This window comes from Streptomyces sp. NPDC014995 (assembly GCF_043080745.1).
Classification (GTDB): Bacteria; Actinomycetota; Actinomycetes; order Streptomycetales; family Streptomycetaceae; genus Streptomyces.
This window is the reverse complement of the sequence record NZ_JBIBVX010000027.1, coordinates 1-57,671: the sequence shown is the minus strand read 5'-3', so window position 1 is coordinate 57,671 and position 57,671 is coordinate 1. Positions and strand designations below refer to the sequence as shown.

44 protein-coding genes and 3 pseudogenes (1 of these 47 running past the window's edge) are annotated in these 57,671 nt (G+C 73.8%); 19 read left to right on the top strand and 28 right to left on the bottom strand.

What is annotated here, in order from left to right:
- The 3 genes from ACF1A1_RS37230 to ACF1A1_RS37220 form a co-directional block, all read left to right on the top strand.
- On the top strand, positions 1-94 hold the 3' portion of the coding sequence (locus ACF1A1_RS37230) for a cytochrome c oxidase subunit II (RefSeq protein ID WP_392006335.1). The gene continues 875 nt to the left of window position 1, outside the view; 94 of the gene's 969 nt are visible here — the last part of the coding sequence; its start codon lies beyond the left edge, outside the window; its stop codon occupies positions 92-94.
- A 322-nt stretch (positions 95-416) separates the two neighbouring features.
- On the top strand, positions 417-635 hold the full coding sequence (locus tag ACF1A1_RS37225) for an ANTAR domain-containing protein (RefSeq protein ID WP_392006333.1): 219 nt from the start codon (positions 417-419) through the stop codon (positions 633-635).
- Between the two features lie 107 nt (positions 636-742).
- Entirely contained in the window at positions 743-1,039 is a 297-nt protein-coding gene (locus ACF1A1_RS37220; protein WP_392006331.1) for a hypothetical protein, read from the top strand.
- Between the two features lie 44 nt (positions 1,040-1,083).
- Here the strand turns inward: ACF1A1_RS37220 and ACF1A1_RS37215 are convergent, their stop codons facing one another.
- The 4 genes from ACF1A1_RS37215 to ACF1A1_RS37200 form a co-directional block, all read right to left on the bottom strand.
- Positions 1,084-2,049, bottom strand: coding sequence for an alpha/beta hydrolase (locus tag ACF1A1_RS37215; RefSeq protein WP_392006329.1), 966 nt, complete (start codon positions 2,047-2,049; stop codon positions 1,084-1,086).
- A 230-nt stretch (positions 2,050-2,279) separates the two neighbouring features.
- Positions 2,280-3,719, bottom strand: coding sequence for an NAD-dependent succinate-semialdehyde dehydrogenase (locus ACF1A1_RS37210; RefSeq protein WP_392006327.1), 1,440 nt, complete (start codon positions 3,717-3,719; stop codon positions 2,280-2,282).
- Positions 3,716-6,601, bottom strand: a complete 2,886-nt coding sequence (locus ACF1A1_RS37205; protein ID WP_392006325.1) for an FAD-binding and (Fe-S)-binding domain-containing protein — start codon at positions 6,599-6,601, stop codon at positions 3,716-3,718. Before ACF1A1_RS37205 ends, ACF1A1_RS37210 begins: the two co-directional genes overlap by 4 nt.
- Entirely contained in the window at positions 6,598-7,866 is a 1,269-nt protein-coding gene (locus ACF1A1_RS37200; protein WP_392006323.1) for an aspartate aminotransferase family protein, read from the bottom strand. The genes ACF1A1_RS37205 and ACF1A1_RS37200 overlap by 4 nt, the downstream gene beginning before the upstream one ends.
- Before the next feature lie 252 nt (positions 7,867-8,118).
- Between ACF1A1_RS37200 and ACF1A1_RS37195 the strand changes: the two genes are divergently transcribed.
- Positions 8,119-9,783, top strand: coding sequence for a PucR family transcriptional regulator (locus ACF1A1_RS37195; RefSeq protein WP_392006321.1), 1,665 nt, complete (start codon positions 8,119-8,121; stop codon positions 9,781-9,783).
- Positions 9,784-9,844: 61 nt separating this feature from the next.
- Here the strand turns inward: ACF1A1_RS37195 and ACF1A1_RS37190 are convergent, their stop codons facing one another.
- The 6 genes from ACF1A1_RS37190 to ACF1A1_RS37165 all read right to left on the bottom strand — a co-directional run bounded on the left by ACF1A1_RS37190 (position 9,845) and on the right by ACF1A1_RS37165 (position 18,566).
- Positions 9,845-11,647, bottom strand: coding sequence for an RICIN domain-containing protein (locus ACF1A1_RS37190; protein ID WP_392006319.1), 1,803 nt, complete (start codon positions 11,645-11,647; stop codon positions 9,845-9,847).
- Between the two features lie 79 nt (positions 11,648-11,726).
- On the bottom strand, positions 11,727-13,970 hold the full coding sequence (locus tag ACF1A1_RS37185) for a beta-galactosidase (protein ID WP_392006317.1): 2,244 nt from the start codon (positions 13,968-13,970) through the stop codon (positions 11,727-11,729).
- Positions 13,971-13,999: 29 nt separating this feature from the next.
- Positions 14,000-14,920, bottom strand: coding sequence for a carbohydrate ABC transporter permease (locus ACF1A1_RS37180; protein ID WP_392006315.1), 921 nt, complete (start codon positions 14,918-14,920; stop codon positions 14,000-14,002).
- Entirely contained in the window at positions 14,917-15,822 is a 906-nt protein-coding gene (locus ACF1A1_RS37175; protein ID WP_392006313.1) for a carbohydrate ABC transporter permease, read from the bottom strand. The genes ACF1A1_RS37180 and ACF1A1_RS37175 overlap by 4 nt, the downstream gene beginning before the upstream one ends.
- 2 nt (positions 15,823-15,824) lie before the next feature.
- Positions 15,825-17,207: an extracellular solute-binding protein gene (locus ACF1A1_RS37170; protein ID WP_392006311.1), complete on the bottom strand. Its 1,383-nt coding sequence runs from the start codon at positions 17,205-17,207 to the stop codon at positions 15,825-15,827.
- Between the two features lie 282 nt (positions 17,208-17,489).
- On the bottom strand, positions 17,490-18,566 hold the full coding sequence (locus ACF1A1_RS37165) for a LacI family DNA-binding transcriptional regulator (protein WP_392006371.1): 1,077 nt from the start codon (positions 18,564-18,566) through the stop codon (positions 17,490-17,492).
- A gap of 669 nt (positions 18,567-19,235) precedes the next feature.
- Between ACF1A1_RS37165 and ACF1A1_RS37160 the strand changes: the two genes are divergently transcribed.
- The 4 genes from ACF1A1_RS37160 (at position 19,236) to ACF1A1_RS37145 (ending at position 25,106) form a co-directional block, all read left to right on the top strand.
- Complete coding sequence (locus tag ACF1A1_RS37160; RefSeq protein WP_392006309.1) at positions 19,236-19,694, top strand: hypothetical protein; 459 nt, start codon at positions 19,236-19,238, stop codon at positions 19,692-19,694.
- Positions 19,691-20,698, top strand: coding sequence for a hypothetical protein (locus ACF1A1_RS37155; RefSeq protein WP_392006307.1), 1,008 nt, complete (start codon positions 19,691-19,693; stop codon positions 20,696-20,698). The genes ACF1A1_RS37160 and ACF1A1_RS37155 overlap by 4 nt, the downstream gene beginning before the upstream one ends.
- A gap of 48 nt (positions 20,699-20,746) precedes the next feature.
- Positions 20,747-24,517, top strand: a complete 3,771-nt coding sequence (locus tag ACF1A1_RS37150) for a CHAT domain-containing protein (RefSeq protein WP_392006305.1) — start codon at positions 20,747-20,749, stop codon at positions 24,515-24,517.
- Between the two features lie 130 nt (positions 24,518-24,647).
- Positions 24,648-25,106 (top strand): SRPBCC family protein, encoded by a 459-nt coding sequence (locus tag ACF1A1_RS37145; protein WP_392006303.1) that lies wholly within the window; start codon positions 24,648-24,650, stop codon positions 25,104-25,106.
- A 76-nt stretch (positions 25,107-25,182) separates the two neighbouring features.
- Here ACF1A1_RS37145 and ACF1A1_RS37140 read toward each other — a convergent pair.
- From ACF1A1_RS37140 to ACF1A1_RS37130, 3 genes and pseudogenes are all read right to left on the bottom strand, one after another.
- Positions 25,183-25,991 (bottom strand): annotated as a pseudogene (locus tag ACF1A1_RS37140) (2Fe-2S iron-sulfur cluster-binding protein); the annotation flags it as partial.
- Positions 25,988-26,284 (bottom strand): sarcosine oxidase subunit delta, encoded by a 297-nt coding sequence (locus tag ACF1A1_RS37135; RefSeq protein ID WP_392006301.1) that lies wholly within the window; start codon positions 26,282-26,284, stop codon positions 25,988-25,990. The gene ACF1A1_RS37135 and the pseudogene ACF1A1_RS37140, both read right to left, overlap by 4 nt.
- A gap of 33 nt (positions 26,285-26,317) precedes the next feature.
- Positions 26,318-26,915 (bottom strand): annotated as a pseudogene (locus tag ACF1A1_RS37130) (FAD-dependent oxidoreductase); the annotation flags it as partial.
- 222 nt (positions 26,916-27,137) lie between these two features.
- Here ACF1A1_RS37130 and ACF1A1_RS37125 point away from each other — a divergent pair.
- Together ACF1A1_RS37125 and ACF1A1_RS37120 are read left to right on the top strand one after the other, a co-directional pair.
- A complete protein-coding gene (locus tag ACF1A1_RS37125) occupies positions 27,138-27,803 on the top strand; it encodes a GntR family transcriptional regulator (RefSeq protein WP_392006299.1) in 666 nt (221 codons plus the stop codon).
- Between the two features lie 631 nt (positions 27,804-28,434).
- The gene (locus ACF1A1_RS37120) at positions 28,435-29,691 is read left to right on the top strand and encodes a hypothetical protein (protein WP_392006297.1); all 1,257 of its coding nucleotides are present in this window, start codon (positions 28,435-28,437) and stop codon (positions 29,689-29,691) included.
- A gap of 34 nt (positions 29,692-29,725) precedes the next feature.
- On the opposite strand, the gene ACF1A1_RS37115 is transcribed toward ACF1A1_RS37120, so the two are convergent.
- Positions 29,726-30,412, bottom strand: a complete 687-nt coding sequence (locus tag ACF1A1_RS37115; protein WP_392006295.1) for a maleylpyruvate isomerase N-terminal domain-containing protein — start codon at positions 30,410-30,412, stop codon at positions 29,726-29,728.
- Between the two features lie 215 nt (positions 30,413-30,627).
- On the opposite strand from ACF1A1_RS37115, the gene ACF1A1_RS37110 reads away from it, so the two are divergent.
- From ACF1A1_RS37110 to tgmB, 6 genes are all read left to right on the top strand, one after another.
- Complete coding sequence (locus tag ACF1A1_RS37110; RefSeq protein WP_392006293.1) at positions 30,628-31,188, top strand: (2Fe-2S)-binding protein; 561 nt, start codon at positions 30,628-30,630, stop codon at positions 31,186-31,188.
- Entirely contained in the window at positions 31,185-32,180 is a 996-nt protein-coding gene (locus ACF1A1_RS37105) for an FAD binding domain-containing protein (protein WP_392006291.1), read from the top strand. Before ACF1A1_RS37110 ends, ACF1A1_RS37105 begins: the two co-directional genes overlap by 4 nt.
- A complete protein-coding gene (locus ACF1A1_RS37100; protein ID WP_392006289.1) occupies positions 32,177-34,279 on the top strand; it encodes a xanthine dehydrogenase family protein molybdopterin-binding subunit in 2,103 nt (700 codons plus the stop codon). The genes ACF1A1_RS37105 and ACF1A1_RS37100 overlap by 4 nt, the downstream gene beginning before the upstream one ends.
- 620 nt (positions 34,280-34,899) lie before the next feature.
- Positions 34,900-35,181 carry a DUF1232 domain-containing protein gene (locus tag ACF1A1_RS37095; RefSeq protein ID WP_392006287.1) on the top strand — a complete coding sequence of 94 codons (282 nt, stop codon included), beginning with the start codon at positions 34,900-34,902 and terminating at the stop codon, positions 35,179-35,181.
- 235 nt (positions 35,182-35,416) lie between these two features.
- Positions 35,417-35,608 (top strand): putative ATP-grasp-modified RiPP, encoded by a 192-nt coding sequence (gene tgmA / locus ACF1A1_RS37090; RefSeq protein ID WP_352251714.1) that lies wholly within the window; start codon positions 35,417-35,419, stop codon positions 35,606-35,608.
- Between the two features lie 15 nt (positions 35,609-35,623).
- Positions 35,624-36,610, top strand: coding sequence for an ATP-grasp ribosomal peptide maturase (gene tgmB, locus ACF1A1_RS37085; RefSeq protein WP_392006285.1), 987 nt, complete (start codon positions 35,624-35,626; stop codon positions 36,608-36,610).
- 19 nt (positions 36,611-36,629) lie between these two features.
- Here the strand turns inward: tgmB and ACF1A1_RS37080 are convergent, their stop codons facing one another.
- From ACF1A1_RS37080 to ACF1A1_RS37030, 11 genes and pseudogenes are all read right to left on the bottom strand, one after another.
- Entirely contained in the window at positions 36,630-36,911 is a 282-nt protein-coding gene (locus ACF1A1_RS37080; protein WP_392006283.1) for a DUF5133 domain-containing protein, read from the bottom strand.
- Between the two features lie 121 nt (positions 36,912-37,032).
- A pseudogene (locus ACF1A1_RS37075) lies at positions 37,033-37,317 on the bottom strand (ABC transporter ATP-binding protein); the annotation flags it as partial.
- Between the two features lie 270 nt (positions 37,318-37,587).
- The gene (locus ACF1A1_RS37070; protein ID WP_392006281.1) at positions 37,588-38,445 is read right to left on the bottom strand and encodes an aldo/keto reductase; all 858 of its coding nucleotides are present in this window, start codon (positions 38,443-38,445) and stop codon (positions 37,588-37,590) included.
- A gap of 171 nt (positions 38,446-38,616) precedes the next feature.
- Positions 38,617-39,903 (bottom strand): ABC transporter substrate-binding protein, encoded by a 1,287-nt coding sequence (locus ACF1A1_RS37065; protein ID WP_392006279.1) that lies wholly within the window; start codon positions 39,901-39,903, stop codon positions 38,617-38,619.
- Positions 39,900-41,027: a branched-chain amino acid ABC transporter permease gene (locus tag ACF1A1_RS37060; RefSeq protein WP_392006277.1), complete on the bottom strand. Its 1,128-nt coding sequence runs from the start codon at positions 41,025-41,027 to the stop codon at positions 39,900-39,902. Before ACF1A1_RS37060 ends, ACF1A1_RS37065 begins: the two co-directional genes overlap by 4 nt.
- Complete coding sequence (locus ACF1A1_RS37055; protein ID WP_392006275.1) at positions 41,020-41,916, bottom strand: branched-chain amino acid ABC transporter permease; 897 nt, start codon at positions 41,914-41,916, stop codon at positions 41,020-41,022. Before ACF1A1_RS37055 ends, ACF1A1_RS37060 begins: the two co-directional genes overlap by 8 nt.
- Entirely contained in the window at positions 41,913-42,773 is an 861-nt protein-coding gene (locus ACF1A1_RS37050; RefSeq protein WP_392006369.1) for an ABC transporter ATP-binding protein, read from the bottom strand. The genes ACF1A1_RS37055 and ACF1A1_RS37050 overlap by 4 nt, the downstream gene beginning before the upstream one ends.
- A gap of 65 nt (positions 42,774-42,838) precedes the next feature.
- Complete coding sequence (locus tag ACF1A1_RS37045; RefSeq protein ID WP_392006273.1) at positions 42,839-43,621, bottom strand: ABC transporter ATP-binding protein; 783 nt, start codon at positions 43,619-43,621, stop codon at positions 42,839-42,841.
- Between the two features lie 315 nt (positions 43,622-43,936).
- Positions 43,937-45,391, bottom strand: coding sequence for a PucR family transcriptional regulator (locus ACF1A1_RS37040; RefSeq protein WP_392006270.1), 1,455 nt, complete (start codon positions 45,389-45,391; stop codon positions 43,937-43,939).
- Positions 45,392-45,531: 140 nt separating this feature from the next.
- A complete protein-coding gene (locus tag ACF1A1_RS37035) occupies positions 45,532-48,510 on the bottom strand; it encodes a LuxR C-terminal-related transcriptional regulator (protein ID WP_392006268.1) in 2,979 nt (992 codons plus the stop codon).
- A 228-nt stretch (positions 48,511-48,738) separates the two neighbouring features.
- Positions 48,739-49,671: an alpha/beta hydrolase gene (locus ACF1A1_RS37030; RefSeq protein WP_392006266.1), complete on the bottom strand. Its 933-nt coding sequence runs from the start codon at positions 49,669-49,671 to the stop codon at positions 48,739-48,741.
- A 453-nt stretch (positions 49,672-50,124) separates the two neighbouring features.
- On the opposite strand from ACF1A1_RS37030, the gene ACF1A1_RS37025 reads away from it, so the two are divergent.
- From ACF1A1_RS37025 to ACF1A1_RS37015, 3 genes are all read left to right on the top strand, one after another.
- On the top strand, positions 50,125-51,459 hold the full coding sequence (locus ACF1A1_RS37025) for a diaminopimelate decarboxylase (protein ID WP_392006367.1): 1,335 nt from the start codon (positions 50,125-50,127) through the stop codon (positions 51,457-51,459).
- Positions 51,460-51,526: 67 nt separating this feature from the next.
- On the top strand, positions 51,527-51,754 hold the full coding sequence (locus ACF1A1_RS37020; RefSeq protein ID WP_392006264.1) for a hypothetical protein: 228 nt from the start codon (positions 51,527-51,529) through the stop codon (positions 51,752-51,754).
- 110 nt (positions 51,755-51,864) lie between these two features.
- On the top strand, positions 51,865-52,749 hold the full coding sequence (locus ACF1A1_RS37015; RefSeq protein ID WP_392006262.1) for a Gfo/Idh/MocA family protein: 885 nt from the start codon (positions 51,865-51,867) through the stop codon (positions 52,747-52,749).
- Between the two features lie 21 nt (positions 52,750-52,770).
- Here ACF1A1_RS37015 and ACF1A1_RS37010 read toward each other — a convergent pair whose 3' ends face one another.
- From ACF1A1_RS37010 to ACF1A1_RS37000, 3 genes are all read right to left on the bottom strand, one after another.
- Positions 52,771-53,049: a GlsB/YeaQ/YmgE family stress response membrane protein gene (locus ACF1A1_RS37010; protein WP_365457452.1), complete on the bottom strand. Its 279-nt coding sequence runs from the start codon at positions 53,047-53,049 to the stop codon at positions 52,771-52,773.
- Positions 53,050-53,292: 243 nt separating this feature from the next.
- Positions 53,293-53,781 (bottom strand): hypothetical protein, encoded by a 489-nt coding sequence (locus ACF1A1_RS37005; RefSeq protein WP_392006261.1) that lies wholly within the window; start codon positions 53,779-53,781, stop codon positions 53,293-53,295.
- Positions 53,769-57,671: RHS repeat-associated core domain-containing protein (locus ACF1A1_RS37000; RefSeq protein ID WP_392006259.1), on the bottom strand; the 3,903-nt coding region annotated here is incomplete at its 5' end. The genes ACF1A1_RS37000 and ACF1A1_RS37005, both read right to left, overlap by 13 nt.

Genomic DNA, 57,671 nt, shown 5'->3' with positions numbered 1-57,671 from the left:
CAGGGAGCTGGCCGCCAAGGGGCAGACCGGCTTCGTCCCGGCGGGCACCGACATCACCGACCCGGCCAGGAACGCGGAGCCCAGGAAACTGTGACCCGGTCGACCGCTCCGGGTCGCTCCCGGCGTCGCGGAGGCGGATCCGTGCGCGACCGTCCGGTCACCCGGAGCGTCGGCGTGGCCACCACCACCTGGCGTACTCCGCCCTCATGGCCGCTCATCGGCACACGGCGAAGCAGCCTCGACGGCGACGTCCGCGGGGCGCCGCGTTCCTCGCGGGCGAAGCCGGCCCTCCGCCTCCCTTCCGGCACGTACCGGGGCAGCGGAGGCCCCGATGACGGCCGAGGCCGTGCGGGCGGCGCGGCTGGTCGCGGAAGCCGCGGCGAGCGCACCCGGCCGCGCTCCTGCCGACCCGCGACATGCTCCTCACCGGGGCACAGGCGCCGACCTGGGAGCCGGAAGCGGTGGTCCGCGCCCACTGGTTCGACACCGCGCGGGCCATCGGGGTCCTGGTGGCCAGGCGCGGGCTCACCGCTGATGACGCGCTCGCCCTCATGCGCGCCGAAGCCTTCCGCAGCGGCAAGTCGCTGGCGGACATCACCGCGGACATCCTGGGCGACCCGCCCCCCACCTCGTAACCGCGGTGGGCGATTCCCCGGGCGCCCCGCAGGCGGAAGCGGTGCCTGGAACCTACGGTGGTCGGAGGAAAGCCGGCAAGCCGGAGGGCACGAGGCAGGAGGCCGTGGTGGAGGAGCACTTCGTGTGGGTGACGACGCGCCGCGTTCGGCCGGGCAGCTTGGAGGAGTTCGAGCGGGCATGGCGCCCGGACCCCTACCCGCAAGGTCTGCGCCGCGCCTTCGCGTACTGGTCCGAGGACGGGCAGGAGATCACCGGGGTGTCCTTCTGGGACTCCCGGGAGGCGTGCGACTCCTGGCGGACCTCCGACCCGGAGGCGCGGCGGCGCGCGAACATGGCCGCGTACGTCGTGGAGGAGCGGGAGGGCTTCTACCGCGGCCGCGAACTCGCCGTCCCGCAGCGGTAGCCGCGGCGGCCTCCCCCGTGCACCGGAGTCCGGGGCGGGGGAGGTCAGCCGGCGTGCAGGGCCGTGCGCAGGGTGGCGACGGCCTGGTTGATCGCGGCCTCGGCGGCGTGGGTCTCGCGCAGGGCGTTGAGCATCACGAAGTCGTGGATGATCCCCTGGTAGCGGACCGCGGTGACGGGTACGCCAGCCTGGCGCAGCTTGTTCGCGTAGGCCTCGCCCTCGTCGCGCAGCACGTCGGCCTCGCCGGTGATGACGAGGGCCGGGGGCAGCCCGCGCAGTTGTTCGACGGAGGCGCGCAGGGGGCTCGCGGTGATCTCGGCGCGCTGCTTCTCGTCGGTCGTGTACTGGTCCCAGAACCACTGCATGGCGTCGCGGCGCAGGAAGTAGCCCTCGGCGAACCGGTGGTAGGACGGCGTGTCGAAGGCCGCGTCGGTCACCGGGTAGAACAGCACCTGCTGAACCAGGGGGACGTCCCCGCGTTCCTTGGCCATCAGGGTCAGCGCGGCGGTCATGTTGCCGCCGACGGAGTCGCCGGCCACGGCGATCCGGGTGGCGTCGAGGTCCTTCGCGGCGCCGTCGGTGACGATCCAGCGGGCGACGGCGTAGTTCTGCTCGATGGCGACGGGGTAGCGGGCCTCGGGCGACAGGTCGTACTCGGGGAAGACCACGGCCGCGCCCGCACCGACGGCGAGTTCGCGCACCAGACGGTCGTGGGTGTGGGCGTTGCCGAAGACCCAGCCCGCGCCGTGGATGTAGAGGATCACGGGGAGGGTGCCGGTGGCTCCGGCGGGGCGGACGACGCGGGCGCGGACCCGGCCGGTGGGACCGCCGGAGACGGTGACCCATTCCTCGTCGACGTCCGGCTTGGCGATGTCGCCGGACTGGACCTCGTCGACCGTCTTGCGGCCCTCGACCGGGCCGAGGTCGAACAGGTACGGCGGATTCGCGGTGGCCTCGACGAAGGACTGGGCGGCGGGCTCCAGTACGGGACGGGCGGCGCTGTCGGTCATGGCGACCTCCTGGGTGCGGGTGCCGCGGACGTACTCCTGACGGTAGTCCCGGTGCGGAGCGGCGGCACATCAGGAACGGGAAGCGCGCGGCGGGCAGGCTGCCCGCCTGGTAGGGCCGAGTCGTCCGTGCCGAGGTTCCCGTGGTCGAACGTGCCCGGGAAGAAGGAGGTGGCCCGCACGGGGTGGCCCGCGCGGTGCGCGGTGGGGCGGATGTCAGGGCAGGACCGCCGTCATCGCACGGGCACCGCCAGGTACTGGTACTCCAGGAACTCGTCGATTCCGACCCGGCCGCCCTCGCGGCCGAGTCCGGACTGCTTGACTCCGCCGAAGGGGGCGGCCGGGTTGGAGACGAGGCCGGTGTTCAGGCCCACCATGCCCACCTCCAGACGTTCGCTGACGCGGAGGCCGCGGTCCAGTCCCTCGGTGAAGACGTAACCGACGAGTCCCCAGGGCGTGTCGTTGGCGCGGCGTACCACCTCCTCCTCGTCGTCGAAGGTGAGGATCGCGGCGACGGGGCCGAAGATCTCCGTGTCCATGAGGCGGCTGCCGGGATCCACGTCGGTGAGCACGGTCGGCGGGTAGAAGCAGCCCGGCCCTCCGGGGGTACGGCCGCCGACGAGCACCCGGGCGCCGCGTTCCACCGCGTCGGCGACCAGTTCCTCGACCTTGGCCCGCCCGCCCGCGTCGATCAGCGGACCGACGTCGACGCCCTCACGGGTGCCCGGGCCCACCACCAGCGCGCCCATGCGCTCGGCCAGGCGCCGCCCGAACTCCTCGGCCACCGAGCGGTGCACGAAGAAGCGGTTCGCCGCCGTGCACGCCTCGCCCATGTTGCGCATCTTGGCGACCATCGCGCCGTCCACGGCCACGTCCAGGTCGGCGTCGTCGAAGACGATGAACGGCGCGTTGCCGCCCAGCTCCATCGAGGTCCGTACGACAGCGTCGGCGCACTGCGCGAGCAGCAGCCGTCCGACGGCCGTGGAGCCGGTGAAGGACAGCTTGCGGATCCGGCCGCCGCGCAGCAGGGGCTCGCACACCTCGCCGGCGCGGGAGGTGGTGACGACGTTCAGCACGCCGTCCGGCAGCCCGGCCTCCTTCAGGATCCCGGCCAGCGCGAGGCTGGAGAGAGGGGTCTGCGGGGCCGGCTTGAGCACCATCGTGCAGCCGGCGGCGACCGCCGGGCCGATCTTGCGGGTGCCCATCGCCAACGGGAAGTTCCACGGAGTGATCAGCAGGCAGGGACCGACCGGGCGACGGGAGAGCAGCATGCGGTTGCGGCCGTCCGGCAGGATGCCGCAGCCGCCGTCGATGCGTACGGCCTCCTCCGAGAACCAGCGGAAGAACTCGGCCGCGTACGCCACCTCTCCCCTGGCCTCGGCCAGCGGCTTGCCCATCTCGGACGTCATCAGGTGGGCCAGCTCGTCGGTGCGCTCGATGATGATCTCGTAGGCACGGCGCAGGATCTCGCTGCGCACCCGGGGCGCCGTACGCGCCCACTCCTCCTGCGCCCGCACGGCCGCCTCCTCCGCGAGCCGGGCGTCCTTGGGACCCGCGTCGGCGACGTGGGCGATGATCTCGCCGGTCGCCGGGTCGTCCACGGGCAGGGTGGCGCCGTCCGCGGCGTCCACCCAGGCCCCACCGATGAACAACTGCGTGAGTGTGTCGGTCATGACGTCTCTCCTGATTGATCGGCGGCGGGGTCGAGCAGTTCCGCGAGGTGCAGGGCGCGCACGCCCCGGTCACCGGCCAGGTGGTCGATCTGGGTGGCGCAGCTGAAGCCGTCGGCCACGACGACGGTCCGCGTGCCGCCCGGTGCCGTCTCGTCGACACTGTCGAGGCGTGGCCCGAGGGCCAGGCCGGCGACGGCCATCGAGGTGTCGTAGTGCTGGGCCTCGAAGCCGAAGTTGCCGGCGAGGCCGCAGCAGCCCTCGGCCTCGTCGACCGTCCGCACGCCGAGCCGGCGCAGCAGGTCGTGCGGGCGGCGGCCGGCGAAGGTGGCGTACTCGTGGCAGTGGGTCTGCAGGACGACGTTCTCCGGCAGCCGGGGTGGCGTCCAGTGCGGTGCGGCGAGGTCGGTCAGCGCGCCGGCGAGGGTGTGGACGCGGGCCGCGACCCGACGGGCGGCGTCGGTGCCGAGCAGTTCGGGTACGTCGCGCTTGAGCGCGGCGGCGCAGCTGGGCTCGGCCACGACGATCGGCCGGCCGTCGCCGTCGTCGAGACGGGCGACCGTGCGGGCCATGATCCTGCGGGCCACGGACAGCTGGCCGGTGCTGACCCAGGTCAGGCCGCAGCACAGGCCGTCCTGCGCGGTACTGGGGATCCCGGCGTCGGCGAGGACGCGGCTCGCCGCTCCCGCGACCTCGGGACGGAAGGCGCGCGTGAAGCTGTCCACGAAGAGCAGGGCCTTCGCCGGCTCGGGAGTCTTCGCCGCGCGCAGGGTCTTCCGCAGGGCGCGCCGGGAGGCGAAGGCGGGGATCCTGCGCTTGGTGGTCACGCCGCCGAGGCGGGCGAGGAGCCTGCCGACCGGGCCGCGCAGCAGCAGATTGACCGGGCGGGCGGCGTACCCGGCGAGGGCGGAGGTCAGGGGCAGCCAGCCCAGCGAGTAGTGGGAACGGGGCCGGATTCTGCCCCTGTAGTGCTGGTGCAGGAACTCCGCCTTGTACGTGGCCATGTCGACGCCGACCGGGCAGTCGCTGGAGCACGCCTTGCAGGACAGGCACAGGTCGAGGGCGTCCCTGACCTCGGTCGAGCGCCAGCCGTCCCGGACGGTCCCGCCCCGCACCATCTCCTGGAGCAGGCGGGCCCGGCCCCGCGTGGAGTCGTTCTCCTCCCCCGTGGCCCGGTAGCTCGGGCACATCACGCCGCCCGCGTCGCTGCGGCACCGGCCGACGCCGACACAGCGCCGTACCGCGCCCGCGAAGCCGTCCTCGTCGTGCGGGAAGGAGAAGAGGGTCTCGACGGGCAGCACGTCGGAGGTGTGCAGGGCGAGATCGGCGTCGAGCCGGGCCGGAGCCACGATGACGCCCGGGTTCAGCAGGCCCTGGGGGTCGAAGATCTCCTTGAAGGCGGCGAACGCCCGGATCATCCGGTGGCTGTACATGACCTGGAGCAGCTCACCGCGCGCCCGCCCGTCACCGTGCTCGCCCGACAGCGTCCCGCCGTGCTCGACGACCAGGGCGGCCGCCTCGGTGAGGAACCGGCGGGCGGCGGCCCGCCCGGGATCCGTGGCCAGGTCGAAGTCGATGCGTACGTGGACGCAGCCGGCGCCGAAGTGCCCGTACAGCACGCCGGTCAGGCCGTGCGTGGCCAGCAGCTTGCGGAAGTCCCGCAGGTAGGCGGCCAGGTTCTCGGGCGCGACGGCGGCGTCCTCCCAGCCGGGCCAGGACTCCCCGCCGTCGACGAGACGGGCGGCGAGCCCGGCCCCGTCCTCGCGGACCCGCCACAGCGAGCGCCGCTCGGCCGGGCTGTGCACGACCCGCCCGCCGGTCATCCGGCCCCGGGCCTTGAGCACCTCCAGCAGTTCGTCGGCGCGGGCGTCGACGGCCGCCTGATCGTCGCCGTCGAGCTCGACGTACAGCCAGGCCCGTCCCTCGGGCAGTCCGGTGACGGAGTCCGGGCCACGCCGGGCGCGCATGGTGGCGACGATCGCTTCGTCCATGCCCTCCACGGCGGTGGGCGACCAGCGCAGGATCTCGGTGACGTCCTCGGCGGCGTCGACGACGTCGTCGTAGCCGAGGGTGAGGAGCGTGGAAGCCTGTGCGGTCGCCACCAGGCGGACCGTCGCCGCGGTGACGACCGCACAGGAGCCCTCGGTGCCGACCAGGGCGCGGGCCATGTCGAAGCCGTGCTCGGGCAGCAGGTGGTGCAGCTGGTAGCCGGAGACCTGGCGCGGAACGCGGCCGAGTTCGGTGCGGATCGGGCCCAGGTTGTCGGCTATCAGGCGCCGTACGTCCGCTTCCAGGCGGGCGACGAGGCCGGCGTCGCCCGGGTCGACCGGGTGCAGGCCGGTGCGGTCGGCGACGGCCCGCACGCCGTCGGCCGTCACGATCTCCAGCGCCTCGATGTGGCTGCTGGTGCGCCCGTGTCGCACGGACCGGTTGCCGCAGGCGTCGTTGCCGATCATTCCGCCGATGGTGCAGCGGCTGTGCGAGGACGGGTCGGGGCCGAACGTGAGCCCGTGCAGGGCGGTCGCGCTGCGCAGGGCGTCGAGGATCACGCCGGCTTCCACGCGCGCGGTCCCCGCCTGCGGATCGATGTCCAGGATCCGGTTCATGTACCGGGAGAAGTCCAGCACGACGCCGGGGCCGACGGCGTTGCCGGCCATGCTGGTGCCGCCGCCCCGCGGGGTGACCGGAACGCCCGCCTCCCGGCAGGCCCGCAGCACCGCGACCACGTCGGCGGTGCCGCGGGGGAAGGCCACGGCCCGGGGCGGGACCCGGTAGTTGGAGGCGTCGTAGGCGTAGGGGCCGGTGGGGCCGGGTCCGGTCTCCACCCGCAGGCCGGGAGCCGTCTCGGCGAGCCGGGCGGTCAGCCGCGCCAAGGCGTCGTTCATCGTGCCGACGCTCCCGAGGTGCCGGCCTCGACCGCGGTCGCCCACGCCTGGAGGCCCTCGTCCACCGCCGCCTCGTCGATCACGAGCGCGGGAATCATGCGGACCACCTGGTTCCAGGCCCCGCACAGCAGCAGGAGCAGCCCCGCGTCCACCGCGGCCCGCTGCACGCGGGCGGCGGTCTCCGGGTCGGGGCTGCCGTCCTCGGTGACGAACTCGGTGGCCAGCATCAGCCCGAGGCCCCGTACGTCACCGATGCCCGGCGTGCGGTCGGCGACCGCCTCCAGGCCGTGGCGCAGCCGCGCGCCCATGGCCTCGGCGTTCTCGACGAGCTTCTCGTCACGGACCACGTCGAGGGTCGCGCAGGCGGCCGCGCAGGCGACGGCGTTGGCGCCGTACGTACCGCCCTGCGAACCGGGCCACGCCTTGGCCATCAGCTCCTCGGGGGCCGCGATGCCGGACAGCGGGAAGCCGCTGGCCAGGCCCTTCGCGGTGATCAGGATGTCCGGGGTGACGCCGAAGTGGTCGTGGCCCCAGAAGCGGCCGGTGCGGCCGACGCCGGTCTGCACCTCGTCGAGGATCAGCAGGAAGCCGTGCCGGTCCGCGCGCTCCCGCAGGCCTTCGAGGAAGGCTCGTGTGGCGGGCACGTATCCGCCCTCGCCGAGCACCGGCTCGACGATGACCGCGGCCGTGTCGGCGGGCGAGGAGATCGTCTGGAGCGTGTAGTCCAGTTCCTTCAGGGCGAAGCGGGTGGCGGTCTCCTCGTCCCAGCCGTAGCGGTAGGCCGTGGGGAACGGGGTGACGACCACACCGCTCATCAGCGGGGAGAAACCGGACCGGAAGCGGGTGCCGGAGGTCGTCATGGAGGCGGCGGCCACCGTACGGCCGTGGAAGCCACCGTGGCAGACGAGGACGTTCGGCCGGCCGGTGGCCTGGCGGGCCAGCCGCAGCGCGGCCTCGACGGCCTCGCTGCCGGAGTTGGTGAAGAACAGACTGTCCAGACCGGCCGGCAGCACCTCGCCGAGCTTGTCGACCAGACGCCGCAGGGGCTGGTGCATGACCGTCGTGTACTGGCCGTGGACCAGCGTGCCCACCTGCTCCTGCGCCGCCGCCACGACCTTGGGGTGGCAGTGCCCGGTGCTGGTGACGCCGATGCCGGCGGTGAAGTCGAGGTAGCGGCGCCCGTCCTCGCCGTAGAGGTGGACGCCCTCGCCCCGGGCCGCCACCACGGGCGTGGCCTGGCGAAGGTGCGGCGACAGTGCGGTCATGTTCGTCTCCCGGCCGTGTGGCGTGGTCTGGTACGTCGTTCCGAGCATCTCCGCGGGCCGGGACGGAGCCAACGCGCGATCTGTCAGGGCGGGACGCGGTATCCGGACGTTGTGTCAGCCGTCCCGGGCCGTTCCGGGCACCGGCCCCGCACCGGACGGCTCTTGCGCAGGTCAGCGACGCTTGTCACAGTGACCGGGCACTCCCCCACTCTCGGCTTCGCCCGAGCGGGGGGGGACCCCCAGGGAGACACCGTGAACGACAACCATCCGGCCGCCCACGGCCCCGCCCGCCCGGTCACGCTCGCCGACGTGCTGGCCCTCCCCGTCCTGACCGCCGGACAGCCGGAGGTGGTCACGGGCGTGAGCTGCCTGGACCGGCCGGTGCGCTGGGTCCACATCACCGAACTGACGGACCCCGCCTCCTTCCTCAAGGGCGGCGAACTCGTCCTGACCACGGGTATGCCCCTGCCCGACGACCCCGCCGGTGTGCGCCGGTACGTCGACGAACTCGCCGACGTCGAAGCGGCCGCCCTGGTCATCGAACTCGTACGGCGCTACCACCGCCCGCCCGACGCCCTGGTCCACGCCTGCCGGGCCCGGGGCCTGCCCCTGGTCACCCTCGCCGAGGACGTCAACTTCCTGGAGGTCACCCAGGTGGTGCACGCCCTCATCCTCGGCAACCAGACGGAGGCGATGCGCCGCACCCAGCGCGTGCACGAGGCGTTCACCGCCCTGACGCTGCGCGGCGCGGGCCCGGAGGACGTGGTGCGGGCGGCGGCCGAGATGAGCGGGCGTACAGTCGTCCTCGAGAACCTGGTCCACCAGGCGCTGATCTGCGAACCGTCCGGCAGCACGCCGGAGGAGGCGCTCACCGAGTGGGAGCGGCGCTCCCGGGCGACCCCGCCCGGTGACCGTCCGGGAACCGGCGGCCCGGAGGGGTGGCTCACCGCACCCGTCTCCTACCAGGGCGAACGCTGGGCCCGCCTGGCCATGCTCCCCGCCCGCGCCGACGGGCCGGCCTCCGGGCCCGCCTTCGGACCGGAGCACGTCACCGTCCTGGAGAGAACGGCGATGGCCCTGACCGTCGCCCGCCTCATCCACTCCACACCCTGGGAGCGCGCGGCCCACCGCAACGCCCTGCGCGATCTGGCGGAACAGCGGCACCACTCCCCCGCAGACGCCCGCGCCCGCTGCGCCGCACTGGGTCTGCCCACCGAGGACACCCGCTTCCTGGCGGTCCTGGTGGATCTCGGCGCCGGCGACCGGGGTGTCGAGCCCGAGACCCGCCTGCACCGGGAACTGAGCACCGCGGGGAACCCGGCGCTCGTCGGCGAGCTGGCCCCCGGCCGCATCGGCGTCCTGCTGGCCCTGCGTCCCGCCCAGCCCTGGCGCCCGGTGGCCGAACGCCTGGGCCGCGCCGCGCTGGACCTGGTCCCGGAGGCGGTCGTGAGCGTCGGCTCTCAGGTCACGGACCTGGCCGACAGCGCCCGCTCGTTCCGCGAGGCGGCCCGGGTCGGTGAGGCCACCCCTCCCGGCCAGCCGCTCCCGCCGGACCGCTCCTTCCACGAACTGCCCGACATCGGACTGAGCCGCCTGCTGTACGCCCTGCGCGAGGACACCCGCGTCCAGGACTACGCCGAACGGCAGCTGGGCCGGCTCATCGACCACGACACCCGCCACGGCACCGATCTCCTGCCGACCCTGCGCCACTACCTCGACGCGGCCGGCAACAAGACCACCGCCGCGCGCCGCAGCGGCCTCTCCCGCGAAACCATGTACCAACGCCTGCGCACCGTCGAACGTCTCCTGGACTGCGACCTCGAATCCGGGGAACGGCGCACCGAACTGCACGTGGCGCTCACGGCGCTGAACGTCCTGCGCCTGCCGGGGACGGCGTCCGCGCCGACGACGGGGTGAGCCGGCTCACCGGCCCACCCCGGGCGGTCATGGCGGTCCCGGCCTCCGCCGAAGTGGCCCGCTACTGGACGAGCTCCCAGTCCTGCGAGCCGTCCGCGACCGCGTTCTGCAGGGTGAGCGGTGCCCCGTCGGACGCGCCGGTCAGGTACAGGCCCGGGTTCTTGACCGACTGCAACCGGTAGAAGCCGTCGGTGGTTTTGACGAGGTTCCAGCTGCCCGTGGGGCTGTTGTCGACCCACTGGCCGATCCGCTGGCCGGCCGTCGCGTTCCCGGTCCAGATGGCTGCCGCGCGGCCGCCCGACTTGTTGAGCAGCGTCACGCCGCCCTTCGGTTCGGTCACCACGTGCCAGTACTGGGTGTCCGCGTTCGCCACGGAGCCCGGCTCCTCCAGACGCACGTCGGGCACGTCCGCGTTGCCGAGGTTCGCGTCGTTGGTCCTGTTGCCGGTGCCGATCACCTGATCGGTCCTGCGGTTCACCAACTGGTAGTAGGCGCCGTCCGAGCGGCCGAGGTCGACCTCCGCGTAGGCGATCGTCGAGGTGCCCTGGTTGTTGAGGATCACGATGCGGCCGGTGCCCTCGACGTACTGGAGGTTGCGGCTGTAAGCGGCCTGCGAGGTGGTCTGGTACTCCTTCCACACGCCGTCGCTGCGCCCGCTCTCGTTGACCCAGACGCTGCCGCTGCCGGCGGCGTTGTAGACCAGGCGCCCGCCGGGGAGCCTGATGACGACCGGGCTGCCGTTCGTCGCGAGCGGGCGGGAACCCGGGTCGACCGGCAGCGAGGTGACGGGGTTGCCCGAGGAGCCGGCGGCGAACTTCAGCGGGTCGTCGGCGATCGCGTACCTGGTGTTGACGCCGCCGCCCCAGTACTCGTAGGGAAGGAGCCACTTGCCGTCCGTGGTGCGGACGACGTTCGCCATGCCGGGCCGCCCGCCTCCGATCTGCGTCTTGCCGCCCCCCATGTTCTGGGTGAGCCCCGCGACGTCGACGACGGGGGCGCTCCACTGCGCGGCGCGGCCGTCCCAGGTCTTGTGGGCGAGGATCTGGCCCTGCGAGTCGGTGGCGGTGTCGTTCGCCGGGTCCGGCGTCGGGACACCGGTGGCCGGGTCGAAGCCGAGGTAGTCGTTCTCGTCCGAGTAGTAGCAGACGAGCCGGCCCTTGTGGACCATCAGGTACGGCTCCCAGACGGGGTCGACCTGCCGGTACGTGTTGGCGGCCGCGACGTTCCGGCCGATCGCGCCGGCGCTGCCGCCCTGCCAGCCGCCGGTCGCGACGACGTTGAGGACCTTCCACGTCACGCCCTCGTCGGTGCTGGAGTACAGGGCGATCGCCACGTCCTTGCGGTCCCCGTCGTTGGAGGGCGTCCAGTTCGGGTCGGCCGCCTTGTGCTCCTTGTAGTAGTAGTCGTCGCCCGACACGACGCTCGCGAGGAGCAGCGTGCCCTGTTTCAGCTCCCCCACGTCCTGCGGAAGCGTGTAGAGGTACGGGTTCGTCCAGTTGCTCGTGTACTTGGCGAACCGGGAGTCGCTCGAGAGGTACGCCGGAGCCTTGACCTGCGACAGCGGCTGCCAGGAGGTTCCGTGGTCGTCACTCTTGTAGACCGGGAGCGTCTCTCCGTCCGCGCTCCCCGTTGCCGGTACGACGGTCGCCTTCTCGAACGACGCGACCAGACGCCCGCTCGGCAACTGAGCCGACTTCGGGTAGACCGCGCAGTTGCCCCGGCCCTTCAGACACGGCTCGCTGCCGAGCTGGTACATGATCCCGCCCGTCGGGTCGTAGGCCTGTGCGCTGCCCACGGGTACCGCCGACATCGCGGACGCCACGATGAAGGTTCCCAGCGCTCTTCCCAGCCGGGTTCTCCGCATAGCCCCTCCTTGGGGGATGGTCACGGTTGATGGTCGGTTCTTCGGCGACCGTCGCGGTGACGGCCGTTCCAGTCGTCGTTCACGCATGGCCGCCGCCCCCGACGGCCGAGTTGCCGGGGCCGCCGGTGACGCCGGGGACGCCGGGGACGCCGAGGCCGGCGGTGACGAACACCCGCACATCCCATGCGGCGAGCTCCACTTCGGCACCCGCGGGGACCACGCCGTCGTCGAGGACGTCGGTCAGCCGCACGGGGGCGGTGACCCGGGCGGGCTCCCAGCTCCAGTTGTGGACGACGTGGACGTGGCGCCCGTCCGGGGAGGTACCGGTCGTCGCGGTGACCGATTCCGGGAGGTCCCGCCAGCCGTGGCACGCGGCGGGTGCCAGCCATTGCGCCAGCGCGCGGGCGAGGGCGCGGCCGGGGACCGTGCCGACGTGGGTGACGCGGCCCTCGCCGTGGCGGCGGGAGGCGATCGCGGGCCAGCGGCCGAAGTGGGGGTGCTCGTACACGGCGAGCACCTCGGCGTCGGACACGGTCAGGCCGTCGGCCCAGCGGGTCGCCGTCGCGTCCTCCGGCAGCCGCAGCGAGCTGCCGGGCGCCGGGCGGACCGGGATGTCGCGTACCAGGTTGCTGAACTCGTCGTAGTGCACGCCTGCGGGCTCGGTGAGGCGTCCGGGTGCCGCTTCGTGCCGGGCCCGGGCCTCGTGGTCGGCGTATCCGGTGCGCGGGCCGAGCACCAGGTGACCGCCGGCGGCGGCATAGGCGGCGAGCCAGTCGAGGCTCGCGTCGGCGGCGACGTACAGCGCCGGTACGACCAGGACGGGGTGGCGGCGTGCGGCCTCCTCCGGCGGCATGCCCTCCCTCCCCCCGCCTTCGGCCGGGGGGATCCCGACGCCGCGCGGGTCGTGCAGCTGCCGGGCGTGCGTGATCCGCACCTGGCGGCCGGCCTCGAACGCACCGCGGTAGAAGGAGTCGAAGATGCGGTGGTAGGCGGCGGGATCGGGGTCGCCGTGGGCGGTCGCGAGCGGTGGGTGGCTCTGCATGAGCCACTTGCTCGGCGTCGAGTAGACCATCGTGATGTCGGCGTGGGGCTCGAGCCCGGCGACGAGCGGGCCGGCCGTGTCGAACTCGGCTCCCAGACGGGCGAGTTCGGCGTAGGCCCGGCCGGGCTGTCCGCTGTGCGGCAGCACGCCGCCCCAGTACGTCTCCGCGCCGAAGCGCAGCGTCTGCCACTGCCAGTACTCGATCATCCGCGCGCCGCGCGCCACGTGCGCCCACGCGGCCTGCCGCCACTGGCCGTCGTAGGCGGGGCGGTTGTCCCAGGCGAAGCCGATGGAGCCCGCGTTGGTCTCGGTGACCAGGAACGGTTCCTGGCGGGAGGAGAACATCCAGTCCGCCGTCCGGTACATCGACCAGACGCCGGTGGTCTTCCAGACCTGCTCGTGGCCGTCGGGCGTCGGGTCGGGGAGCAGGAGACCGTCCTGCATGTCGTAGTACGGGTTGCCGGAGGCGATGTCGAGCCGGGCGGACAGCTCGTCGTCCTCCACTCCCTGGCGTGTGTAGGAGATGCAGGTGGTGACGAAGTGCTCGGGGCGGGCGTACGCGCGGACGATGTCGGCCTGCCAGCCGATGAACTCGGTGACCTGGCGGGCCTGGAACTCCCGCCAGGCGAGGTCGTACTGGGGTTGTTCGTTGCCGTCCGGGGTCCACAGGTCGGCCCAGGTCGACAGCCGGTGCGACCAGTAGACCAGGCCCCACTCGCGGTTGAGGGTCTCGACGTCGCCGTACTTCTCCCGCAGGTGGTCGACGAAGCGCTGGAAGACGCCCCGGTTGTGGAACAGGTGCAGGCCCGGTTCGTTGTCCACCTGCCAGCCGATGACCGCGGGGTGGTCGGCGTACCGGGCGACGACCTTGCGGATCACTCGCTCGGCGTGGAAGCGGAAGGCGGGGTGCGTGAAGTCGGCCTCCTGCCGGGCGCCCCAGCCGATGCGCTCACCGGTGCGCCGCTCTCCGGTGATCTCCGGGTACTGGCGGGCCAGCCAGGGTGGTACCGCGTACGTCGGTGTGCCGAGGATGACGGAGATGCCGCGCTCGTGGGCGCCGTCGAGGACGGGCTGGAGCCAGTCGAGGTCGAAGCGGCCGTTCTCCGGCTCCCACGTCGACCACACCGACTCGCCGACGCGGATCACGGTGAAGCGGGCCTCGGCCATCAGGTCGAGATCCGCCTTGAGCTGGTCGGCGGGGTTCAGTCGGGGGTCGTAGGCGGGCGTGTACTCGTGGTAGTAGGCAGCGCCGAACAGGACACGGGCGGGCAGTTCCGCCATGAGGGAGACCTCCAGGGAAAGTAGGGGCGTTACTGCTTGACGCCGCCGGCGGCCAGGCCGCTCTGCCAGTAGCGCTGGAGCAGGAGGAAGGCGAGGACGAGCGAGACGACGGAGATCAGGGAACCGGTGACGACGAGCGGCAGCATGTCGCTGCTGCTGCCGGCTCCGCCGTTCTGTGCCTGGGCGGCCCAGGACGCGAGGCCGACGGTGATCGGGTACAGGTTCGGGTCGTTGAGCATGATCAGCGGCAGGAAGTAGTTGTTCCAGGTCGCCACGAGCGTGAAGAGCAGGACGGTCACCAGGCCGGGGGCGAGCAGCCTGAGGACGATCCGGAAGAAGATCCGCGCCTCCCCCGCCCCGTCGATGCGGGCGGCCTCGAGGAGGCTGTCCGGTACGGCGTCCTCGGCGTAGACGCGCATGAGGTAGAGGCCGAAGGGGTTGACGAGGGAGGGCAGGATGATCGCCCAGGGCGTGTTGACCAGGCCGGCCTTGGCGAACAGCAGATAGGTCGGAATCGCCAGGGCGGTGGCCGGGACCATGACGGCGCCGAGGACGAGGTTGAAGGCGGCGCGGTCGCCGCGGAAGCGGAACTTGGCGAACCCGTACCCGGCGGCGGCCGCGAGCAGCGCGGCGCCGAGCGCGCTGACGCCGGCGTACACGGCGGTGTTGAGCAGCCAGTGCACGAAGACGCCGTCGTCCTGCGTGAAGGTGGTCCGGATGTTCGTCAGCAGCTGCGGGGTGCGGGAGAACCACAGGCCGAAGCTGTCGAACAGGTCCTGTGTGCTCTTGGTCGAGGCGACCAGGAGCCAGAACAGCGGGAGAAGGAAGTAGGCGAGGGCCGCCAGCATGGCGATCGTCAGCGGCGTGTTGCGGCGGCGGGCCGCGGACCTGCCCCGCCTCGGTGCGGTGGGGGCCGGTGCGGTCGTGGCCGTCGGCATGGTGGTCGTCACGAGGCCCTCCGGCGGTTCGCGGTGAGCAGTACGGCGTAGGAGGCGATGACGATGACCAGGCCGAGGAGGAAGGACACCGTGGCCGCGTAGTTGACCTGCTGACCGGTGAAGGCGAGGGAGTACGCGTAGAGGTTGGCGGTGTAGGAGCTGGTGATGACGTCCGGGGCCGTCTTCATCAGCAGGTTCGGTTCGTTGAACAGCTGGAAGCTGCCGATCACCGAGAACAGCAGGGTGAGCAGGAGCGCGGGCCGCAGCGCGGGCAGCTTGATCGACCAGGCGATCCGCCAGGCGCCCGCCCCGTCCATCGCGGCCGCCTCGTACAGGTCCTGGGGGACGGTGCGCAGGGCCGCGTACAGGATGATCATGTTGTAGCCGACGAACTCCCAGGTCACGATGTTCGCCAGGCTGCCCAGCATCCAGCCGTCGGTGAGGAACTGCGGGGCCGGCAGGTCCAGCTTCCGGCTCAGTTGGGCGAAGGGGCCGAAGTCCGGTCCGTACAGGTAGCCCCACATGAGGGCGGCGACCACGCTCGGGACCGCGTACGGCACGAAGATGCCCAGCCGGATCACGCGCGCCAGCCGCAGCAGGCCGCTGTCGAGGGCGAGGGCGAACACCAGGGCCAGCAGCAGCATCAGCGGGACCTGGATGACGAAGAACAGGGCGACCCGGCCGACGCCGTGGAGGAGGAGGGGGTCCTTGAGTGCGGTGACGTAGTTGTCCAGGCCGACGAAGGCCGTTCCGCCGATGAGCTGTTCCTGGAAGAGGCTGAGGTAGGCGGCGTACCCGAGCGGGGCGAGGAAGAGCAGGAGGAAGAGGATCAGGAAGGGGGCTACGAACAGCGCTCCGGCCGACCGGTGGACGCGTCGGCGGGGTGTGCCCCGGGCGGCGGTCGTGACGGTCATCGTCAGGCCCCCCGGACCGTGAAGCCCTGGCTCTTGGCGTACGCCGTGAGCCGCGACTGCCATGTGCCGAGCGCGGCGACGGTGTCGGACCTGCCGGCGAGGGACTTGCCGACGGTCTCGGTCCAGTCCGTCGCCGCCTGGTCCAGGAACGGCGGCCACTGGAAGGAGGTCGAGACCGTGTCGCTGATGCCGGCGAAGATCTCGTTGACCTTCTGGCCGCCGTAGAAGGCGGGCGCGTCGCCGGTGAAACTCGGATCCGCGAGCAGCGCCTTGGTCGCCGGGAAGAAGAACTGCTTGGTGGCGAACATCCTGGCGCTCGCCGGGTCGCTGTTGAGGAACTGGGCGAACTGGGCCGCCGCGATCGGGTTCTCGGTGGAGCGGATGACGGCGGTCGTGGAGCCGCCCCAGTTGCCCGAGACCGGCTTGGCGGCGTCCCACTGCGGCAGCGGCGCCGCCCGCCACCTGCCCGCGGTGGACTTGGCCGATCCGGACAGGAAGGCCGGGCCCCAGGCCGCGGTGAGCCAGGTGGCGTACTTGCCCTTGTTGAACCCGGCGTACCACCCGTCGGTGAAGTCCGGGTCGGTGCTGATGACGCCTTCCTTCGCGAGCCCGCCCCAGTACGCGGCGAGTTTCCTGGAGACCGCGTCGTCGACGCTGATGGTGAGGTCGCTCTTGCCGAAGGTGGCGTACGGCTTCGCGCCCGCCTGCCACAGCAGGCCGTGCCAGGCGGCGGGCTCGTTCGCCGCGAGGTTGGTGAGGTAGACGTCCGGGTCGGCCTTGTGGAGCTTGCGAGCCGCCGCCGCGAACTCGTCCCACGTCGTGGGCACCTGGATGCCGTGCTTGTCGAAGATGTCCTTGCGGTAGAGCATCCCCATCGGTCCGGTGTCCTGGGGGATCGCCCAGACCTCGCCGTCGGGTCCGCCGACCTGTCCCCACGTCCAGTCGACGAACGTGTCCTTCAGTGCCGAGGCGCCGTACGGGCTCAGGTTCAGCAGGCTGCCCGTGATGGTGAAGGTGGGGATCGCCTGGTACTCGATCTGCGCCAGGTCCGGTGCACCGGTGCCGGCCTTGAGCGCGGTGCGCAGCTTGGTGTAGTGGGCGACGCCCTGGCCGGCGTTGACGACCTTGACCTTGATGGCCGGGTACTTCCGCTGGAAGAGCGCGACCTCCTGGGCGATGTCGGGGACCCAGGTCCAGAAGGTCAGTTGGGTCGGCGTCTTCATCGCCTTGTCGATGTCGGCCTGGCTGACCGGCTCGGTGGGGGCGGAGGAGCCGTCGGAGCCTCCGCCGCACGCGGCGAGCGCGGCGCCGAGGGAGACCGCGCCGGTCGCGGCGAGGAACCGCCGACGGCTCATGGAGGACGTGGGAACGAAGGATCGGGGCATGGTGAACTCCCGCCGATGGGCATAGGGACGGAAACGCCCGGCGAGGGCGCGTCGCACGGGTGGGAAGGAAGAGGCGTGGTGAGGGGCGGGGCGCGGGTGTCGCCACCGGGGCGTCGGGGTCACCATGGTCGGGTGTCCGCCGCGCGGGCTGTGGCCGGCACGCGTGTCACGTGCCGTACAGCGGAAGTCCACGGTCGTGGAGGCCTTTTCGAGGGCGGTGGGCGCACTGGCTCACCGCCCGGCCCGGAGCGGGTGCGGCTCGGGCCGACGGGTCACGGCTGATCAGTCGGTGGCGGGCGGTCCGCCCTCTGCCGGGGGTGCGTGTGCCGGGCCGCGTGAGCGGGAGGCCGTGCGCCGGGCGCGCGGCGGTGCCTGCCGGACCGGCGGGGGCGCCGTGGAGGCGCGGACGACGAGTTCGACCGGTGGACCGTTCGCCGGCGCGGGCTCCGCGTCCGGTTTCTCGATGGCCTGCACCAGCAGCCGGAGCCCCTCGCGTGCCACGGCGTCGAACGGCTGGCGCACCGTGGTCAGCGGAGGGCTGACGTAGGCGGAGACGGGGATGTCGTCGAAGCCCACGACACTCACGTCGCCGGGCACGCGCAGGCCGGCCTCCCGCAGAGCGCGGATCAGACCGATGGCCATGTCGTCGTTGGCGGCGAACACCGCGGTGACGCCGGCGGAGGCGAGTTCACGGCCCGCCGCGTAGCCGGACGCGGCCGACCAGTCGCCCTCGATGACGGGCGGCTGTTCCCTGCCGTGTGCCACCAGCGCCGCGCGCCACCCCTCGAGCCGGTCCCGAGCGGCGAACCAGCGCCGGGGACCGGCCAGATGATGGACCGTCACATGCCCGAGGTCCAGGAGGTGTTCGGTGGCCGCCCGGGCCAGCGACTCGGCGCCGACCCCCGCAGTCACCGCTCGGGGACCGCCGAAGGCCGCGGGCGCACCGAGGACGAGGACCGGCACGTCGACGCTGAGGGAGACGGCGCCCTCGTCGATCGGTTCCGATACGACAATGCCGTCCACGCCCTGTTCGAGGAGCGACTCCGCGGCCCCAAAGACGCCTTGCGGATCGCCTTCCAGCGTGTTGACCACCCGCAGCGCGTAGCCCGCGTCCCGGGCGGCCCGCTCGATGCCGATGAGGAGCGAGGCGGGTCCGTACAGGGCGGTTCCGAGTGCGACCACGCCGATGGAGCGGGTGCGCCCCGAGGCGAGGGCCCGGGCCGCGCCGTTCATCCGGTAGCCGAGTTCCTCGGCAGCGCCGAGCACCCGCCGACGCACTTCGGCGGTGACGTACCGCTCACCGTTGAAGACGCGCGACACCGTCTTCTGCGAGACGCCGGCCAGTCGGGCCACGTCCACGCTGCGCGGCGCGGGGCTGCCGCCGCCCCGTCCTCCCACTCGCGTCACTGGTGTCTCCCGGTGTCCGACGGCTCACGTGTCAGCCAGTCAGAGCCGGCCGCCCCGCAACCGTTCCGGTTGTATGACTGCGCTGTCATGACTGCGCAGTCATATCTACGCAGCCGAACAGGACGTGTCAAGACTTCGCACAACATCGCGGCAATCGCCGGCGTAGGGCACGCCCCGGCGCACCCTCACCGAGCCTCCGCGTGGACCGGCGCGACACTCAGCGCCTGTGCACGCGGGCCGACGCGGCCGGGGCCTCAGGTGGACGCCTGGTCGCTGTCCTCGGTCGCGCCCCGGCCGTGCCGACGCGCGACCTCGATCCGGGCGGTGACCCGGGCGCGGACCCCGGTCCGGGCAGGGCCTGCCGGCGCAGTGCGTGGCGATGCGGTCGTGATCCGGGTCCGCGACGCCCTGCGGCGCGCTGCTCGGGGCCGGCGGACGAGCGGGGGAAACCCTGGCGGGGACGTGCCCACGACTCCGAGCGCGAGCCGGTGTCGCCCCCAAGCGCGGGCTCACGGTGCGGTTCGGGCACTCGCGGGGTCCTACACTCGTTCCCCACTCGCACGGCCGGGCAGTTGCCGCAGGAACTCCCGCGCCTGTGCCCGGCGAAGGGGAGGATGCGAAGTGGAAACGGGGCCGGAGGCGCCGCGGGGGTACGAGGCGCTGGTGCACGACACGAGAGTGCCGGACGCGACCGGAGACGGCGGAAGTGGGCAGGCACGGCTGGAGTTCGCCGCCGGCACGCGCCTGCCGGAACTGATCGAGACGCTGAGGTACGTGTTCGTCACCGACCCCGCGCTGAACAGCGTCCTCCTCGTCCCGGACGGGCGGCCCGTCGGCTCCACCGCGCGGGTCCGCTTCGAGCAGCAGGTGCCCGCGGCCGACCCCTACGACGGGGAAACTCCCCTGCGCGGCGGACTCGGTGCCGGGGACCACGGCACGCTCCCCGGCACCCCCACGCGGTTCACGGCGTACCGCTACCGGTGCGGGCAGTGCGGGCGGGCCACGTACCGGATAGCCGCCGACGAGGCGCCCCCGCTGTGTCCGACGGCCGGTCACGGCGCGATGCGGATGGCGCGGTGAGCCTGACCGCGATCGGGCGGCCGCCCACCGCCGCGCTGGGCGGCCGGTTCTTCGTCATCGGCTACGTACCGGTGTGCGCCGGCTTCCTGTTCGTGCTGCTGCTCGTCTTTGCGGGGGCGCCGGGGGCCGCCCTGGACTGGGGTGCCGCCTGGCGGCGCGTCGGCACGCTGGGCGCGGGCGGGGCCGTGCTGCTGCTGTTCGGCACGATCGTGGTGGCGTTGGCGCTCCACCCGCTGCAACTGTCGTGCGTCAGGCTGCTGGAGGGGTACTGGCCCTCCTGGTGCGGGGCTCTGGCGCGGCGGGGTCTGCGACGTCAGGAGCGAATCCGGCAGCGGCTGTCACGCGCCGCGGAGCTGTCTGGCGACCAACCGCCGGGCCCGGAAGCCGTCCACCTGGCGGGGCTGGCCGACAGCGCGCTGCGCGCCCGCTTCCCGCAGCAGCCGCACCTGTTGCGCCCCACCCGGCTCGGCAACGCGCTCGCCGCCGCCGAGGACCGGTGCGGCGCCCCCTACGGGTGGGACGGGCCGACCGCCTGGCCCCGCCTGTACACGGTCCTCGGCGACGTGGCCAAGCAGACCGTGGAGGACCGGCGCGACGCCCTCGACGCCGCCTGCCGCGTCAGCGTCGTCTCGGCTCTGTGCGCCGCGGTCAGCGCCGTCCTGCTGGCCCGCACCGGCTGGTGGCTGCTGCTCGCGCCGGTGCCACTGCTGCTGTCGCGGCTGGCGTACCACGGGGCCGTGCACGCCGCGCTGGGCTACGGGCAGGCCGTGCGCGTCTGCTTCGACCTGCACCGTTTCGATCTGTATCCGGCGCTGCACCTGCCCGTACCCGGTGACCCGGAGCAGGAGCGCCGGATCAACACCGAGCTGTCGGCCTTCTGGCGGCAGGGCAGGGCGCTGGAGGTGGATTACGAGCACGCCGAGCCGGCGCCGGAGGGGTGCTGCTGCCGTCCGCGCCGGAGGCAGCCGACGCCCGAGGGGACAGGAGGGGGAGACACGCAGTGACGCGCGAGGGACGGGCGGACCGGATGAACTTCGGGAGGCGCTGAGCGGATGCCGTGGGATGACAGCCTGCAACAGCTCGCCGCCGAGGCCGTGGCGGCGTACGAACAGGCCAGGGTGCGGCGCGAACCTCCCGCGGTGGAGCGGGCGCTGGCGCTGGCGGAGGCGCTGCACGCGCGCGTACCGGCGGAGTGTCCGGGGCAGCTGGCGATCGCCGCCCATCTCGCCTCCGCCCTCTTCCTGCTCCGTGCCGAACTCGCCGGCGGCGCGGCGGCGCAGGGCGACCTCGACCGCGCCCTGGAAAGCGCCGAATCGGCGGTCCGCCTGCGCGGACGAGCCGCTGAACCCGCTCCCCACCTGCCGCCGCTCACGCAGTTCCTCGCGCACGTGGCCGAAGTGCGGCGGGCCCGCCTGCGGATCACCGGTGACGCACGCGAACTGGACGGCGCGATTCACGCGGTGCGCTCCGCCGCACGGCACCCCGCTACCGCCGGGCCGGAACGAGCCCTGTTCCTGACCGCCCTGTGCGGTCTTCTCACCGAGCGGCATCTGCTGACCGGAGCGCCGGCCGACCTCGACGAAGCGGTCGGCGCCGGCCGGGACGCCGTCGCAGCGGCAGGCCCGCGGCACGGGCCGTACGCCGGGGCCTGCAACAACCTGGCCCTGGCGCTGCGCAATCGGTACGAACGCCGGGGGGCGCGGGCCGACCTGGACGAGGCCGTCGCCCACGCGCGCAACGGGGCGGAGGCCGCCGCGGACGGTTTCCCGCGCACCGCGTGCCTGAGCACACTGAGTGGTGTTCTGGTCACGCAGTACGGGTACCGGGGCGATCCGCGCACCCTCGACGAATCCATCGCGGCGGGGCGGGCGGCACTCGCCGCGATGGGCCTGCCCCTGCCCGCTCGCGACGAGCATCCGGACGACGCCGACAGGCCGGAACCGCCGTCGGCAGGTGACCCGTCCGGTGCCGTGGCCGTGCTGGTCAACCTGGCCCTCGCGCTGCGCCGCCGTCATGAACGCACCGGTGACATCGGTGATCTCGACGAGTCCGTCGCCGCCGCACGAGGGGCCCTGCGCCTCTCGCCCCCACGCAGCGCGGACCACCCCGCCTGCCTGGACCAGTTGGCCACCGCGCTGCACATCCGCTGCCGACTGACCGGCGACCCGGAGGACTTGGACGAGGCGCTCGACGCCGGCCGCAAGGCGCTGCGGCGCTGTCCGGTCCGGCACCCGTCGCGGGTGATGCTGCTCAACAACCACGCCCGAGCCCTGCGCCTGCGGTTCGAGCGCGACGGCGACGCCGCGGACCTGAACGAGGCGATCGCCGCGGTCCGCCAGGGCTTGCGCACCGTGGCTCCCGAGGACACCGCGACGGCCCTGCTCCACCTCCAGTTGAGCACCCTGGCGCTGCTGCGCAACCGGCTCCTCGCCGACCCCGTCGACGTGGACACGGCGGTCGCCGCCGCGGCCGAGGCCGTGGCGGCCGCCACCCCGGGCGACCCCAACCGGGGCATGTACCTGAACCAGCTGGGCATCGCCCATCAGGAGCGGTTCACCCAACGCCTGGACCCCGCCGACCTCGACGCGGCCGTCCACGCCGGTCGGAGGGCGGTGCGCGCCACCCCGCGCGACCATCCGCTGCATGCGACATGCCGGCAGAACCTCGGCAACACCCTTCTCACCCGCTGGGTCTGGCGGCTGGAGTACGGCGACGGCGACGAACCACGCGAGCGCACCGGGGAAGCACTCCGGCGCACAGCAGCGGACCTGGCCGATCTGGACGACGGCATCGAAGCCCACCGCGCCGCCCTCGACGCGGCGGTGGGCGTCGCCGATCGGGCGATGTGCTCGGCCAATCTGGGTACGTCGCTGCGCCGGCGGTACCAGCAGACGGGCGACGCCCGCGACGCGCGGGAGGCGGAGGTTCTGCTGCGCGAGGCGGTGCGCGCCGGCCCGGCGGGCGGTCCCGTGTACGGCCGTCACCTGTCCGCGCTGGCCGAGCTGTTGAGCGCGCGACACCGGCGCACCGGCGACCGGGACAGCGCGGCCGAGGCCATCGCGGTCTGGCAGCGGGCGGCGCGGCTGCCCAGTGCCGGGGCGGCCGACCGGATCGCCGCGGCCACCTCGTGGGGCGGGCTCGCGGCACAACTCGGTGACGACTGGGCGCAAGCCGTGGAGGGCATGGCCGCCGCCGTGGATCTGCTGCCGCTGCTCGCCTGGCGCGGCCTGGGCCGCGCCCAGCGCGAAGAGCTGCTGGCCGACTGCGCCGGACTGGCCCAGGACGCCGCCGCGGCCGCGCTGGCCGCGGGCCGGCCGGAAGAGGCCGTCGAGCTCCTCGAACGCGGACGGTCCGTGCTGTGGTCGCAGCTGCTGGAGCAGAACACCGAACTCGACGCCCTGCGCGCCGCGGCTCCCGCGCTGGCGGCCCGCCTGGACCAGGTCCGATCCGCGCTGGACGCGCCCGGCAGCACGGGGGCCGCCGCCCTGCCGCCCGCGGTCCCCCTCACCGGCGTTCCCTTCACCGGCGGCTCCGGGGCCGGTGCGTCCGCACCGGCCGTCGCGCAGCGCCCGGCCTGGCTGGAGCAGCACGACGCCGCGGACCGCCGTATGGCACCGGCCCACGCGTGGGACGCGCTGATCGACGAGGTACGCGGGCTGCCCGGCTTCGAGAACTTCCTGCGGCGGCCCCGTCTGCGCGAGCTCCGGTCGGCGCTGCCCGGACCGGTGGTCCTGGTCAACGTCAGCACACTGCGCTGCGACGCCCTGATCGTGACGGGCAGCGCCGTGCGGGTGGTGCCGCTGCCCGGCCTGACCGCCCACGACGCGCACGCACGCGTCGTCCGCTTCCTCACCGCGCTCGACGAGGCCGACCGTGCCGTCGGCGCCGGGGGCATCGCCGCGCGCATGGTCCGCGAACAGACTCTCCTCGGCACACTGGAGTGGCTGTGGGAGGCGGTCGCCGCGCCCGTGCTGGAGGCGTTGGGCCTCACCTCCCCCGTACCGCCGCACGGCCCCTGGACACGGTTGTGGTGGTGTCCCACCGGACCGCTCGCTCTGCTGCCCCTCCATGCGGCGGGACGTCCCGCGGATCCGGGCTCGGACCGGCCCCCGCCCGGCGAGAGCGTCCTGGACCGCGTCGTCAGCTCCTACACCCCGACGCTGCGTAGCCTGGTGCACGCGGCCGCCCGGGGTGGCGGCCGGCGTGGGGACGCTGGTGCGGGGGGAGCCGGACTGCTGGCCGTCGCCGTCGCCGAAGCGCCCGGGCTGCCCGTTCTGCACGGCGTACGCCGGGAAGCCGGAGCGGTGACCCGGCTGTTCCCCGGCCGGGGCCACCTGCTGCTCGACGGACCGGGGGCCACGCGCGACGCCGTCCGCGCCGCGCTCGCCGGGCACGCCTGGGCCCACATCGCCTGCCACGGCAGCCAGGACCTCATGGCTCCGTCCCGCACCGGACTCCATCTCCACGACGGCCTGCTGACGGTGGCCGAACTCGCCACCGCCCGGTCCGAGGGGCCCGGGGAGCTGGTCTACCTGTCCGCCTGCGAGACGGCCATGGGAGGAGCCGGAGTCCCCGACGAGGCGATCACCCTCGCCCACGCCCTTCAGTTCACCGGCTACCGGCGGGTGGTCGCCACCCTGTGGAGCGTCGAGGACACCGTGGCGACGCAGGCGGCCGAGGACTTCTACACCCGCCTGGCCCGCACCACCCCACCGGACCCGGGGCTTGCCGCGCAGTCCCTCCACCACTCGGTCCGCGCCCTGCGCGCACGGATGCCCCACGCGCCCGGCCGGTGGGCGTCGTACGTGCACGTGGGCGCGTGAAGCCGCGGCGCCCGGTCACCGGAATCTCGATCGGGCCGTACCGATGCCGATGCGGGGTACTCGGGCTCGGGCGCCGATGCCGGCGCCGGAACCGCCGTCCGTGCGGTCGACCTACGAGGGAGGAACAGTCATGAGCACAGTGAAGGAATCGGTCGAGGTGGAGGTCCCGGTCCGTACCGCCTACAACCAGTGGACACAGTTCGAGGAGTTCCCGAACTTCATGGAGGGCGTCGAAGAGGTGGCACAGCTCGACGACACCCACAACCACTGGAGGACCAAGATCGGCGGCGTGCGGCGGGAGTTCGACACCGAGATCGTCGACCAGCTCCCGGACGAGAGGATCACCTGGCGCACCACCGGCGGTGACGCCCAGCAGAAGGGCATGGTCCGCTTCCAGCGCCTGGACGACACGCACACCCGCGTGGAGCTCACCATGGACGTCGAGCCGAGCGGGCCGGCGGAGAAGACCGCCGACTGGCTGGGAGTGATCGATCGACGCGTCAAGGGCGACATGCGGCGGTTCAAGGAGTACATCGAGGAGCGCGGCGGCGAGACCGGTTCGTGGCGCGGCCGTGTCACTCCTGGATGAGCGCTCCTCACCGTCGGGCCCCCACCCGACCGCCGCGGCGTCGGCGCGGACGCCCTCCCCACGGCCCTGAGGGAGGCGTCCGCCGGGCTCCGGCGAGCATCACCCCGGGCCGGTCGTTGCCGGCGAAGACCAGCGGACGTTCGTGCGCGCCGGTCGCCAGGACCACTTGACGGGCCCGGATGTGCCACAGCCGCTGGCGGGAGATGCCCGCGGACGGTTCGGGGCATCGGCTCCGAGGTGGTCGGTGCGCCTTTGCAGGGCCAGCACGTAGTTGTCGTCGTACGGCCCGAAGGCCGTGGTGCGGTGCAGGACGACGGCCTCGGGGGCGGCGTCGAGTGCCGCGCCGACCTCGGCGACCCACTCGAGGGCGGTCTGCGCGCCGGCCCGCTCGGTGCTCCCGGAGAGCAGCGAACCGCCGGGCTCGGGCTGGTCGTCGAGGAGGATCACGCGCGCGCCGGAGCCGGCGGCAGCGGCGGCGGCCGCGAGCCCGGCCGGTCCGGCGCCGACGACCAGGACGTCGGTGTGGACGTACTTCTTGTCGTAGACGGCGGGGTCGGGGGCCGGGTCGAGCCGGCCCATCCCGGAGAGTGTGGTGGCGGTCAGGCCGTCGTACCGCTCTACGGTCGTGGCGGGCAGCATGCCCTCCGAGCACGGGCCGTCGAGCTGCACCAGGGCGTTTGGCTCCTCGACGCCCGCGGCGACGATGCCGCGCGGGCGGCCTCGGTAGAGCGACGGGGCGACCTCGACGACGCCGTTCGCGAGCATCGCCGAGGCGACGGTGTCTCCCGGGTGCCCGGTCAGTTCGCGCTCGTCGACGGTGAACCGCAGCACGGTGCCGCGGTCGACGCGGCCCCCTTGCCGGAGCCGGAAGTGCTGGTCGGTCATCGGTTCCCTCCGGCCTGGGGCAGTTCGGGGCGGGGCTCGTCGAGCCGGTAGGCGGCGAGCACCTCGTAGGTGACGGTGTCACGCAGGACGTTGAACCAGCGGCGGCAGCCGGTGCTGTGCATCCACCGCTCGGCGAAGGGGCCCTTGGGGTTGTCGCGGTAGAAGACGTACTCGGCCCACTGCCGGTCGTCGAGGTCCGCGGGGTTCTCGGGGTAGGGGACGTGGGCCTGTCCCCCGTAGTGGTACTCGGTCTCATCCCGCGGACCGCACCACGGGCAGGTGATCAGCAGCACGGTGTCCTTCTCTCGACTTCTCTCAACGGGCTTTCAGTGCGCCACGGCCGCGGCGCCGTGTTCGTCGATCAGTGCGCCCGTCGTGAACCGTTTCGAGGGCGAAGGGGGCGTTCAGCGGGTGCGGCTCGCCGGTGGCGATGGTGTGCGCGAAGGTCCAGCCGGCGGCCGGGGTGGCCTTGAATCCGCCGGTGCCCCAGCCGCAGTTGACGTACAGGTTCTCCACGGGGGTGCTGCCGATGATCGGGGAGGCGTCCGGGGTCACGTCGACGATGCCGCCCCAGGTCCGCAGCACGTGCGCGCGGGCGAAGACCGGGAACAGCTCGACGGCGGCGGCCATCTGCTGCTCGATCACCCGGAAGGAGCCGCGCTGCCCGTAGCCGTTGTAGGAGTCGACGCCCGCGCCCATCACCAGCTCGCCCTTGTGCGCCTGGGAGACGTAGACGTGCACGTGGTTCGACATCACCACGGTGGGGTGCACCGGCTCGTGCAGCTCGGAGACGAGCGCCTGGAGCGGATGGGACTGCACCGGCAGCCGGACGCCGGCGCGTTCGGCCAGCACACTGCTGTGTCCGGCGGCGGCGAGGCCGACCCGGCCGGCGAGGATGCGGCCGCGGCTGGTCTCGACGCCCACGACGCGGTCGCCGTCCTGGGCCTCCATGACGGCGGCCGGGGCGAAGCGCACGGCGGCCACGGGTCCAGCCGCTGAGCGGGAGGGAGAGGGAGGAGGCGGATGTGCTGATCGACGGGTCCGTTGCCATCTGTGCACCCTCATGAGAGCAACTGAAGAGCAACTGATATATTAGCCTGTGAGGTAAGGTATGGGAGCTCGCCGGACAGGTCAAGGGGGCGTTTCATGCAGCAGGTGGTGACCGAGCCCAGGGGCGAGGAGCTGTCCCTCGCCGAGCGCGCCTACCGCGCCATCCGCGACCGGCTCGTCATGCTCGAGATCCGCCCGGGCGCGCCGATCAACGAGGGTCAGCTCGCGCAGTCCCTCGGCGTCGGACGGACGCCGGTGCGCGAGGCACTCAAGCGGCTCCAGTACGAGCGGCTGATCACGACCTACCCCCGGCGCGGGACCTTCGCCACCGAGGTCAACATCACCGACCTGGCCCACATCTCGGAGGTGCGCCAGGAGCTGGAGCCCCTGGCCGCCGCCCAGGCCGCGCGGCGTGCCACGGCCACGGACCGGGCAACCCTGACGGCCCTGCGGCGGGAGCTGGAGAGCGCCGGACCGCGTGGGTACGACGCCGCCGCGCTCATGCACCTGGACCTCCAGGTCCACCGCGCCGTCTACGCCGCCGCGCACAACCCGTACCTGGAGGACACGCTCGTCCGCCACGACAACCTGGCCACCCGCATCTGGTGCCTGTTCATCGACCGCCTGTCCGACATGGCCGGCCACGTCGACGAGCACGGCCCGTTGATCGAGGCGATCGTCGCCGGTGACCCCGACACGGCGGCCCGGCTCGCCCGCGGTCACGTCGAGGGCTTCGAACGGGCCGTTCGCAACGCCATCTGACACACGTCCCGGACGCGTCACCGCCGGACCGGGAGATGCGGCGACGCGTGCGCCGAGGAGGCGTGCGCGACGGCGGACGTCACCGCGGGCCGGTGAGACGCACGCGACGGCGGCGGTCCGGTGTCAGTGCGCGGCGCCCCTCGGTTCCTCCCGGTGCAGGCTTGCTGGCCGCCGCCCGCCTGTGCCGGACGATCTGAGAAGCGTCGGCGGGCGGCGGGGCGGACGGGCGCGCGAGCACTCCGGCGTGCGTCACGGCCGCCGGCGGGGGCGAGGACCGGGCCGGGCGCGGGCGCACTCCTCGGGGCGTCGCGGCCCGACGCCGCCGGGAGCGGTCCGGGCAGGGGGACAGGGCCCGCCCCGACGCGGATGGTGGGCGAGCCCTGTCCGCGGGGTCGATTGTCGGGGCCTCGGGCGGGCGGGGCCACGGGTGCGCGGGGGGCGGCCCTGGTGAACGGCGCACACCCCGTTCGTGTGGATCACACGGGACGCGCGGGAGCCGCGGGCGTGACACATGCCGCAGGTGGGAAGGCGCTACGGGACCCGGTACACACCCACCCCCGCTTGATCGGCCACCCGCCGCGACGACGATACTGGCTCCCGCACGTCGCCCCCCGCTCTCACGAAGGGACTCATGCTCACCTCCCCGCCCGTCCCGCCCCCGACTCCGTCCACGGTGTGGCTGGCCCGCGGCCGCCACACCGGGCCCGCGGCGCCGGACGTCCTGCGCAAGAACCTCCGGTCGCTCAAGGACGACGCGACGATCCAGGACTTCCTGGAGGTGCCCGACGAGGACACCGCCGAGGGGGAACTGACCTTCGAGGCCCGGTGGCTGCTGCCCACCGACGTGACCGTGCGTGCCCGGCTGACGCTCACGCAGTGGTCGGGGCGGGGGCAGGAGTGGACGCTGGTCGCGGAGTCGGAGCGGCCGTGGGACCTGCGAGGACCATCGCCGGCCGCGATGTTCTGGCCCTGGGACGAGGACACCCCGTGGGGCCACGAGACGGTCACCGGGCAGCGCTACCTCGACATCAACCCGCTCCCGGCGGACGACAAGGAGCTGCGACGCACCCTGCGCCAGGCCCTGCGGGACACCTGGACCGTCCACGTCCTGGTGCACGAGGCCATGACACCGGACGAGCGGGGCCGGCGGTCGCTGGTCCCGCTGCTGCCTCCCGGCCTGCACCACCGGGTGGTGGAACACCGCGCGGCACCCCACCAGCTGCGCACGGTGAACTGGGCGCTGCGGGACTTCGACGTGGAGCTGCCGCGCGGCGGCGCGCTGGTGCTGCCCGGCTCGCCCGCCCCGGAGGCGTACGAGGCGGGCGACTTCTCGGTGCGCAGCGTGTTCCTCGACGGCACGCACCCCACGGAGCTGCTGGACGCGGTGACCCGGTACGCCGCCCTGCCCAAGCCGCTGCCGGAGGGCGGCGAGGCCGCGCTCACCGCGCTGCGGGAGCAGTGGCAGCTGCTGACGCTGGAGGAGGAGCTGGCCCGCGAGCGCCGGCTCGTGAAGATGTACGCCGAGGCGCTCGAGGCGATGACGCAGTCCCGGGACCTGTATCGGGAGGCCGCCGAGCAGGCCCACGAGGCGCTGGCCGCCTACCGGGAGGCGGCCGAGGCCGGCGCGCGCCCGCAGCCGCAGCCGAAGCCGGGCGGCTTCCCCTTCCCCCAGCTGGGCCGGACTCTGGAGCGGCTCAGGGAGTCGGCGAAGGGCCTGCGCCCGGCACTGCCGACCGGGGGCGGCTCAGCCGACCAGAACCCCGCAGAGCAGGACAGGCCAGGGCAGGACAGGCCAGAGCAAAACAAACCGGTCCAAAACAGCACGAAGCAGGACGGAACGGAGCTGGACGGCACGGGCGGGGGCCCCGGCACGGCGGCCGACCGCTGACCGATGGCCGCCACCCACGCGTCCGCCGGACCCGTCAGCAGAACAACGGCAGCCGCTCGGCGTCCTCCCCCAGCGCTCGCCGTTCCTCCGGGGTGAGCGGCGCCCGCCCGGTCGCCGCCCGCGCGTAGTGCTCGTCGCTCCAGTCCACGGGCACCGGCCGGCCCAGCAGACCGTCCAGGGTCTCCCGTACGGCGGCCAGGCCGGCGGGCGCGGGGCCGGGCGCGTCGGGCAGGTCACGGACGAGGTCCAGGTGGTGGATGGCGGCCTCGACGACGAGCGTGGTGACCAGGTCGCCCGCGGTGAGGACGTGGCCCTGGGTGGACACCGGGCGGGCGAGGTCGGCCGCGGCGGCCGCCGTGACGGTCGCCGCGGCGGTCTCCAGAAAGAGGCCGCGCAGCTGGCGGAAGTCGAGGAACATGCTCGCGGTCACCCGGACCCAGCGCCGGCCGTTCGCCGCGCCGACCGGGTCGGGCGCCCAGTCCAGCCAGTAGGTGACGGCGTCACGGTCGGGTGGGTCCGGGGTGGGCGAGTGCAGGGCCACCAGTGCGCGCTGCGCGTCCGTGAGGCAGTGGAACAGCAGATCGCGCACCGCCCATCCGGTGCAGGCGGTCGGCAGCCAGGACTCCTCCTCGCCGAGGGACTCCACGACGGCGGCGAGGGTCCCGTAGGTCTCGCGCAGCACAACCACCCGGGGTGCGTCGGGCACTGGGGAATCGGTCATGACGGGCAGCCTAGGAAACCGGCCCGCGGCAGACGCCCCGACACGGCGGCCCGCCGGGTCGCGACGGACCACCAAGTCGCGGCAGACCGCCGGGTCGCGGCAGGCCGTCGCACGCCGTCGCGGCGCCGTCGCCCTCCGTGCCGGTACGTGTCATGCGGCGCGGGCTGGATACGCGGTCCCCACGGCACCACGGATCTTCCGGAAGGATCCACGACATGGGCAGCGAGCACGACCCCGAGGGCGGCACCACCGCACCGCCTCCCCACCGCTCCGACACGACCCTGCGCGTCAACGGCAAGCCGCACACCCTCACCGTCGACCACCGGCGGGTCCTGCTGGACGTCCTGCGGGAGGATCTCGACCTCACCGGCGCCAAGAAGGGCTGCGACCACGGTCAGTGCGGCGCGTGCACGGTCCTCGTCGACGGCCGGCGCGTCAACAGCTGCCTGCTGCTCGCGGTCGCCCTGGACGGCTGCGACGTGACGACCGTCGAGGGCCTGTCCGGCGACGGCGAGGAACCGCACCCGCTCCAGCGGGCGTTCCTGGAACGCGACGCCTTCCAGTGCGGGTACTGCACCCCGGGCCAGATCTGCTCGGCGGTCGGGGCGATCGCCGAGGCGGAGGCGGGCCATCCCTCGCACGTCACCGACGCCCGCGCGCCCACCGGGCCGGTGCCGCTGACCCGGGAGGAGATCCGTGAGCGGCTCAGCGGCAACCTCTGCCGGTGCGGCGCGTACCCGCGGATCGTCGACGCGGTCGAGGACGTGATCCGGTGAAACCCTTCGCCTACGTACGGGCCGGCAGCCTCGCCGAGGCCGCCGACGCCTACGCCTCCCACCCCGGCGCGTGCTACCTCGGCGGCGGCACCAACCTCGTCGACCTGATGAAACTCGGCGTCGAACAGCCCGCCGCCCTCATCGACGTCACCCGGCTCCCGCTGGACGAGGTGCGGGAGCTGCCGGACGGTTCGCTGCGCATCGGGGCCCTGGTGCGCAACAGCGACCTCGCGGCGCACCCGCGGGTCCGCGAGCGCTACCCCGCCCTGTCGCAGGCGCTGCTCGCGGGTGCCTCCGGGCAGTTGCGCAACGCGGCCACCACCGGCGGCAACCTGCTCCAGCGCACCCGCTGCCCCTACTTCCAGGACGTCTCCAAGCCCTGCAACAAGCGGGCGCCGGGCAGCGGCTGCGGCGCCCGCGACGGCGTCCACCGTGACCACGCGGTGCTCGGCCACTCGGAGCGGTGCATCGCCACCCACCCCTCCGACATGGCCGTGGCGCTGGCCGCGCTGGACGCGCAGGTGGAGCTGTACGGCCTCGCGGGTGTGCGCCGGGTACCCGCCGCGGAGTTCCACCGGCTGCCCGGTGAACACCCGGAGCGGGACACCGTCGTCGAACCGGGCGAGCTGGTCACCGGCGTGCTGCTGCCGGCCGCCACGGCCGGGCTGCCGTCGGCGTACCGCAAGGCCCGTGACCGGGCCTCGTACGCCTTCGCCCTGGCCTCCGTCGCCGCGGTGCTCGAGGTGTCCGACGGCGTGGTCGCGCACGCCGGGATCGCCTTCGGCGCGCTGGCGCACCGGCCCTGGCGGGCCCGGCGGGCCGAGGAGGCGCTGCTGGGCGCGGCGCCCACCGCGGCCGCGTTCGAGCACGCCGCCGACCTCGAACTGTCCGAGGCCCGTCCCCTGCGCGACAACGGCTACAAGGTGCCCCTCGCACGCAACCTCGCCGTCGACGTCCTGACGCGGCTCGTACGGCGCCGGGAGGACTCATGACCGCCACCGCGGTGGGCGCTCCCGCCGAGCGCCGGGAAGGACGGGAGAAGGTCACCGGGACCGCCCGTTACGCCGCCGAACGCCCCTTGCCGGGGCGGCTGTTCGCCCGCCCGGTGCCCGCGGCGGTCGCCCGCGGCCGGGTCACGGGCATCGACGTGTCGGGCGCCCTCGCCCTGCCCGGTGTGGTCACCGTCCTCACCCATGAGAACGCGCCGCGCCTCGCCGAACCGGACGACCCCACCCTCGCCGTCCTTCAGGGCCCGCACGTCCCGCACCGGGGCTGGTTCGTGGCCCTCGTGGTGGCCGACAGCCAGGAGGCGGCCCGGGCCGGCGCCGCCGCCGTGCGGGTCTCGTACGCCGAGGAGCCGCACGACGTCACGCTGTCCGCGACGCACCCGGCCGCGTACGTCCCCGAGGAGGCCAACGCCGGGTACCCCGCCGTCCGCGAACACGGCGACCCGGAGGGCGCCTTCGCGGACGCGGCCGTACGGGTCGACGTCGGCTACCGGGTGCCGCCCCTGCACAACCACCCGATGGAGCCGCACGCCAGCACCGCGCACTGGGACGGCGAGCGGTTGACGGTGCACACCTCCAGCCAGGGCACCACGGTCGTACGGGCCGTGCTCGCCGGTCTGTTCGGGCTGGAGGAGGAGCAGGTCTCGGTCGTCGCCGAGCATGTCGGCGGCGGCTTCGGGTCCAAGGGCACGCCCCGGCCGGACGTGGTGCTCGCGGTGGTGGCCACACGGCACACCGGACGTCCGGTGACGGTCGCCCTGCCCCGCCGGGTGCTGCCCTCGGTCGTCGGGCACCGGGCGCCCACCCTGCACCGGCTGCGCCTCGGCGCGGACGCCGACGGCCGGCTGAGGTCCCTCGTGCACGAGGTCACCACGCACACCTCCCGGGTGAAGGAGTTCGTGGAGCAGGCGGCGACCCCCGCGCGGGTCATGTACGCCGTCCCGCACAGCCGCACGCTGCACCGCGTGGTCCCGCTGGACGTGCCCTCGCCGTCCTGGATGCGGGCGCCCGGGGAGGCGCCGGGCATGTACGCCCTGGAGTCGGCCGTGGACGAACTCGCCGTCGCGCTGGGCATGGACCCCCTGGAGCTGCGGATCCGCAACGAACCGGAGACCGAACCGGACAGCGGCAGGCCGTTCAGCAGCCGGCACCTCGTCGAGTGCCTGCGGGAGGGTGCGCGCCGGTTCGGGTGGGCGCGGCGCGATCCCCGCCCGCGCTCCGGCTCCGAGGGCCCGCTGCTGACCGGGACGGGTGTGGCCGCCGCCACCTACCCGGTGCAGGTGGCTCCCTCGACCGCCGCGGCGCGCGCCCTGCCCGACGGGACGTTCCTGGTCGAGACCAACGCCACGGACATCGGCACGGGCGCCCGTACGGTGCTCGCGCAGATCGCCGCGGACGCCCTCGGCGTGCCCCTGGAGCGGGTCCGGATCCGGGTGGGCAGCAGTGACCTGCCGTCCGCCTCGCTGGCCGGCGGCTCCTCGGGCACCGCCTCCTGGGGCTGGCCGGTCCACGAGGCCTGCGTACGGCTCGCGGAACGCCTGACCGGGTTCCCCGGGCCGGTGCCCGAACAGGGCCTGGTCGAGCACGCCGACACGGCCGGCAGGGCGGACGCCGAGAGCCCTTACGCGCGGCACGCGTTCGGGGCGCACTTCGCGGAGGTCGCCGTGGACACGGTGACCGGCGAGGTGCGGGTGCGGCGCCTGCTGGGGGTGTACGCGGCGGGGCGCATCCTCAACGCCAGGACCGCCCGCTCGCAGTTCGTCGGCGGCATGACCATGGGCCTGGGCATGGCCCTGACCGAGGGCAGCACCATGGACGCCGCCTTCGGCGACTTCACCGAGTCCGACCTGGCGTCCTACCACGTGCCCGCGCACGCGGACGTGCCGGACATCGAGGCGCACTGGGTCGAGGAGGACGATCCGCACCTCAACCCCCTGGGCGGCAAGGGGATCGGCGAGATCGGCATCGTGGGCACCGCGGCCGCCATCGGCAACGCCGTCCACCACGCCACCGGCGTCCGCCTGCGCGAACTGCCCCTCACACCCGACCGGGTACTGACGGCCCTGCTGGAGCCGGGCCACTGACCCGAGGGCGACGGACTCGGCGCCGGGGGCCGCCCCGGACGACGGACCGGCGCCCGGGGCGGTCCGGGCACCAGTCGGATGCCCGGTCCCGGCGCCCGATCCCGGTCCCGGCGCCGGATCCCCTCCCACGTCCGCAAGCCCACGCCCCACCCGCCCGAGGGTCCGGTCCCGCGACCGGGTCGCCGGCCGCCGAGGATGTGGGCGGGCGGTGCGAGCGCCGCCGGCGGCGGTGGCCGCGGCCGGCGGGCGTCGGTGGGGCGGGCGTCGCCTCGGCCGGGAACGACAGCGCCACCACGTCGACGCGGCCGGCGAGGACCTGGGCGCCGCGCGCACCGCCACGACACGGGGCAGCGCGAGGCGGCGGACCGGAACGAGCGAGAGGGCCGGCAGGAGGCGGAGCCAGGAGCGGGCGCGCGCCGCCGCGAGGACGGCGAGGGGGGACGCCGTCCCCGTGCCACGGGACCTGCGCGGGCGCCGCTCAGCGCCGGTGTCACCGCGCCACCCGGGTGAGAGGGTGCGATATTCCGTCGGAAAGAGGGAATCCGAGAATCGAAAACGGGGAAATCGATGACGGGGGAACCACCGGACACCGCGCGGCGGACCGCGCACAGGGAGGGCCCGTGGATGTGACCACCACGCTCATCGCCGTCGCGGTGGTACTGGCGGCGGTGCTGTTCGCCTTGGCCGCCGCCGTGCTCGTACGGCTGGTCCGGGCCCGGCGGGGCCTGCGGCGGGCGGGTCTGCCGACCGGCCCGCGCTGGGTGTTCTGGGGCGCGGTCGCGTACTTCGTCCTCCCGACCGACGTGCTGCCCGACCCGGTCTACCTCGACGACATCGGCGTCCTGCTGCTCGCCCTGCGCTCCCTGCGCCGCGCCCCCGACCGCGCCACGACCGTCGGTTAACCGACCGGTAATGAGTTTTCGCCCCGTCCGAGGCACATCTCCCCTGCTCAGCTCCCTGCGCCGCGCTCCACAGCCACGTCGATCACGGAGAGTAAGGAAACCAACCACCCGTTCGATTCGTATAAGTGACTGAAGGTCCGTCACGACGGGCCGAACGGCGCACCAACGCAGCGGGCCCGAGTGACGTCGCACAGCGGCACCGCTTGATCGAGGCAGTTCCGACGAGGGAGAGACGATGCAACCGTTCGCGCTCAACTATGCCCGCCCTGCGGCGGAGTTGGAGTTCGCCACTCCGTACGCCTATGACCCAGGACTGCAGTTGAACGTGCTCCTCGACGGCCGGATCGCCGCTCGTGACCACGCGCTGCTGAGAGAGCTCGGGACGACGACCTCGACGGCGGGTTCCAAGACTCACTTCGACGACTGAACACGGACCGACACGATGACCGTGCTCATCCTGACCTGTGAAGAGGACGTCACGGCGGACATGGTGGTCGTCCACCTGAACGCCGTGGGCGTTCCCGTCGTGCGGCTGGACCCCGCCGACCTCACCCACACCGTCGCGCTCTCCGCGGAGTACGTGCACGGTGCCTTTCGGGGGCATCTGTCGTCCGCGGGACGGCTGGTGAGCCTGGACTCGCTGCGTTCCGTCTGGATCCGCCGGCCCGGTGCGGCGGCGGCCCGGGCACCCGAACCGTCCGCGTGGCTCACGGAGGAGGCCTCGCAGGCGCTGTACGGGATGCTCCGCGGGAGCGGGGCGCGCTGGATGAACCCTCCGGACGCGGCCCTGCGGGCCCGGCACAAGCCGTGGCAGCTGCGGCTGGCCCAGCTCTGTGGGCTGCCCGTGCCGGCCACCCTCATCACGACGTTCCCGCAGGCGGCACGGGACTTCGCGGAGCGCTACCCGGACCTGGTGGTCAAGCCGGTGTCGGGGGCGCATCCGCAGGATCCGCCCCGGGCCGTGCCCACCACCCGGGTCCCGCCGGACGCCGACTTCGCCGCCGTCGCCTACGGGCCGACCCTGCTGCAACGGCGGATCGCCAAGCGGGCGGACGTCCGGCTGACGGCGGTGGGCGACCGGCTGCTGGCCGCCCGCAAGGTGACGGCCTCCGACGGCGACCCCGACGTGGTGGACGTGCGCTTCGCGCCCTCCGCCGCGCCGTGGCGCCCGGTCGAGGTCCCGCCGCGCCTCGCCGACGCCGTACGGACGTATCTGCGCGAGGCGGAACTGGCGTACGGCGCCTTCGACTTCGCGGAGGACGCCGACGGGACGTGGTGGTTCCTGGAGTGCAACCAGTCCGGGCAGTTCGGCTTCGTCGAGGTGGACACCGGCCAGCCGATCGCCCGCACCATCGCTGAGTGGCTGGCCGGGTCCGGCCCCCGGCGGCAGACCCGGCCCGCGGACCGCTGCGGTTCGGCGGTTCCCTGAGCCGGGTCGGGACGTGCGCTCAGACGGCCAGCGAGAGCCCGCTCTCCCCGTCCCTCTCCGGGTCCTGGTCCTGCTTCGGCACCCGGGCCGCCGGCGGTCGCCGTACCGCGGGGTCGAGCAGGGCGTCCGCCGCGGCGACCGCCTCGCGGACGTCGGAGGTGCCCATCAGGACGCACAGGGTGTAGGTGACGTCCTCCAACTCGCGCGCGGTGTGCGGCCTTTCCCTCTCCGCCTGAGCGATCTTCAGCGACGCGTACCGCGTCAGCAACGTCCTGACGGCCTTCGGGTCCGGAACGATCACGAGCGCCCCTCTCTCCAGATGTAGTGGGCAGCGTGTGCCCGGCCCTGGGCGATACATGCGTGTGTGAGGCGCATGTCACCCTCCGGGGGCCCGGTTCCGGCCACTTGGCCCCCGGTGGGCGTCAGGCGGCCTGCCCGCAGTGCAGCGCCGTGTACGCGCCGCCGCGGCGCAGCAGTTGCTCGTGCGTGCCGGTCTCCAGGATCCGGCCGTCCCCCACCACGACGATGCGGTCGGCGCCGCGCACGGTGGACAGGCGGTGCGCCACCACGAAGGTGGTGCGGCCGTGCAGCAGCCGGGCCAGGGCCTGCTGGACGAGCGCCTCGGGGCGGGTGTCGAGCGCGGACGTGGCCTCGTCGAGGATCAGCACCCTGGGGTCCCTGATCAGGGCGCGGGCGATCGCAAGGTGCTCGTCCAGAGCCTGCCGACGGGCTGGTGCCGGTCGACGGTGTCGATGATGGACGCGGTGATCAGGGGCAGCAGCCGGACGGGGCTGTGCTTGACGGTGAAGACGACGACCGCGCCGGCCAGTCGGTACCGGTCGGCGCGGAAGAGGTGGGCGAGCGTGCGGACCGGGTGTTCGTCCCGGTAGCGATGGTCGAGCGGTCTGTCGGGCGGCGACGCCTTCGGCGGTGGTCCTCCCCGGGTGCCGGACGAAGGGGGCGCGTGCGGGGCGCGTTCAGGCGGCGTCGAGTTCCGCGAGTTCCTCGGGGGTGAGGGCGAGTTCCGTCGCGGCGGCCGAGTCGCGGATCGTCTCGGGGCGGCTGGCGCCGGGAATGGGGACGACGACCGGCGACTTGGCGAGCATCCAGGCCAGGCAGACCCGCTGCGGGCTCACCCCGTGCGCCGCGGCGATCCGGGCGAACGGCGCGTGGGCGGAGCCGAGTTCCCCGGCCCGGGAGATACCGCCGAGCGGGCTCCACGGCAGGAAGGCGATGCCGAGTTCGTCGCACAGGCGCAGCTCGGGCTCGCTGGAGCGGAAGGCCGGGGAGAACTGGTTCTGCACGGAGACCAGCCGGCCGCCCAGGATGTCGTTGGCCTGCCTGATCTGCTCGGGGTCGGCGTTGGAGACGCCGGCGCGCAGGACCTTGCCCTCGTCGAGCAGTTCGCGCAGCGCGCCGACGGAGTCGGCGTACGGCACGCGCGGGTCGGGCCGGTGGAACTGGTACAGGCCGATCGCCTCCACGCCGAGCCGGCGCAGGGACGCCTCGCAGGCCTCCTTGAGGTGCCGCGGGCTGCCGTCGAGGGTCCAACTGCCGTCGCCGGGGCGCAGATGGCCGCCCTTGGTGGCGACGAGGACGTCCCCGCCCCGGTCGTGGGTGGCGAGGGCCTTGGCGATCAGGGTCTCGTTGTGGCCGACCTCGTCGGCGTCGCGGTGGTAGGCGTCCGCGGTGTCGATCAGCGTCACCCCGGCGTCGAGGGCGGCGTGCAGGGTGGCGAGGGAGCGTGCCTCGTCGGGCCGTCCCTCGATCGACATGGGCATCGCGCCCAGTCCGATCGCGCTGACCTCGACGTCACCGATGCGGCGGGTGTGCATGGGCTCGTGACCTCTTTCCGGCTGTCGCGGGAACCAGGGAAGTCCGGTGCGCCAGGAGGTGGTTGCGGCGCACCGGACTCAGTCACTCCAGCCTGGCCCGGCCGTGGACGGAGGTCCAATGGAAGAAAGCGAACACATTCAGCAGCGTGGCCGCTGAATCCGGGCCCCTGCTCACGAACGGGTCTTCAGGTACTCCTCCACTCCCGGCGCGCGGTGCGCGTCCTCGACGCCGACCAGGCCGCCGGTCGCCTTCCCGTCGGGCTTCAGCACGTACGTCGACAGCGAGGCGGGCCGGGAGACGTCGGAGAAGTCCTGCGGCGTGCCGAGCCCGGTGTCGGCGTTCTTCTGGGAGCGGTGCGCCTCGACCACGTCCTCGCGGGCGAGGCTGCCGGCCGCGCAGGCCTTCTCCAGGCCGGCGCCCAGCAGATGGGCGGCGTTGTAGCCCGACAGCACCCCGGAGTCGACCTGGGAGCCGGGGTACTTCTTCTCGTACGCGGTGACCATGTGCTCGACGCCGGGGATGTCGGAGCTGACGGCCGGCGCGGCGCTGACCACGTGCAGCATGGCTTCGAGGGCCGGTGCCGCGGGGGTCTTCATGAGCTGCGGGGCGAATCCGGGGGCGTTGCTGACGACGGGGACGCGCAGGCCGCGGGAGGCGGCGACACCGACCAGGGAGGCCGTCTGGGCGGGTCCGGCACTGATCAGGATCGCCTTCGCGCCGGCCTTCTTCAACGCGGTGACCTGCGCGGAGAGGTCGGTGTCCGTCGCCTTGATCTTCTGGCCGACGATGTTCAGGCCGGCCTTCTTCGCGGCCCAGGTGGAGCCTTCGAGCGCGTTGGCGCCGTAGTCGCCCTCGAAGTAGACGTGGCCGACGGTGTCGCCCTGGGCGAGGCCCTTGGTGCGGGTGAGGAAGTCGACCGCGGCGATCATGTCGACGTCGTAGGTGGTGCCGAGGACCTGGATGGAGTCCTTGCCCAGCAGGGACGCCGCCCAGGCCTGCGGGAAGGTGAGCAGGTGGTCGCGTTCGATGTCGTCGAGCAGGGCCGCGACGACGGGCGACCCGATGACCTGGGGCAGGGCGACGACGTCGGGGGCGATGTCGGCGTAGGCGGTGACCGCCTTCTGCACGTCGTAGCCGTGGTCCTTGACGACGATCTCGACCTTGCGGCCGCAGATGCCGCCGTCGGCGTTGGTCTCGTCGGCCCACATCTGCTGGGCCTGCACGATGCTCTTGCCGAGGGTGGCGTAGGGGCCGGTCAGATCGGTGAGGGCGCCGAGCCGGATGGTCTTCGCGCTCACGCCCGGCCCGGACTTGACGCCGCCAGCGTCGGCGTCGTCGGAGGTGCTGCCGCCGTCCGCCTTGGAGCTGCAGCCGGTGGCCGCGATCAGCAGCGCGGTCAGGGCCGCGGCGAGGGCGGTGCCGGGGGTGCGGTGTCTGTGGTGGTGCTCGGTGTTCACGGGGTGGGCTCCTTGGCTCGTGCGGGTTCGGCGGGGGAGGCGGAGGGAAGGGCGGCGGAAGCGCGGTCCGGGGACCGGCCGGGGCGCAGGCGGGCGCGGACGCGGCGGATCAGTCCGTGCAGTCCGTCGGGCGCGTACAGCAGGACGAGGACGATGGCGGCGCCGTAGAGGTAACGGGCCGCCTCGGTCGGGCCGACCGCGCCCTCGCCGCCGGTGCCGGGGGCGGCGACCAGGGGCAGTTGGTCGGCGTAGCGGGTCATCAGCAGGGGCAGCGCGGTGACGAAGACGGCGCCCGCGGTGGCGCCGGCGACGGAGCCGAGCCCGCCGATCACGATCATGGCGAGGTAGTCGACGGAGAGGGCGAGCCCGAAGTAGTCGGGGACGACCCGGCGGAAGGACAGGGCGAGGAGGACGCCGGCCAGGCCGGCGTACATCGACGACACGACGAAGGCCGCCGAGCGGTGCCGGGCGACGTTCACGCCCATCACGGCCGCCGCGGTCTCGCTGTCGCGCAGGGCGGCCAGGGCCCGTCCGGGGCGGCCGCGCAGCAGGCCGCGCGCGGTGAACCAGGTGAGCGCGAACAGGGCGAGGCCGAGGTACCACAGGCGTTCCTCCGCGCCGAACGGCACGCCGAGAACGGTGAGTTGGGGATCGTCGGCGGTGAACCCGAAGCCGCCCAGGGTGAGCGGGGGGACGGAACGGCCGTTGAAGCCGCCGGTGACCGAGTCGGCGGTCAGCAGCAGGTGGTGGCCGAGGAAGACCAGGGCGAGCGTGGCGACGCCCAGGTAGATGCCGCGGACCCGCCCGGCGACGGGGCTGAACAGGCCGCCCGCGGCGCCGGCCAGCAGGACGGCCAGGACGGCGGCGAGGGCCGGGGGCAGTGCCGGGCCGGGCTCGCCGGCCAGCCAGGTGTAGCCGTAGGCGCCCACGGCGAGGAAGAAGGCGTGGCCGAGGGAGAGCTGGCCCGCGGTGCCGGAGAGCAGGCCGAGGCCGACGGCGCCGATGGCCGCGGCCATCGAGAACAGGCCGATGCGCAGCCAGAAGGCGTCCAGGTAGAAGGGCAGGGCGCACAGGACGAGGGCGGGCAGCAGGAGGCGGGCCGCCTTGGGGAGCAGCTCAGACACGGACCGCTCCCTTCGCGCCGAACAGTCCGGTGGGCCGCACCAGCAGCACCACGACCATCACCGCGTACGGCGCGACGTCGCCGAACCCCTCGCCGAGGACGTGCAGTTCGGACTGGTAGCCGGCGACGAGCGCCTCGGTCAGGCCGATGATCAGGCTGCCGGCGAGGGCGCCGGGCGGGGAGGCTATGCCGCCGAGGATCGCCGCGGGGAAGGCCTTGAGGGCGATCTGGCCGGTGGTGCGTTCCAGGCCGGGCGCCGGGAAGGCGGCGAGGAACACGGCGGCGAGGGCGGCCAGGCCGCCGGCCAGGCACCAGGCGAGCATGCGCACCCGGGTCAGCCGGACGCCCATGAGGGCGGCCGCCTCCACGTCCTCGGCCGCGGCCCGCAGGGACAGTCCCCACGGCGTGAACCGGAACAGGGCGAAGACCGCGCCGATGACGACGGCGGAGACCGCGATCGCGGCGAGCCGGCTGTCGGCGACGGTCACCGGGCCGAGGCCGGTCACCGCGTCGCCCCAGGGGTCGCCCAGGGTGAGCAGGTCGCCGCCGATGCGCCGGGCCAGGTCGGTCAGCAGGACGATGTCCACGCCGATGGTGACGATCGTCTGCACGTGGGCGGCCTTCGGGTCGGGGTCGCCGCGTTGCAGCAGCAGCCGGTCCAGGGCTCCGGCGACGGCCGCGGTCGCCAGGACGGCCACCGCGAGGGCGCCGGCGAAGCCCAGGTCGTCGTGGAGGACGGCGACGAGGTAGCCGCCGAGCAGGAGCAGGGAGCCGTGGGCGAAGTTGAGGACGCCGGAGGCCTTGAAGATGACGACGAAGCCGAGGGCGACGAGGGCGTAGACGGCGCCCAGGGCGAGACCGTTGAGGAGGGTGTCGAGGAAGGTGGTCATCGGGCGTCGTCCTCCCCGGAGGGCGGGGCGTCGGTCCCGCTGTCGGGGGCTTCGGCGTCCTCCTCCTCGGGTGCTCCGGTGCCGAGGTACGCGCGCAGGACCTCGGGGTGGCGGCGGATCTCCTCGGGGGTGCCGTGGGCGAGGGGGCGGCCGAAGTCGAGGACCGTGACCTCGTCGGCGAGGCGCATGACCAGGCCCATGTCGTGCTCCACGAGCAGGACGGACAGGCCGAGTCGCTCGCGGACCGTGTGCACGACCTCCGCCGTACGGGCCCGTTCGGCGCCGTTCATGCCGGCCACGGGCTCGTCGAGCAGCAGCACGCGGGGTTCCAGGCACAGGGCGCGGGCGAGTTCGACGCGCTTGCGATCGCCGTACGACAGCAGGGCCACGGGGGTGTCGAAGTGGTCGGCGAGACCGGTGAGTCCGGCGATCTCGCGGGCCCGGTCGAGGTGCTCGCGCTGTTCGCGCACGGCGCTCGGCAGGCGCAGGGCGCTCGCGGTGAAACCGGCGCGGGAGAGGGCGTGCCGGCCGAGCATCAGGTTGTCGGCGACCGTGCCCTCGGTGGTGACGATGTTCTGGAAGGTGCGGGCCACGCCCAGCGCGGCGATCCGGTGCGGGGCGAGCCCCGTCAGCTCGGTGTCGCCGAGCAGGACCTGCCCGGAGGCCGGACGGCACAGGCCCGACAGGACGTTGAAGCAGGTGGACTTGCCGGCGCCGTTGGGTCCGATGAGGGCGTGCACCGAGCCGGGCGCGACGGTGAAGGACACCGTGTCGAGAGCGGTGAGGCCGGCGAAGCGCACGGTGACGTCGCGGACGCGGAGCTCGGGGGGCGGTGCCGGGCGGCGGTCGGTGAGCACGTCGGCGGAGCGGGCTGCCGTACGGCCTGTGGTGCGGCCGGTGATACGGCCGGTGGAGCGGATGTTCACGCGGCCCCCTGGTCGCCGGTCGTCTCGCCGAGGTAGAGGCGGCGTACCGCGTCGCTCTGCGCCAGTTCGTCGGCGGGCCCGGACAGCCGGATCTCGCCCACGTCGAGGACGTACGCGTGGTCGGCGAGGGACAGCGCCATCCCGGCGTTCTGCTCGACCAGCAGGACGGCCGTGCCCTGTGCGTTGATCTCACGGATCACCTCGGCGATCCGGACCACCATGCGGGGGGCCAGACCGAGGGAGGGTTCGTCGAGCAGGAGCAGACGCGGGGCGGCCATCAGGGCGCGGCCGATGGCGAGCATCTGCTGTTCACCCCCGGACAGCAGGCCGGCGGCCTGGCGGCCGCGTTCGGCGAGCACGGGGAAGAGGCCGTACACCCGGTCGCGGGCCTCCCGGACCAGGGCGGGCTCGCGTCGGCTCAGGCCCAGGCCGCCGGTGCGCAGGTTCTCCTCGACGGTGAGCCCGGCGAAGACCCGTCTGCCCTCGGGGACCTGGACGACGCCGGCCCGGACCGCGGCGACCGGATCGCGTCCGTCGAGGGTGGTCCCGCCGTAGCGGACCCGGCCGGCGGTGACGGTGCCGCGGTGCAGGCGCAGGGTGCCCGAGAGGGCCCGCAGCAGCGTGGACTTGCCGGCGCCGTTCGCGCCGAGCAGCGCGACGACCGCGCCGGGCGGGACGGTCAGGGACACGGAGCGCAAGGCTGACAGGGCCCGCCCGTACGTCACGTCCAGGCCTTCGACGTGCAGCGCGGGCGGGTCCTGCGGGGGTGCTTCGGGCATCGCGGCTCCTCGGGTCCGTGCCGCGCGGCACGGCGCTTCGGTGGAAGGGGAGCTCACGACAGCACGCGGGTGACGGGCCGGTACAGGCGCCGGGGCGGGCTCGCTGCGCGGGCCCAGTGCGGGCGGGGCAGGGTTGTGCGGGTGCCCATGAGGCCGGGACGGTCCCGTTCCTCCTGTTCCTTCTGTTCTTCCTGTTCCTCCCGGCCCTTCCGGTCCTCCCGGTCCTCCCGGCCCTTCCGGTCCTCCCGGTCCTCCCGGCCCTTCCGGTCCTCCCGGTCCTCCCGGTCCCCCCGGTCCTCCCGGTCCTCCCGGTCTTCAGTGAGCGATCCGTGTCGCCAGCGCCAGGCTGATCTCCACCACGTCGGCCGGGCGGGACAGGGAGCGGCCCGTCAGCTGCTCGTAGCGGCGGAGGCGGTTGAGGACGGTGTTGCGGTGGCAGTACAGCCGCTCCCCCGCCCGCTGCGCGGAGCCGTCGCAGGCCAGCCAGGTGGCCAGCGTGTCCAGCAGGACGGCCGCGTCGGCGGGTTCCAGGGCGCGCAGCGGGCCGAGGACGCGCTCGGCGAGGGCGGCGGCGAGGTCGGGTGAGGAGATCGCCAGGGCCGCGGGGAGGTGCTCGGTCAGCCGGATGGTGCCACCGGTCCGCGGGCACATGCGCAGCGCCGTGTCCGCGAGCCGGCGGGCGTCACCGACGGCGGCCAGTCCCGACACGGCCGTACTGATCCCCACCCGCGCACCCGAGGACGGGCCGCCGCCGCGCGGTTCCCCGCCCGTTTTCCCGCCGGCCCTGCCGCCGACGCCATCACCGTGGCCATCACCGTGGCCGTGGCCGTGGCCGTGGCCGTGGCCGCCGGGGCCGTGGCCGCCGGCGTGGCCGTGGCCGTGGCCGTTGGCGTCGCCGCGGCCGTTGGCGTGACCCTCACGGTCGCCGTCACCGACGCCGACGCCGTCGCCGTCGCCGAGCAGGACGATTCCGTAGTCCACCTCCACGCCCGTGTGCCAGTGCACCCGCGTCCCCCGCCCGGCGGCGGCGCGGGCCGCCGCGGCCTCGGACGGGGAGCCGCCGGCCACCGCCACGACCGCGTAGCGGCCCTGCTCGGGCAGGTCCAGCGCCTCGGCGGTCTCCGGCAGGTCGGCGATGCGGCTGGTGCCGTCGAGGAGGGCTGCGGCCAGCAGCCGCAGCCGGTTCTCGCGCCGCCAGGCCAGCTGCCGTTCGACCTGCCGGTAGGCGTCCGCGACGAGCGTGCAGTGCTCGTCGACGAAGTTCCACACGTCGGTGGCGACGTGCACGAGGAGGCGTACGTCCTCGGGGGCGGTCCGGGAGGTCTCCTCGACCAGGCGCTGCCAGACCAGGGAACCGCCGAGGCGGAACGCGTGCAGCAGGGCGTCCAGCGGCAGGCCCTGTTCGGCGCGGGTCGCCCCGATCTTCCAGGAGCAGCGGCGCGCCGCGTCCCGGTTGCCGCGCGGGTCGAGCAGTGAGGCCACGCTGTGCCGCAGCGAGCGGTGGACCTCCTGCCAGGTGGCGGCGGGGTCGCTCTCCACGGCCGCGCGGTAGGCGGGTTCCTGTTCCTGGAGTGCGGCGACCAGCCCGTCGGTGAGGTCGGGCAGGTCGTCCAGGAGGATCCGGGCGGCGCGGTGCAGGACGTCCAGGGCGTCGGCGTCGATCAACGAGCGGACGCGCGGCGGGCGGGGCCGGGGAGCCGGTCCCGCTGGTCCCGCCGGCCCCGCCGGTGTGGGGCGCAGCACTGTTCTTGGCCGTAGGGCGTGGTGCATCGCGGGCCTCCCCCGGGGTCGGTGTGCCGACGGCCCCGCACGGCGGGGCTCCGGCCGGCACCGGGTGGGCCGGGGAGTCCGCGCCGTCCCGCCGGCCGGCTCGTCCTGCCCCGCAGGATGGCATACCGTCCGGTCGGTCCCTAGGGGTGTGCACCGCTCTTTTCGGCTTGTTCGACCAGCCGGGCCAGTTCCACGCGGGAGCGCACGCCGAGCGCGGCGAAGACCTTCCGCAGGTGGTAGTCCACGGTGCGGGTGCTGACGGACAGGATCAGGGCGACCTCCCGGTTGGTGGCGCCGTCGGCGACGCACCGGGCGATACGCAGTTGCTGCGGCGTCAGCAGGGACAGGCCGGCGCCGGGCCGGGTCCCGCTCGAGGAGACGCCGTTGGCCCGCAACTCGCCCCGGGTCTGCTCCGCCCAGGCGCGGGCGCCGCAGCGCTCGAAGCCGACCAGGGCGGCGCCGAGGCGCTCGCGTGCCTCGGCGAGCCGGCGCCGGCGGCGCAGCCACTTGCCGTGGAGGAGTTCGGTGCGGGCCCGTTCGAAGTCGCCGCCCGCCGCTTCGTGCAGGTCGAGGGCGTGCCGGTAGAGCGCGTCGGCCCGCTCCGGCGCGGCCAGAAGGGCGCGGCAGCGCAGCAGTTGGGCGGGGGCCTGCGGGTCGGCGCCGAAGCCGGCCCATCGGGCGAAGTCCTCGACGACGGCGTGGGCGCCGTCGGGGTGTCCGGCGGACACGGCGGCCTCCACGAAGCAGGGGACGGCGAGCATCCACACCGCGAAGTGCCCGCGCCGGGGGCCCGGCCGCACCAGCGGTCCCAGCCGGTCCGCGGCCTCCCGGGGCCGGCCGCGGCCCAGGTCGGCCCGGGCCGCCGCCCACTGCGCGAGGGTCGCGGCCTGGGCGAGGCCGTGGCGCCGGGCGGTGGCCGACGCTGCGGCCACGTGTCCGGCGACCAGGTCGGTCTCCCCCTCGATGGACGCGGCCAGTGCCAGCACGGCGTGGTGGTGGGCGGCCGTGTTGCGCTGCCGGGCGAGGTGCGCGGCGCGCAGGCCCTGCTCGGCGTGGGTGCGGGCGAGGGCGTGCCGGCCGGCGCGCAGTTCGACGTAGGCGAGGTACTCGCGTGCCCGGGGGACCGCCGCGGCGGTGCCGAGGGTGCGGGCTGCGGCCAGCGCCCGGGCTGCGGCCCGGCGCCCGGCGTCGAGGTCGCCGAGCATCAGCGCCGCCCCCGCCGCGCGCAGGGCCTCCTCCGGCTCGTCGCTCGCCTCCGCACCCTCCACCACACGCCGCAGCGACTCCGCCGCCGCCCGGAAGTCCCCGCCGAGCAGCGCGCGCAGCCCGCACCGATAGTCACGGACCACCGACACGCCCTTGACCTCACCCCCGCCCCTCACCATGCCCCCGGCCTCGCCACTGCCCCCGGCCCCGTGACAGGGCCCGGGCCCTGTCACGGCCTCGCCGCTTCGCACCGGCCCTGGGCCCATCAAGGTTTCACCGCTTCCCACCGGCCCGGACCCGGCCCCGCCGCTTCCCACCGGCCCAGGCCCGGCCCCGCCGCTTCCCACCGGCCCAGGCCCGGCCCCGCCCCTTCCGACCGGCCCGGCCCCGGACCCGGACCCGCCGCTTCCCGTGGCCATGCCCGTGGTGTGGCTCAGGGCGTGCAGGCAGCCGGCCGGGTCGCCGGCCGTCCACGCGGCGTCCGAGGCGGCGAGAGCCGCGGTCTCCGCCTGTTCGGCGGCTCGCTCGGCCAGCAGCGAGGAGGCGAGCAGCAGGGAGGCCCGGGCCTCGTCGACCGGCCCGTCGTGCAGCACCGTGATACCGCGCAGCAGTTCGGCGCGGCCCCGCACGTGGGCGGGGGCCCCGTCGGTCCGGGCCGCGTCGAGCAGTCGTGACGCCCGGTGCGAGCGCCCGGCGAGCAGGGCCTGTTCGGCGGCGGCCGTGTACCACTCGGCGCGCCGGGGCGCGTCGCCGGCCAGCTCCGCGGCCCTGACGTACGCGGCGCACCGCAGTTCGCGCGGGGCGGAGTCGGCCGGATCGGCCGCCGCGGCCGCCAGTTCGGCCGCCGTCCCCGACCCCGCCCACGCCCGGTGCAGCAGCGCACGGAGCGCCGGGCCCTCGCCCTCCATGGCCCGGGCCAGCGCCCGGTGCACGGCCCGGCGCCGCCCGGCCGTGGCCCCCGCGTACACCGCCCGGCGCAGCAGCTCACTGCGGAACCGCACCGCGCCGTCGGCCGCCACGAGCAGGTCCGGAAGCGGCTCGCCGGGGGTCGGAGGTCCGTCGGCGCGGAGGTGCTCCACCGCGCGGAGGACGAGCCGTACGTCGACGGAGGCGTGCTCCGTGCCCTCCGCATACCCCGTGCTCCAGGCGTTCCCGGCGTCCCGTACGGCGGCCGCCACCGTCAGCAGGACGTCGTGCTGCCCGGGCGTCGCCCCGGACAGGTGTCCGCCGACCACGCCGGTCAGCACCTCGCCGTCGGCCAGCGGGAGCGGCAGCCGGCGCTCACCCCGCAACTGGGCGGGCGTGAGCCGCCGCACGACGGCCAGCAGCAGCGCCGGGTTGCCCTCGGCCGCGTCGACCACGTCGTCCCGTACGCCCGCGTCGACGGTCCCGCCCGTCGCCTCGTCCACCAGGGCGGCCGCCTCCTCCGGGGACAGCGGATCCACCCGCAGCAGGGGCAGCCCGGCGAACTCCGGGTCGGGCGGGCGGTGTCCGGGGATGCTGAGGAGCAGGCTCACGTGCGCCGTGCCGCGCAGGCGTGCGGCGGCGTGTCCCAGGGCGGCACGGGAGGGGGCGTCCCACAGGTGCGCGTCGTCGACGCACACCAGCAAGGGGGGCGGGGCGGCGCGCAGCGCGTCGAGCAGTGCCCCGCCCGACGAGCCGGTGGGGGTGCGCCCGGTGACCTCGCCGAGGGCGCGCAGCAGTGTGCGCAGACCGCTGCCGGGGACGGCCGTCCGCGCCGGATCGGCGCGGACGCGCACCACGGCTCCGGCGGTTCTGGCGGCTCCGGCTCCGGCTGCGGCTGCGTCGGAGAAGGAGCGGGCCGCGGAGTCGAGGAACCACGTGCGTCCACCACCGGGTTCGCCGGTCACGGCCCGTACGTACCCGCCCTGCACGGTCGTCTGTCCGGTCATTCCCGCGACGTTACGCACGCGTAACGAAGGGCGGAAGGTGTGCCTCCACGCTGCGGGGGAGGCACTTCGCGGCTGTGAGCTGGACGTTCGCGGATGACGGGCGGAATGCGGCTTGTGCCGCTGCCCAACGCCCGGCCGCCCGTGGCGTGCACGCGCACAACGACGGCGGCGGCCGCGCGGGATGCGCGGCCGCCGCTCGCCGGAGTACGGCGGTTCAGCGGTACGGCGTCACGAGGTGTGCGGGCAGTTGCCCCGGTACTCCTCGATCGTCAGGCTCGGCCGGGGCAGCGGGCACAGGAACTGCTCGTAGCGGGTGTCGTTGTCGATGAAGCGCTTCAGCCACGAAATGCTGTACTTCGCGATCGTCGTGTCCGACGTGTTCGGGGTGAAGTGGGTGGCGCCGTTCAGCTCCAGGTAGGCACGGTCCAGGGCGGACGGCAGGCTGGTGTAGAACGGCTCGGCGTGGCTGGACACGGGCGCGATCGTGTCGCCGTCGGCCCCGACGATGAGGGTGGGCGTGCTGATCTCGGGCCAGGTCTTGTCGAGGTTCCACGGCGTCAGCGGGATCGCGGCCTGGAGGGAGGGTCGTGTCTTGGCGGCCTCGAGGCTGCCGCCGCCGCCCATGGAGTGGCCCATGACGCCGAGCCGGGTGCCGTCGATCCGGCCGCGGACGGAGCTGCTCTGGGTGAGGTAGTCCAGGGCCGCGAGCAACTGGCGGCCGCGGGAGTCGGGTTGGTCCAGCGTGGTGTTGGTGTCGATGGTGAAGACGACGAAGCCCTGGGAGGCCAGGCGCGGTCCCAGCCAGGCGATGGACGACTGGGTGCCGGTGTAGCCGGGTGAGATGGCGACCGCTCCGAAGGTGCCGTCGGCGGTGCTGGTGGGGTAGTAGACGGTGCCTCCGCCGAAGCCGGTGACGGAGAGCGAGGAGACCGAGGTCTGCGAGACGGCGTACGGGCCCCGCACCGCCTCGATGCTCGCGGTGGTCGGCGCCGGGCCACGCTCGTAGGGGTTGTCCGCGGCGTGCGCCCCGGGGCCGCTGAGGGTGGTGAGGCCGACGACCGCGGCGATCGCCGTCGCCAGGCCGGCGATCCGGCCGGGCCTGCGGTGGGGGGAACCGGTGGACACGCGGTGGGCGGCACCGGTGCGCGCTTGCTGCTGCACGACGAGTCGTCCTCTCTGTCGCGACGGCCCGCCCGGCCGGGCGGGCCCGTTGACGGGCTGGCGGTGCCACTGTCGGAGGGAGGACGGGGTGCGGGGACCGGCAATGTCACCGGTCTTCCGGACGACGGACGGTCCGCCGGACGACACGAGGTCTCCCGAACGGCGGGAGTCCGGCGGGCGGCGGCATCCCGCGGAGGGCGGCAGCCCGCCAGGACCCGCGCCTGCCGTACGCCAGTTCGAGGCGCCCGGTCGTCGTTGTGCGCGAGCCGCCGGAGACGTACGGCCCGTGCAGGGGCGAACCTGGAGTCGACCGCCCGTCGTCGGCGCACCGAAGGAGACCAGGACGTGTCGTCCCCCATCGAGAACGCCCTTGAGAACGCCCACGCGAACGCCCTTGAGACCGCCCACGAGAACACCGTCGTCGACGCCGTCGAGAACACTGTCGACACGGCGATCGGGAACAGTGCCTCGCGTGTCGCGCCCGTCGTGCGCCAGGCCGTCGCCGACGGGCTGCTCGGCGAGGAGCGGCCGCTGGCCGGATTCGTCGACGTCCAGGGCGTGCGTGACAGCGTCGCCGGTCTGCACGAGGCGTTCGCGCGGGTCCCGGACGTGCTGCACACCTTCGCGGCCAAGGCCTGCGCGCTGGTGCCCGTGCTGCGGCTGCTCTCCGACACCGGGATGGGCTGCGAGGTGGCGAGCCCCGGCGAGCTGCGGCTGGCGCTGGACGCCGGTTTCGAGCCGGGCCGGATCGTGCTGGACTCCCCCGCGAAGACCCGCCAGGAGATCCGCGAGGCCCTCGCCCTCGGGGTCGCGGTCAACGCCGACAACCTCGCCGAGCTCGAACGCGTCGACGCGCTGCGCCCGGCGGACTGCGCGTCCGTCATCGGCCTGCGGGTCAACCCGCAGGTCGGCAGCGGGACCATCGGGGCGATGAGCACCGCGACGGAGCACGCCAAGTTCGGGGTGGCGCTGCGCGATCCCGGTGCCCGCGCCCGGGTCGTCGAGGCCGTCGCGCGGCGGCCGTGGCTGACCCGGCTGCACGCGCACGTCGGCTCGCAGGGCTGCCCGCTGTCCCTGATCGCCGAGGGCCTCGCCGCCCTCCACCTCCTCGCCGAGGAGATCGACGCCCGCGTGGGCCACCGGCAGATCACCAGCCTCGACCTGGGCGGCGGCCTCCCGGTGAACTTCACCGACGACACCGTCACCCCCACGTACGCCGACTACGTCGCCGCGCTCACCGCCGCCGAACCGGCCCTGCTGGACGGCCGCTACCAGATCGTCACCGAGTTCGGCCGCTCCCTGCTCGCCAAGAACGGCTTCCTCGCGGCCCGCGTGGAGTACGTCAAGGACGCGGGCGACCGCCGTATCGCCGTCACCCACGCCGGCGCGCAGGTCGCCACCCGCACCGTGCTGATGCCGGGCGCCTGGCCGCTGCGGGTGTCGGCGCACGGCCCGGACGGCACGCCGAAGCGGACGCCCCCCTTGCGGCAGGACGTCGCCGGACCCCTCTGTTTCGCCGGGGACGTCGTGGCGCACGAGCGCGAACTGCCCGAACTCGCCGAGGGCGACCTGGTCGTCCTGCACGACACGGGCGCCTACTACTTCTCGGCGCCGTGGGCGTACAACAGCCTGCCCCGGCCCGGTGTGTACGGGTGTCTGGTGCGCGACGGGCGGGTCGGGTTCGCCACGGTCCGTCCCCCGCAGTCGGTGCGGGAGATCTCCGTGGAGAGCGGGCTGGACCGGGCGGACGCGCTGCTGACCGGCTTCGCGGCGCCTTCGACGCCCTGACGTCACGTCCGGGACGACGTTCACGGCGTTCCCAGGCATCAGTGGCGCGATTCGGAGCACCCGGACCGTGTCCGCTGACGAGGAGAACACCGTGCTGTGGGTCGCCGTACTGCTGCTGCCGCTGCTGTCCGTCCTGCTCGTGGTCATGGACCGCGTCGAGGACCGTCTGTTCACCCCCGCCCCGGCCAAGCCGCGGCATGCCGCCCGCAAGCGGCATCTGCGGCTGGTCCGGGGCGACACCGAGAGCGGGGAGCCGGCCACGGACGACGGCCGGTCCGCGCCCCGGGCGGCCTGACCGGCCCCCGGGCTCCCCGACGGCGCCGTCCGTGTGCGAGGCTCGCTCACGGACGGCGCCACTCACGGCGTCGGCCGTCACCTCCTCCGGCAGCAGGGAGAGTCAGCGACATGCGCATCGGTCTGCTCGGCACCGGCCCCTGGGCCCGGATGGTCCACGCCCCCGCCCTGAGCACGCACGAAGGACTCGACTTCGCCGGAGTGTGGGGCCGCCGCCCCGCCGCCGCGAAGGAACTGGCCGACCGTCACGACACCCGGGCCTACGACGATGTCGACGCCCTGCTCGCGGAGGTGGACGCGGTCGCGGTCGCGCTCCCGCCGGACGTCCAGGCCGGCCTCGCGGTACGCGCCGCCGAGGCGGGCTGTCACCTTCTCCTCGACAAGCCCGTCGCCGCGACGGTGGCGGGGGCCCGGACGGTGACGCGGGCCGCTCGGGACGCGGGGGTCGCCTCGGTCGTCTTCTTCACCACGCGCTTCCTGCCCGAGCCCGAGGCCTGGATAGCGGAACAGATGTCCGCGGGTGGGTGGTTCACGGGGCACGCGCAGTGGCTGGGGGCGGTGTTCACGGAGGACAGCCCGTTCGCCACGCCGTGGCGCCGGGAGAAGGGCGCCCTGTGGGACGTGGGACCGCACGCGCTGTCCGTGCTGCTTCCGGTGCTGGGTGACGTCCGCCGGGTGTCGGCCGCCGGGCGGGGGCCCGGGGACACGGTGCACGTGGTCCTGGACCACGTCGGTGGTGCCTCCAGCACTCTGACGCTCAGTCTGACGGCTCCGCCCTCGGCGTCGGGTTCCGCCGTCGAGATCCGTGGCGAGGCCGGGGTGGTGCGGCTCCCGGACAGTTCCTCGGACGCCGTCACCGCCTTCGGCCGGGCCGCGGACGCGCTGGGCGCCGCGGCCCGGAACGGCCGCCCGCACGCGTGCGACGCGGCGTTCGGCCTGCGGGTCACCGAGGTACTCGCCGAGGCCGAGGCCCTGCTGGCCGACGGCGCCGGCTGAGTACGCGGTGGTCCCGGCCGGTCAGGCGTGCCGGTGCGTGCGCCGGTTGCCGGTGACGGCCCGGTAGAGGACCAGCAGGATGAGCGAGCCGACGATCGCGGCGATCCAGGTGGACAGGTCGAAGAACCCGTCGATCGAGTCCACGCCGAAAATCACCTTGCCCAGCCAGCCACCGAGCAGACCGCCGACGATGCCGATGAGCATCGTGACGATGATGCCGCCCGGGTCCTTCCCGGGCAGCAGCAGCTTGGCGATGGCACCGGCGAGCAGACCTATCAGAATCCAGGCGATGATGCCCACGGTTCCTCCCATGTCCGTCGGAAAACGTGTACCTCTCCCGAATGCACGGTCACGGGAACCGCAAACCTGCCGAAGGCCCTCCAACTCCATTCTCTTCGGCAGCGCCGTGCCCGGATGAGGAGGGCCGCCGGGTGGAGTGCGGCCCGGTAGGCGATGGCGGGGGTTTCCGGCCGCCGGCGGCCCGCCCTCGGTGAGGAGGACGGACACGCAGTGCCAGGACCTCGGGGCTGCCGGTGGAACGCCTCACGCCGAGGCGGGCGCGGGCTCCTCCAGCGCGGCCACGACCATCACCGGAAGATCGGTGTCCTGCTGTACCACACCGGCGGTCAGGACCCGGCCGTCGAGGGTCCACTTCCGTACGGCGATGAACTCGTCCTTGTCCGCGGCCGTCGGCTCGGCCTCGGTGAGGTGGCCGGCGAGCGGGGAGTCCTCGATCTCGGGGAGGAACCCGGCCAGCGCCTGCTCGCCCTGCTCGTAGACGGCGTCCAGATCGTCGAAGTAGCCGGACTCGTCGACGTCACGGATCCAGACGGCGAACGAGACGCGGACCGCCCCGCTGCGGAACGTCTGGATCCATCCCCGAATGCCGCCCTTGCGCCAGGACGTCTCCACACCGTCGCGGGGCTTTCCCCCGGGCGTCCACTCCTGGGCCGTGAACCTCGCCGCCGCGCCCTCGGCGGTCAGCGGGGCGAGGCCCCGAAGCTCTTCCAGCATTGCGGTCACTGCAGCCATGAACTCATTCCACTCATGCCGTTGCCGGGCACGTGATACGCCCTCAGCTGCCCGCTGGCGTAGGCCTCGGGGAAGGCCTTGGACAGCACCTCGTTCACATGCGCGGCGCCCCATTCGTTGGACACCATATAGCGGACCCCCTTGCCCCCGAGATCCTCGTTGAGGGCGAGCAGTTTGTCGGCCTGCGTGGTGATCCGACTCTCGTCATAGAACTCGAAATCGGGATTGTACGGAGATTTCTCCCATTCGCCGTGGTTGTCGCCGCCGGTCCACTTGGCCTCGGTGACCCAGCCGTCCCGCGGACCGCCGTCGACATGGACCTCCCGGCCGTCCGGCAGGATCCACTGCTGCTCGTAGCTCTGGTCGGTGACGAGCCGCTGGTAGCGGAATGCCGGGCGTTCGAGTTGCTTCTCGGTCAGCCAGCCCAGGCCCTTGAAGCGCGAGTAGGGCGACAGGCCGAGCGGGTCACAGACGGAGAACGGGTTGTGCACATAGGCGACCGGGTTCGGCGCGGGTCCGAGGCCGAGGGGGTCCGGGGAGGTGTAGCGGCCGGTCTCCGGGTCGTAGTGGCGGAACAGGTTGTAGTGGAGACCGGTCTCCGGGTCGTAGTACTGGCCGGGGAAGCGCAGCGGGGTGTAGGCCGTACTGGAACGGGTCCAGGCGGTGGTCCCCCAGAGGGTGCTCCTGGCACGCCAGGTGATCTCGCCCGACGCGTCGACCAGCTCGGTGGGCGTGCCCACGAGGTCGGTGGCGATGGCGAAGAACCGCCGGTCGATCTCCTCCTGGCGGGTGTCCGGGGTGAGGAGGCGTTCCGTCTGGGACAGCGGGACCAGGCCGCGGTGGTCCCAGGTGAAGGCGACCACGTGTGGCAGGTCCGGCGTGTGGACCGTCTGTTCGCACAGGGTCGTGCCGTCCCAGGCGAAACGGATCTCCTCGGCCACTCTCCCGCCGTTGTCGGCGAGTCGCTGCTTGGCGGTGCGGCGGCCCAGGGGGTCGTAGCGGTAGCGCCAGCGGGTGCCGTCGGGTGTGACGACGGAGGTGAGGCGGTTCTCGGCGTCCCACTCGTAGCGCCAGGTGTCGGGCTTGCGCGAGAGGCGTGTCTTCTGTCGCAGGGTGACCCGGCCGAGGGCGTCGTGTTCGAAGCGGACCGTGCCGGCCCGGGTGACGGCGGTGCCGGTGTAGGTGCGCGGGCCGGTGGCTTCGTTGCCGGGGTGGGAAGCGGGCCAGGATGCCTCGGTCTGGTTGCCGGCGGCGTCGTAGGCGTAGCGCTCGGTCCAGTCCTGGGCGTGGACGGCGGTGACCCGGCCGGCGGCGTCCAGATCGAAGGTGCGCAAGCCCGACAGTGCGTCGGACAGTGAGGCGAGATGGCCGTCGGCGCGGTAGGAGTAGCGGCGGTGGTTGAGGGAGCGCTCGCCGGCCGTCACGTGCTGGGAGGAGAGCCTGCCGGCCTCGTCCCAGGCGGAGGCCAGGGTGAGGGTGCCGCCGAAGACGCGTTCGAGTTCCCGGCCGGCCGCGTCGTGGGTGAAGGAGATCTCGCGGCCGCCGACGGTCATCCGGGCGGGGCGGCCGACCGCGTCGTAGCCGTATGCGGTGACCACGCCGGTGGGGGTGACGCGGCGGGTACGGCGGCCCAGGGCGTCGTAGGCGTAGTTCATGGCGCGGCCGTCGACGAGTTCGGTCTTGATCCTCCCGCGACGGTCGTACACGTAGGCGACCTCGCTGTCCGGTCCGGCTGCCCGCAGCAGGCGTCCGGCCCGGTCGTACGCATACGTGGTCACCTTGCCCGCGACGTCCTTGCGGACCGCTCGGCCGAGTAAGTCGTAGGCGTAGGCGACGACACCGCCGAGCGCGTCGGTCCGGGCGGTGAGCTGCCCGGCGGCGTCGTAGCGGTAGGTGAGGGTGCGGTCGTCGAAGTCGGTCTCGGAGACCAGCCGGCCGGCCTTGTCGTACTCGTACGACCAGGTGAGCCCTTGGGGGTCGGTGACCTGGGCGAGCCGCAGGTCGGTGTCGTACGCGAACTCGTAGCGGGCGCCGTCGGGGTGGGTGCGGGCGGCGAGGAGGTCGAAGTGGGTGTACTCGAAGCGGGTCACGCCGCCGAGCGGGTCGGTGTGGGTGAGGCGATTCCCCTCGCCGTCGTGGGCCCACGACTCGGTGGAGCCGTTGGGGCCGACCCGGCGGGCGAGATTGCCGTCCGCATCCCATTCGAGACGCGTGACGCCGCCGACCGGGTCGATGATGCGGACCGTCCGGCCCAGAGCGTCGCGTTCCAGCCGGGTGGTGCCGCCGGACGGGTCGGTCACCTCCACCGGCAGGCCGGCGGAGTCGCAGCGCACGGTGGTGGTGGCGCCGAGGGCGTCGGTGACCGTGGTGAGCCGTCCCCGGTCGTCGTAGGTGTACCGGGTGGTGGAGCCCGCCGGGTCGGTGACGGCGGTACGGTTTCCGCGGTCGTCGAACTCCTGGAGCCAGCGGGCGCCGTCCGGCCCATGGAACTCCGTGGACAGCCCGAACGAGCCCCGCACGGTGCGCAGTTCGCTTCCGTCGGGCCGTGTGACGGTGATCAGCCGGCCGTTCTCGTCGTAGGTGAAGGACGTGGTGCGGCCCAGCGGGTCGGTGCGGGTCAGGGTGTTCCCGCGGCCGTCGTGGGCGAAGCGTGTGGTGTGGCCGAGCGGGTCGGTGGTGGCGAGGATCCGGCAACGGCTGTCGATCAGGTGGCGCGTCGTGCGCCCGTCGGCGGTGGTGAGGGTGGTGGTGCGGTGGCCGGTCTCGGGGTCGGGTTCGGTGTAGGTGAGGGTGATCTGGATGTGGCCGGCTTCGCCGCCTTCGGCGACGACGCGGTCGCGGTCGTCGTAGAGGTAGTCGTAGCGGCTTGCGTTGGAGTCGATCCAGGCGATGACGCGGCGGCGGTCGTCGTAGACGAAGGTGGTGGTGGCGCCCGACGGTTTGGTGACGGCGGTGAGGTTGCCGTCCTCGTAGCCGTAGCGCATCAGGGGCAGGTCCGCGCCGCCCTCGCCCGCGCCGGCCAGGGACAGGGCGGTGATCCGGCTGTCGCCCACGGCGATGGCCACCCGCCGGCCCGCCGAGGAAGCCAGGGCGAGCGGGATGCCGTCCTCGGTGCGTTCCACGGCCCACCAGTTGCCGTTGCGGTCCTCGGCCCGCTCCAGCCAGGCGATGCCGTCGTCACCCGGCTCGCCATGGGGTGGCGCGGTGAAATGGCGGACCAGGCCACTGTCGGGGTCGGTGACGGTGTAGTCGCCGTCGGCGTCACGGGCCAGGAGTGTGCCCGCGGCACCGGTCTCGGGGCGGGTGGGCGCGCCGGGGGCGGGGTGCGGGTAGGTGATCAGGAGCCCGTCGGCGGTGACGTGGACGACGCCGATCGCGTCGACCTCCAGACGCTCGTCGACGGTGGAGGTCCAGGACGGGCCGAAGAACCGTCCGGCCGTGCAGCCGGACTCGGTGCGGCGGGTGAAAGTCAGCGGAAACGTACCGGGCAGCACGAGATCCGTCTGGGGCAGGAACATCCGGCCGGTGGCGAGGTCCACCGGGTCGGTGCCGACGACGGTGCGGCTCGCGTCGGGGCGGTTGTGGGTGCCGTCGGGGGCGTTGTCGACCAGGTTGCGCGCCCGTGCGGCGTCGGCGGCCTCCTCCGCGATGCGGATGCCTTTCACCGCGGCGCCGCCGCCGCCGGTGGCGGCGGTCAGCGCGAGGTCGGGGATCAGCCGGCCGAAGCCCTCGGCGGGGTCCTTCATGAAGTCGCTGATCATCTGCTTGCCGGTGCCGACGGGGTCGTTCGCGGCGACCACCAGGCCCGCGGCCAGGCTGTTGAGGGATGTGGCGTACTCGGCCGGGTGCGTGATGTTGTACGGGTCCAGCGGATTGACACTGCGGACGAA

Bases quoted from the DNA above. Each gene is read 5' to 3' on its own strand.
- ACF1A1_RS37225 (WP_392006333.1), top strand. From the start codon at position 417: ATGCTCCTCACCGGGGCACAGGCGCCGACCTGGGAGCCGGAAGCGGTG.
- ACF1A1_RS37215 (WP_392006329.1), bottom strand. From the start codon at position 2,049: ATGACCGACAGCGCCGCCCGTCCCGTACTGGAGCCCGCCGCCCAGTCC.
- ACF1A1_RS37210 (WP_392006327.1), bottom strand. From the start codon at position 3,719: ATGACCGACACACTCACGCAGTTGTTCATCGGTGGGGCCTGGGTGGAC.
- ACF1A1_RS37205 (WP_392006325.1), bottom strand. From the start codon at position 6,601: ATGAACGACGCCTTGGCGCGGCTGACCGCCCGGCTCGCCGAGACGGCT.
- ACF1A1_RS37200 (WP_392006323.1), bottom strand. From the start codon at position 7,866: ATGACCGCACTGTCGCCGCACCTTCGCCAGGCCACGCCCGTGGTGGCG.
- ACF1A1_RS37190 (WP_392006319.1), bottom strand. From the start codon at position 11,647: ATGCGGAGAACCCGGCTGGGAAGAGCGCTGGGAACCTTCATCGTGGCG.
- ACF1A1_RS37185 (WP_392006317.1), bottom strand. From the start codon at position 13,970: ATGGCGGAACTGCCCGCCCGTGTCCTGTTCGGCGCTGCCTACTACCAC.
- ACF1A1_RS37175 (WP_392006313.1), bottom strand. From the start codon at position 15,822: ATGACCGTCACGACCGCCGCCCGGGGCACACCCCGCCGACGCGTCCAC.
- ACF1A1_RS37170 (WP_392006311.1), bottom strand. From the start codon at position 17,207: ATGCCCCGATCCTTCGTTCCCACGTCCTCCATGAGCCGTCGGCGGTTC.
- ACF1A1_RS37150 (WP_392006305.1), top strand. From the start codon at position 20,747: ATGCCGTGGGATGACAGCCTGCAACAGCTCGCCGCCGAGGCCGTGGCG.
- ACF1A1_RS37145 (WP_392006303.1), top strand. From the start codon at position 24,648: ATGAGCACAGTGAAGGAATCGGTCGAGGTGGAGGTCCCGGTCCGTACC.
- ACF1A1_RS37125 (WP_392006299.1), top strand. From the start codon at position 27,138: ATGCAGCAGGTGGTGACCGAGCCCAGGGGCGAGGAGCTGTCCCTCGCC.
- ACF1A1_RS37120 (WP_392006297.1), top strand. From the start codon at position 28,435: ATGCTCACCTCCCCGCCCGTCCCGCCCCCGACTCCGTCCACGGTGTGG.
- ACF1A1_RS37115 (WP_392006295.1), bottom strand. From the start codon at position 30,412: ATGACCGATTCCCCAGTGCCCGACGCACCCCGGGTGGTTGTGCTGCGC.
- ACF1A1_RS37110 (WP_392006293.1), top strand. From the start codon at position 30,628: ATGGGCAGCGAGCACGACCCCGAGGGCGGCACCACCGCACCGCCTCCC.
- ACF1A1_RS37100 (WP_392006289.1), top strand. From the start codon at position 32,177: ATGACCGCCACCGCGGTGGGCGCTCCCGCCGAGCGCCGGGAAGGACGG.
- tgmA (WP_352251714.1), top strand. From the start codon at position 35,417: ATGCAACCGTTCGCGCTCAACTATGCCCGCCCTGCGGCGGAGTTGGAG.
- tgmB (WP_392006285.1), top strand. From the start codon at position 35,624: ATGACCGTGCTCATCCTGACCTGTGAAGAGGACGTCACGGCGGACATG.
- ACF1A1_RS37070 (WP_392006281.1), bottom strand. From the start codon at position 38,445: ATGCACACCCGCCGCATCGGTGACGTCGAGGTCAGCGCGATCGGACTG.
- ACF1A1_RS37055 (WP_392006275.1), bottom strand. From the start codon at position 41,916: ATGACCACCTTCCTCGACACCCTCCTCAACGGTCTCGCCCTGGGCGCC.
- ACF1A1_RS37045 (WP_392006273.1), bottom strand. From the start codon at position 43,621: ATGCCCGAAGCACCCCCGCAGGACCCGCCCGCGCTGCACGTCGAAGGC.
- ACF1A1_RS37040 (WP_392006270.1), bottom strand. From the start codon at position 45,391: ATGCACCACGCCCTACGGCCAAGAACAGTGCTGCGCCCCACACCGGCG.
- ACF1A1_RS37035 (WP_392006268.1), bottom strand. From the start codon at position 48,510: ATGACCGGACAGACGACCGTGCAGGGCGGGTACGTACGGGCCGTGACC.
- ACF1A1_RS37015 (WP_392006262.1), top strand. From the start codon at position 51,865: ATGCGCATCGGTCTGCTCGGCACCGGCCCCTGGGCCCGGATGGTCCAC.
- ACF1A1_RS37005 (WP_392006261.1), bottom strand. From the start codon at position 53,781: ATGGCTGCAGTGACCGCAATGCTGGAAGAGCTTCGGGGCCTCGCCCCG.